The organism is Schumannella sp. 10F1B-5-1, from assembly GCF_006517535.1.
Taxonomy (GTDB): Bacteria; Actinomycetota; Actinomycetes; order Actinomycetales; family Microbacteriaceae; genus Schumannella.
In genome coordinates this window covers 240117-297325 of record NZ_VHQH01000036.1, presented here as the reverse complement: position 1 = coordinate 297325, position 57209 = coordinate 240117, and the positions used below count along the sequence as shown (strand labels likewise).

Below are 57209 nucleotides of genomic sequence, written 5' to 3'. Positions count from 1 at the left end.
GAACCACTCCTCGGGCGTGCGACCGGTCGCCGCGCGCACGGAGTCGTCGCTCGTCATCGACGCGACGGCGTTGATCGGGGCGGCGTCGATCGGGTACGGCTCGGAGCTCATGCGGTCATTCTCGCCCCGCGGCTGCGCCCCGCGCTTCCCCCGACGCTCAGGTGCTCAGCAGATGCGACAGCGGGCTCGCCGTGAGGATCGCGAACACCACCACGTTGATCACCACGCTGACCCAGAACATCGTGCGGAACGACGCCTTGCGCGTCTTGTGCCGGAACAGCTGCTGCGCGATGACCGCCCCCGGCCAGCCGCCGACCAGGCCGAGCAGGATGAGCGTCGACTCGCGCACGCGCCACCGCCCGCGCACGGCGCTGGCCTTGTCGACCGCGTAGATGATGAAGCAGCCCGCGCTCGCGGCGAGGTAGAGCGAGGGCACCCACGGCGGCAGCCCGAAGACGACGCTGACGACGAACACCAGCACGACGAAGGCGACGACCGTGAGGATCGCCATCACGCCGGCGAAGTCGATGCCCAGCCGCAGGCGCTCGCGGGGTCCGGTGTGTTCGGCGACGCCGTGGTGCGCGGCCAGCGGTCGCGGGCCGCCGGCGAAGTGCACGAATGCGGCCCGGCTGCGGCCGTCGGGGGTCGGCTCGACCACGAAGGTCAGGGCGTCGCCGATCGCGGGGCGCTGCTCCTCGGCGGGGAACGCCGAGATGTGCACGAAGATGTCGCGACCGGATGCGCGACTGATGAACCCGAAGCCGCGGGCGTCATCCCAGGTCGAGAGCCGACCTTCGACTCGGGTGCGCGGTGCCATCCCGTCGATCGTAACCGCCGCGGAGGAGTGCGCCGCGCCGAGGCCGCGCCGGCTTCCGAACGCCGCGCCCGGCACCGCGGCGGAGCGTCAGCGCGCGCGCTGCACCCGCACGAAGTCGTCGATCGTCAGCGCCTCGCCGCGCGCGGTCGGGTCGACGCCGCCGGCCTCGAGCACCGCGGTCGCGCCGGCGGAGCCGCCGAGCAGGTCGGCGAGCGACTGCCGCAGCATCTTGCGGCGCTGGCCGAAGGCCGCATCCACGAGCTCGAACACCCCGCGCCGCTCGGCGTCGTCGCCGGGCGCGTCGCCGAGCTCGAAGCCGACCAGGATCGAGTCGACGTTCGGCACCGGCCAGAAGACCTGCCGGCTCACCTGCCCGGCCGTGAACCAGCGGCCGTACCAGGCGGCCTTGACCGACGGCGAGCCGTAGACCTTCGAGCCGGGCTTCGCGGCCAGGCGCTCGCCCACCTCCGACTGCACCATGACGAGTCCGCCGCGCAGGCTCGGGAAGGTCGGCAGCAGGTGCAGCAGCACGGGCACCGACACGTTGTAGGGCAGGTTCGCGACCAGGCGGACGGGCTGGCTCGGCAGCTCGGCGATGCGCAGCGCATCCGCCGTCACGACCGTGAGGTCGGCATCGGGCGCCAGCTGCGCGACCGTGAGCGGCAGCTGCGCCGCGAGCCGCTTGTCGATCTCGACAGCCGTCAGGTGCGCGCCCGCCTCGAGCAGGCCGAGCGTGAGCGAGCCGAGCCCGGGCCCGACCTCGAGCACCTGCTCTCCCGCCTCGACCCCGGCGGCGCGCACGATGCGCCGCACAGTGTTCGCGTCGTGAACGAAGTTCTGGCCGAGCTTCTTGGTCGGCTGGATGTCGAGCAGGTCGGCGAGGTCGCGGATCTCGGCCGGGCCGAGCAGCTGCACGTCGGCGCTCACGGACCCGCCGTGCCCTCGGGATGCGCGTCGAAGGGCCCCGGCGGCGTGACGACCGGCTCGTCGTCCCAGTGCCCGTAGACCAGCTCGGTGTTCGACGAGATCTGCGCGGCCAGCATCGAGGCGTCGGTGCCGAGCGTGTCGGCCATGGCGCGCAGCGTGTGCGGGATCAGGTAGCTGCTGTTCGTGCGGCCGCGGAACGGCATCGGCGTCAGATAGGGCGCATCCGTCTCGATCAGGATTCGGCTGCGCGGGATGACCTCGAGCGCGTCGCGCAGGTTCTGCGCGTTCTTGAACGTGACGGTTCCGGCGAAGGAGAGGTACCAGCCGCGGTCGGTCACGAGCTTCGCGAAGTCCGCGTCACCGCTGAAGCAGTGGAACACGGTGCGCTCGGGAGCGCCGACGCGGTCGAGCACCTCGACGATCTCGGCGTGCGCATCCCGGTCGTGGATCTGCAGCGCCAGGTCGTGCTGCTTCGCGAGCTCGATGTGCGCCTCGAAGCTGCGGCGCTGCGCCTCCTGCCCGACGGCCGACGGCGTGCGGAAGAAGTCGAGCCCGGTCTCGCCGATCGCGCGCACCCGCGGGCGCCCCGCGAGCTCGGCGATGCCGGCCAGGTGCTCGTCGAGCTCGCCGCGCTCGGCCAGCTCGGCGGCGTCGTTCGGGTGCAGCGCCACGGCGGCCAGCACGCGCGGCTCGCGCGCGGCGACGTCGGCGCTCCAGCGCGAGCTCGCCAGGTCGGTGCCGACCTGCACGACGCCGCGCACGCCCACGCTCGAGGCGCGGTCGAGCTGCTCGCGGTAGTCGAGCGCGCCGGAGCCCGCGGCATCTCCGTCGGCGTCGCCCGATGCGTCGTGATCGGGGTCGAAGAACGGCTCGAGATGCGTGTGGTTGTCGTACACCGGCACCACGAGCGCCTCGGGCAGCGGCGGATAGTCGGTCATGCGCTCGGCTCCGCTCACGCGGCTCCGGGCGCCGACGCCGCCTCGACCTCGATGCGCGGGAACAGCGGCGACTCGAGCGGCGTGACCTGCCCGCTGCCGCGCCAGTTCAGCGCATCCCGGATGTCCGACTCCTGCACCGTGCCCTCGCCGCCGAGCGCCGCCCACAGCTTCGCGCTCGCCTTCGGGGTGAAGGGCGACAGCAGCACGGCCAGCGCGCCGACGCCGCGCGCCGCGGTCGCGAGCACCGCATCCAGTCGCTCGGCGTTCGCCTCGTCCTTCGACAGGGCCCAGGGCTCCTGCTCGGTGATGTAGCCGTTGAGCTCGTCGACGAGCTCCCAGATGGCGGCAAGCGCGTCGCCCAGCGCGAGACGCTCGATCGCCTGATCGGCGGCCGCGTTCACGCGCTCGATCGTGGCGAGGATCGCGCCGTCGGCCTCGGCCAGCTCGACCGTGCTCACATCCGGGATGCGGCCCTCGCGGTAGCGGGTGATCATCGCCGTCACCCGCGACGCCAGGTTGCCGAAGCCGTTCGCGAGCTCCGCCTGATAGCGCGCCGACAGGTCCTCCCAGCTGAACGAGCCGTCCTGCCCGAAGGTGATCGCGCGCAGGAAGTAGTAGCGGAACGCGTCCGACCCGAAGGTGTCGGTGATCTGGTGCGGGGCGATGCCGGTCAGCTTCGACTTCGACATCTTCTCGCCGCCCACGAGCAGCCAGCCGTGGCCGAAGACGCGCTTCGGCACCGGCAGGTCGGCGGCCATGAGCATGGCCGGCCAGATCACGGCGTGGAAGCGGGCGATGTCCTTGCCGACGAGCTGCACGGCCGGCCAGCGGCGCGCGAAGTTCTCGTCGTCGGTGCCGTAGCCGATCGCGGAGATGTAGTTGAGCAGCGCATCCACCCAGACGTAGATGACGTGCGACTCGTCCCAGGGCACGCGGATGCCCCAGTCGAAGCTCGACCGCGAGATGCTGAGGTCGCTCAGACCCTGACGCACGAACGACACGATCTCGTTGCGCACGCTCTCGGGCTGGATGAAGTCGGGGCGGCTGTAGAGGTCGAGCAGGCGGTCCTGGAAGGCGCTCATGCGGAAGAAGTAGTTCTTCTCCTTGAGGATCTCGACCGGCCGCGAGTGGATCGCGCAGACCAGCTGGCCCGCGAACTCGCCCTCGGTCGGCTCGACCAGCTCGTCCTTCTGCTTGTACTCCTCGCAGCCGACGCAGTAGTAGCCCTCGTACTCGCCCGCGTAGATGTGACCGTCGTCGTAGAGCTTCTGGATGAAGCGGCTCACCGCGGTCTCGTGACGCTCGTCCGTGGTGCGGATGAAGTCGTCGTTCGCGATGTCGACCGTCTCGAGCAGCGGCGTCCACGCCGACTCGACGAGCCGGTCGGTCCACTCCTTCGGCGTGACGCCGTTCGCGCGGGCCGTGCGCAGGATCTTCTCGCCGTGCTCGTCGGTGCCGGTCAGCAGCCAGGTGTCGTCGCCGCCCTGACGGTGCCATCGGGCGAGGGCGTCGGCGCTGACCTCCGTGTACGCGTGGCCGATGTGCGGCACGTCGTTGACGTAGAAGATCGGCGTCGCGATGTAGAACGGGTCGCGAGCGGGCATGCGGGCCAGTCTAGTTGCGGGTCGGCGGGCGTTACGGCGCTGTCGCCGGTGCTGCCCTCCGGCCGGTGGATGCGCATCCGGAGTCTCTGCGGGAGGGGTTTTCGGCGACACGCCGCGGGCTCGTGCCGTCGATGCGGCGTGTCGCCGAAAACCCCTCCCGCGGACTCGCCGCGGCTCTCAGCGCGAACCATCTCAAGGAGTTGCTGAAACTGGAGTGCCGGATGTTGCTCGTGAGTCACAGGAGTTACAGCAACTCCTTGAGATGGTCACTGCGCGGGGCGGGATGCGGCGGCGCGGCCGAGCGCGCAGACAGGCTCAGCCGGGAGGCGCGGGTCAGCGGCGGCGCAGCGCCGCCTCGTAGAGGTCGCGGCGCGACAGCCCCGTCGCCTCGGCGACCTGCGCGGCCGCGTCCTTGAGGCGGATGCCGTCGGCGGCCAGGGCGACCACCTCATCCACGGCGGTGTCGGGGTCGGCCGCGACGGGCGCCGCTCCCCCGACGACGACGACGATCTCGCCCCGCGCGCCCTCGGCGAAGCGCTCGGCCAGGTCGGCGAGCGTGCCGCGGGCGACCTCCTCGTGCAGCTTCGTGAGCTCGCGGCACACCGCGGCCGGACGATCGGCGCCGAGGGCCTCGGCCAGGTCGGCGAGCGCCGCGCCGAGCCGGTGCGGCGATTCGAAGAACACGAGCGTGCGCTGCTCGCCCGCGAGCGGGCGCAGCGCCGCGACCCGGCCCTTGCGCGGCAGGAAGCCCTCGAAGGCGAAGCGGTCGGTCGGCAGTCCGCTCAGCGCGAGCGCCGTGAGCACGGCTGACGGACCCGGCAGCGCCGTGACGGTGACGTCGGCGGCGATCGCGGCGGTCACGATCGCGAATCCCGGGTCGCTGATGGCCGGCATCCCGGCGTCCGTGAGCACCAGCAGATCGCTCTCGCGGGCGGCCTCGATCAGCTCGGCCGAGCGCTCGACCTCGTTGTGCTCGTGCAGCGCCACGAGGCGCGGGCGGTTCTCGACGCCGAGCGCGCGCATCAGCTGCACGGCCGTGCGGGTGTCCTCGGCGGCGATCGTCTCCGCGTTCTCGAGCGCCTCGACGAGGCGACGGCTCGCGTCGCCGAGGTTGCCGATCGGGGTCGCCGCGAGGATGATCACGCGGGCCATCCTCCCAGGCCCGGCCGCGCTCGGGCACGGCGCGCCGCCGTTACTCTGTCGGGGTGACGGACGGCCGCGACGAGACCCCCGCGCCCGCCGCATCCGCGGCATCCGGCCCCGCGACCGCCGAGACGCCGACCGCGACGCCCGCGCCCGATCCCGACGCCGACTTCGCCCGCATCGCCCTCGGCTACCCGGCCGAGCCGATCGCCCCGCTGCCCGTGAGGCAGCCGCCCGGCCCCGCGACCCGCTTCGACGCCTGGTGGCGCGCGAAGATGAGCGAGCCGCGCTGGAGCCTGCTCTGGACCTGGGGCGGCCCCGGCCTCGTCATGCTCGTCGCGGTCGTCACGCGCCTGGTCGCGCTGAGCCAGCCGCACGCGCTCGTGTTCGACGAGACCTACTACGCGAAAGACGCCTGGAGCCTGCTGCACCTCGGCTACGAGGGCAGCTGGAGCGACGGCGACGACGCCCGCTTCCTCGCCGGCGACACCGACGTCTACACCGACGTGCCGAGCTTCGTCGCGCATCCGCCGCTCGGAAAGTGGGTCATCGCGCTCGGGCTCATGGCCTTCGGCGCCCAGGATGCGATCGGCTGGCGCATCAGCGTCGCGATCGTCGGCATCCTGCTCGTCGCCCTGACGATGGCGGTCGCGCGGGGGCTGTTCCACTCCCGCGTCATCACGGTGCTGAGCGGCGGGCTGCTGGCGATCGACGGCAACGCGATCGTGATGAGCCGGGTGGCCCTGCTCGACATCGTGCTCGCCCTGTTCTGCCTGCTCGGCGTGGGGGCGATGCTGCTCGATCGGCGCTGGGCGCGGCGGCGGCTGGAGGGCTGGGTCATCCGCCGCGAGCTCGGGCATCGGCACACCGACTGGGGTCCGTCGCTGTGGTGGAGGCCGTGGATGCTCGCCGCCGCGGTCGCGTTCGGCGCCGCCAGCGCGGTCAAGTGGAGCGGCATCTGGTTCCTCGCGATCCTGGCGATCTGGTCGGTCGTGATGGATGCGCTCGACCGCCGTCGCGCCGGCGTCGCGTTCTGGCCGACCAGCGCGGCGCTGAAGCAGGCGCCCGTGAGCTTCCTTCTGCTCGTGCCGCTCGCCGCGGCCGTGCACCTGGCGAGCTGGACCGGCTGGTTCGTCACCGACGACGGCTACGACCGGCACTGGATCGAATCGGGCGGCGGCGAGCGCTGGACCGGCGCCCTGTCGTGGGTGCCGACGGCGTTCCAGAACTGGTACCACTACCAGGCGTCGATGTACGGCTTCCACGTCGGCGAGAGCACCCCGCACAGCTACCAGGCGAACCCGCTGACGTGGCTGTTCCTGGTGCGGCCGACGAGCATGTACTACCAGGAATCGGACGGCGGGGCGAGCGCGGCGGCGATCACCGAGATCGCGAATCCGCTCATCTGGTGGGCCTGCACGGCCGCGCTGGGCTTCCTGGTGTGGCGGTTCATCCGCACCCGCGACGGGGCCGTCGGCGTGCTGCTCGTCGCGATCGCGGCGGGCTACCTGCCCTGGATGGGCTACCTGCACCGCACGGTGTTCCAGTTCTACACGATCGTCTTCGAGCCCTTCCTCGTGATCGGTCTGGCCGTCGCGCTCGCCCATCTGCTGGGCCGCTGGAACGACCCGCCGGGTCGTCGCCGCGTCGGCTTCGCGACGGTCGGCACGTTCCTGGTGCTCGCGGTCGTGCTCAGCGCCTACTGGTTCCCGATGTGGATCGGCCTGCCCATGCCGCGCGAGTTCATCTACTCGCACTACTGGCTGCGCAGCTGGCTGTGAGGGTCGGTCGGCGGCGGCCGCCGGTCACCCGAGCACGACGAGTGCGGGTGGATGCGCGCCCCACGTCACACGACGTCATCTGCGCCCCGCCCGATCCGAGGCGCGTCGGCCGCCGTCGATAGCCTGGGCGCATGTCCGACCCGCAGCCCGACGTCCCGAGCGCCGACAGCCCGACTCCCGAGGTCGCCCCGACCGATCGCGACTGGGGCTTCCGCACCCGCGCGATCCACGCCGGCAACATCCCCGACCCGATCACCGGCGCCCGCGCGCTGCCGATCTACCAGTCGAGCGCCTTCGTCTTCGACGACACCGCGGATGCGGCGGCCCGCTTCGCGCTGCAGAAGTACGGCAACGTCTACAGCCGCCTGTCGAACCCGACCGTCGCGAGCTTCGAGGAGCGCATCGCCTCGCTCGAGGGCGGCCTCGGCGCCGTCGCGACCGCCTCGGGCCTCAGCGCCGAGTTCATCACCTTCGCCTCGCTCGCCGGCCAGGGCGACCACATCGTCGCCTCGGCCTCGCTCTACGGCGGCACGATCACCCAGCTCGACGTGACTCTGCGCCGCTTCGGCGTCGAGACGACCTTCGTGCACTCCTCCGATCCGGCCGACTACGCCGCCGCGATCACCGAGAAGACGAAGCTGATCTTCGTCGAGACGATCGCGAACCCCTCGGGCGAGATCGCCGACCTCGAGGGTCTGGCCGACGTCGCGCACGCGCATGGCGTGCCGCTCATCGTCGACTCGACCATCGCGACCCCCTACCTGAACCGGCCGATCGAGTGGGGAGCCGACGTCGTCATCCACTCGGCCACCAAGTTCCTCGGCGGGCACGGCACGACCCTCGGCGGCGTCGTCGTCGAGAGCGGCCGCTTCCACTGGGCGAGCGAGCGCTTCCCGCTGTTCGACCAGCCGGTGCCGAGCTACGGCGGCCTCAACTGGCACGGCAACTTCGGCGAGTACGCCTTCCTCACCCGCCTGCGCGCCGAGCAGCTGCGCGACCTCGGCCCGACGCTCGCGCCGCACTCGGCGTTCCTGCTGGCGCAGGGCGTCGAGACGCTGCCGTTCCGGCTGCAGGCGCACGTCGACAACGCCCGCCGGGTCGCCGAGTGGCTCGAGGCCGACGACCGCGTCGAGTACGTGAACTGGGCCGGACTGTCCTCGCACCCCCACCACGAGCGCGCCGCGAAGTACCTGCCGAAGGGCCCGGGCTCGGTGTTCAGCTTCGGCGTGAAGGGCACCGCGACCCGCAGCAGCCGGGATGTCGGCCAGCGCACGATCGAGGGCGTCGAGCTGGCTTCGCACCTGGCCAACATCGGCGACGCGAAGACGCTCATCATCCACCCCGGATCGACGACGCACGCGCAGCTCACCGAGCAGCAGCTCGCCGAGGCGGGCGTCGACGGCGGCCTGATCCGCCTCAGCGTCGGCATCGAGGACCCGGACGACATCATCTACGACCTCGACCAAGCGCTGACCGCCGCGGTGAAGGGATGATGGGCGCATGACCGACACCGCCACCGCGACCGGCACCGGCGTCTCCTCGACCGGCGACGACGCCCCCGAGCTGCAGACCACGCAGCTCTCCAACGGGCTGACCTGCTCGATCCCGGCGAACTCGCCGCTGGCGAAGCTGCTGCGCTCGCAGCGCACCTGGGTGGGACCGACCGCGAAGCAGCGCCTCGGCATCCTGCGTCGCGCGAAGAGCGTCGCGATCGTCGGCGCGTCGCCCAACGCGGCCCGCTCGAGCTACTTCGTGGCGACGTACCTGCAGCAGTCGAGCGACTACGACCTCTACTTCGTCAACCCGAACGCGACCGAGATCCTCGGCCAGCCGGTCTACAAGTCGCTCGCCGACCTGCCCGTGGTGCCCGACATCGTGGACGTGTTCCGGCGCGCCGACGACATCCCCTCGGTCATCGACGACGTGCTCGCGATCGGCGCGAAGACCGTCTGGGTGCAGCTCGGCATCTGGAACGAGGAGGCCGCCTACTACGGCGAGTCGAAGGGCCTCACGGTCGTCATGGACCGCTGCATCAAGGTCGAGCACGCCCGCTTCCACGGCGGACTGCACCTGCTCGGCTTCGACACCGGCCAGATCAGCGCGCGCAAGCAGCTGCGCTGACGCGGAGGTCGTTGTCGGCGCTCAGGCGGCTCCGGTCCGCCTGAACGCGACCTTGGAGCCGCCCGTCGGCGGGGTCGCGACGCTCTAGCGTCGGGTGACCCCTTCAGAAGGAGCACTCACATGATCGTCGGCGGAGTCGTCTTGTTCGTGATCGGCGCGGTCCTCGCGTTCGCGGTCTCGTTCGCCGTTCCCGGAGTCAGCCTGCCTATCATCGGCGGCATCCTCATGGCGGCCGGAGCCGTGCTGTTCATCATCGGCCTGGTCACGACCCTGCGCGGTCGCGTCACGACCGAGCACCGCACGGTCGACCCCAACGGCAGCACGCGGGTGCAGCAGCGCACGACCGACGGCGACCCGCGCTGACGCACTCCGCCGCACGCCGTCGCCGTCACCGTGGCGATGCTTCCTGAGCCGACGCCGCGTCTGCGCTTCCGCGAGATGCACGCGAGCGACCTGGATGCGATGGCCGGCCTCCTCGGCGACCCCGAGGTCATGCGCCACTACCCCGCGCCGAAGAGCCGCGACGAAGCCGCGGACTGGATCGCCTGGAACGAGCGCAACTACGCGCGGCACGGCGTCGGGCTGTGGATCATCGAGACCCTCGACGGGGTGTTCCTCGGCGACTGCGGCTTGACCTGGCAGAGCATCGACGGCGTCGACGAGCTCGAGGTCGGCTACCACGTGCGGCCGGAGCACCAGGGCCGTGGCTACGCGACCGAGGCCGCGGCCGCCTGCCGTGCCCTCGCCGAGCGCGAGCGCCTCGCCGACCGGCTCGTCGCGATCATCGTGCCCGGCAACATCCCGTCGCAGCGTGTCGCCGAGCGCATCGGCCTGCCGTTCGATCGCGCGACGACGTCGCGCTCGGGCGTGCCCGTCGTGGTGCACAGCGCCCCGCTGCGCTGAGTCGAACCGCATCTCACTCCCCTGCCCCGCTCGCGCGGCCCGTTCGATATGACGCAATTCAGCATCGATCGCCGCAGCTGACCGGCGTCGGCCGCCGGGACGACCTCCTGCTGAATTGCGTCGCCGCGCGCCCCACCCCTGGTGCTGTTGGTCGACGCAACTCAGCAAGGTCACGCGCGAGCGGCCGGATCCGGTCGTCTCGGTCGATCGATGCTGAGTTGCGAAAGGGCTCGCGCAGCTCAGGCCGTGGCGTCAACCGGCTGGGCGCCGCGCGGATAGGCGAGCATGATCGCCGCCGACGCCATCCAGACGACGCCGATCAGCGCGATCAGCAGACCAGCGGGGGCACCGCCCAGCTGACCGACGATCGCGGCTCCGAGCGCGGCGGCGGCCGTGCGAAGCCCCGACCCGATCGTGAACACCTGCGATCGCACCCGCGCCCGGCTCTGCTGCTTGCGCAGCAGCAGCATCGCCGCCGCGCTCGGCGCGACCACGATGCCCGACAGGCCGATCACGATCAGGGTGAACGGCATCCCGAGGTCGGCGACGGCGCCGAGCGTGAGGAGTCCGACCACGGCGAATCCGCCGCCCATCACGACCTCGGGTCGCAGCCGCACCGGGATCAGCGCATAGGCGACCCCGCCGGCGAGCGCGCCGATCGCGAAGGCGGTCACGATCCACGCGCCCTGGTCGGCCGAGGCGGCGCGCTCGTGCGCGAGGGCGATGGCCGCGATCGGCAGCGCGCCCTGCCCGAGCTGGCTGAGGGTTCCGGATGCGGTGACCGCCGCCAGCGGGCGGTGCCGCGTGAGCGCCCGCACGGCGCGCAGGATGTCCCGGCCCAGGTGCAGATCGTCGTGACGCGGGCGCGGCGCGAAGTGGAGGGCGAGCATCCCGACCGCACCGAGCGCGGCGACCACCGCGGTCACGATCGAGGCGATCCGCGCGTCGGCGAGCGCCACCACGAGCGCGGCGAGCGCCGGCCCGCCGACCGAGGCGATGTTGTACGAGACGCCGTCATCGGCGTAGGCGCGGCGCTCGTCGGCGATCGCGTCGGTGACGAAGCTCGACATGCCTCCGAGATAGAACGGGCTCGCGACGCCGCCCGCGACGAGCAGCACGACGATGATCGGCAGCGGCACGACGCCGAGCCCGGCCGCCGACAGCAGCGACAGCGCCTGCACGACGGCGGCGGTCATCATCCAGCGGCGCGGATGCGGCGTGCGGTCGAGCAGGGCGCCCACCAGCGGAGCCGCGACGACGCTCGGCGCGAGCGAGGCGGCGACGAGAGCTCCGCCGAGCGCGCCGCCCGCGACGATGTCGCCGGTCTGCTGCACCGCGAGCAGCGGCAGCACGACCGTCGCGGCGGCATTCGCGAGCCGCAGGGGCACCGACGCCGTCAGGTACCCGATCTCGCTCACCGCACGATTCTGGTGGATGCGCGGCGCGCCCCGCTCGCGCATCCCCGCTCGGCGCCCGCGCGTCCCTCGCCCGCCGTTCGCGCGTCCCGCCCTCGGTCGCGCTGACCGCCCGCGTCTTCTCAGGTCCGACGCCGCCCTCGCGCCATCCGGATGGCGCCCGGCGGCGATCCTGCTGAGAAACGGCGCGCCGCTACGCTCGGGGCGTGAGCATCACTCCGCCCGCGCGCCCGCGCGTGCTGCTCGTCGACGACGAGAGCGGCATCCGCGACGCACTGGCCCCTTTCCTCGCCCGCTCCGGATTCGACGTGCTGACCGCCGAGGACGGCGGCGCCGGGCTCGAGGCGGTCGAGCGGCACTCCCCCGACCTGGTCGTGCTCGACGTGCTGATGCCGGTGCTCGACGGCCGCGAGGTGCTGCGCCGCCTCCGTCGAGCGGGCAGCCAGCTGCCGGTCATCCTGCTCACGCAGGTCGGCGAGTCGTTCGAGCGCGCCGCCGCACTCGAGGAGGGCGCCGACGACTACCTCAACAAGCCCTTCGATCCGCAGGAGCTCGTGGCGCGCATCCGGGCGATCCTGCGTCGCGTCACGGCCGGGCAGCCCGCGCTCGGCGGGTCGACCGGGCTCAGCGCCGGCGCCCTGCGCATCGACCGCGTCGCCCGCCGCGTCTGGCTCGACGGCGTCGAGGCGACGCTCACGCCGCGCGCCTTCAGCCTGCTCGACTACCTGATGACGCATCCGGATGAGGTGCTCACCCGCGAGCGCCTGCTCGCCGCGGTCTGGGGCTTCGATCAGCCGGTCGCGAGTCGCGCCGTCGACCATCGCGTCGCCGAGCTGCGCAAGGTGCTCGCCGACGACAGCGGCACCCCGCTCTTCATCGACACCGTGCAGGGCGTCGGCTACCGCTTCCTGCACCCGGTCGCGCTGACCCCGGCGACGCGCGCATGAGGCGCGCCGGGCTGGCACTCATCCCGCTCGCCCTCGGGCTGGTCGGAACGATCGTGGCGCTCGCGGCCGGCGATCGGCGGCAGATCTTCATCCAGTGGCAGCTCGCCTGGGTGTGGGTGCAGCTCGGCCTGCTCGCGGCGCTGCTCGTGTTCGCGATCGTCGCGGTGCGGGCGGCGCTGCGACGGCGCGCCGTGCGCAGTCGCGAGGATGCCGTGGCCGCCGAGCGCGCCGAGCGGCGCCGCTTCGTCGACCGGCTCGACCACGAGCTCAAGAACCCGGTCACCGCCATCCGCCTCGGCCTGTCGAACCTGCCCGAGAGCGACGTCGCGGCGGGGCTGGATGCGCAGGCGCTGCGTCTGACGCGTCTGCTCGGCGATCTGCGCAAGCTCGGCGAGCTCGAGAACGCGCAGCTCGAGATCGCGCCGGTCGACGTCGAGGCGCTCGGCCGCGAGGTCGCCGAGGCGGTCGGCGAGCTGGCCGAGTCGTCCGATCGATCGCTCGCCGTGAGCTTCCCGCGGGCGCCGCGCCCTCTGCCGCCGGTGCGCGGGGATGCGGACCTGCTGTTCCTCGCGGTCTACAACCTCGTCGCGAACGCGCTGAAGTTCTCGCAGCCCGGCGACCGCATCGAGCTGCGCGGCGCCGAGGACGACGGCTGGGTCACGCTCGAGGTCGCCGACACCGGCCGCGGCATCCCGGTCGAGGAGCAGGGCCTGGTCTGGGAGGAGCTGGCGCGCGGCAGCCACACGCGCGACGTCGCCGGCAGCGGACTCGGTCTGCCGTTCGTGCGCACGATCGTCGAGCGGCACGGCGGCGGGGTCGACCTGCGCTCGCGCCTCGGCGAGGGCACCTCGGTGCGGCTGCGGCTGCCGGTCTGAGTCGCGCCTGACCGGGCGACAGGGCAACGGGGCGACGGGGCGCGGTCTCTCTCGCGTCGATCTCCGCCCGCCCGCGCATCCCGTGAGGGGTCGCGAAAGCCCCTTCCCGCGACGGAATCCGCGGCGGGAAGGGGCTTTCGCGACCCCTCAGCGCTCTGATGGAGGGAGGAGGGACGTGCGAGGGGCGACGGGAGGCGAGGAACGGGCGGATGCTCGGCCGATCAGGCCCGGATGTAGGTGTTCCCCGTGCCGGTGTCGCTCGCGGCGGCGACCCCCGAATCCCAGTTGACGGTGTTGTAGCTGCCGCTCACCGTGAGGCTGCCGATGCGCGTGCCGAGCACCGTCGCGAGGTCGCCGCTGATGGCGACGCTCTCGAGCTCGGATCCGTTCAGCGAGTTGTTCTGACCGCCGATCTCGACCGCGCCGACGGCGCCGTTCGTGATGATCGTGATGTCGTCGCCGCTCAGCTTCAGCGAGCTCGATCCGTCGTAGTTCACGGTCACCCGGTCGCCGCTGACGACCACGTCGCCGCAGGCCCCGGTGAGCACGAGCGACACATCGTCGTCGGTGACCTCGAACGAGCGGCCGGCGCAGGGGCCGTTCGTCACGCCGATCGAGCCGAGGCCCGAGGAGCCGGCGCTGTCATCGCCGGCGGTGTCGTCATCGTCGTCGGCGCGGTCGTCGGCCGTCGACGGCGACGGACTGGGCTTCGACGCGGACGTGGCGTCGTCGTCGGGACCGGTGATGCCGATGCTGCATCCGGTCAGGGTGAGGCCGGCGGCGGCGAGCAGGGCGAGGGTGGCGAGCTTGGTTCGGATCATGTTCTTCACGCTAGAGATCGGATGTCCCCTCATCATCGCGGGCCTGTCGCAGTTCCGCGACACCGCGTCGCGCTCTGCCGCCGCAGAGCTCGCACGCGACAGACCGCCAGATCTCGCACAGGAACGGCACAGGCGGGGCCTCGGGTCGCCATAGCGGCGCGCGATGCCATGGGGTCCTCGACGGAAGGACACCCCCATGGATGCTCGACGCACCGGCTGGCTGCGCACCCGCCTCGCGACCGCGATCGTGACCATCGCCAGCGCGCTCGGCCTCGTCGTCGGCACGGCCGCGCTCGGCGCGGCCGCCAGCGACACCGACACGAGCACGACGAGCGAGAGCGAGGGCTCGACGTCGACGAGCACGAGCGATTCCGGCTCGACGAGCACCGAGAGCAGCGACAGCTCCGGCAGCAGCACGAGCGACTCGAGCGACTCCGCGACCTCCGACGCGAGCGCTTCCGACTCGACCACCTCCGACTCCAGCACCACCTCCGGCTCCAGCACCTCCTCCGACGACAGCACCGACACCACCTTCGATTCCCCCGTCACCTCCGGCTCCGGCGGCGACGCGAGCGCCACGACGAGCGGATCCTGACCATGAGCACCCGCACCAGCACCACCACCACCGCCCCCGACACCGTCGCCCGCGAGTGGCCGCTCTGGTCGACGACCGCGCGCCTCGTGCTGCACGGCGCCGACGCCGCCGAGCGGATGCCCGCCGCCCTCGCGGCCGCCGACCGCCTGACCGCGGCGGTCGACGCGACGGCGAGCCGCTTCCGCCACGACTCCGAGGTCAATCGCATCGCCGCCGACCTGCCCGACGGCGCCCGCATCAGCCCGCTGCTGGCGCGGCTCGTGCGCGCCGCGCAGCACGCCGCCGAGCTGAGCGACGGCGATGTCGACCCGACCCTGGGTCAGGCGCTCGCCGCCGTCGGGTACGACCGCGACATCCGGCTGGTCGCCGACGACGACGGACGACTCGTGCGCGCCGTCGCGACGGTGCGACCGGGATGGCGCAGCCTGCTGCTCGAGGGCGACCGGCTGCGCCTGCCCGGCCACCTCGCGCTCGACCTGGGCGCGAGCGCGAAGGCGGTCACGGCCGACGACCTCGCCGCGGACATCCACCGGGCCACCGGATGCTCGACCCTCGTCGCGCTCGGCGGCGACATCGCGACCGCGGGGCGCGGCCCGGCCGGCGGCTGGCAGGTGCGGGCGGCCGACCGCCCCGGCGACCCGGCGACGACTGTGAGCCTGCGCGGCGGCTGGGCCGTCGCGACCTCGAGCACCCAGCACCGCACCTGGAGGCGCGGCGGCGAGCGGATGCACCACATCCTCGACCCGCGCACCGGGCTGCCGGCCGAGGCGGTGTGGCGCAGCGTCACGATCGCGGCGCGCAGCTGCCTCGAGGCGAACGCCCTCAGCACGGCCGCGATCGTGCGCGGCATGGCCGCCCTGCCCTGGCTGGCGGCGCTCGGCTGCCCGGCGCGGCTGGTGGATGCGGACGGACGCGTGCTCGTGCTCGGCGGCTGGCCGCTCGAGGTCGACGAGCGCGCGGCGGTCGAGTTCGGCACGCCCGGGTCCGGCGCCGCGCCCGACGAGGCGGCCTGATCGTGGACGAGGCGCTGTGGGCTCTCGGCCGCGCGACCGGCGCGATCGGGCTGCTGCTCATGACCGGCTCGGTCGTGCTCGGCATCCTGACCCGCTCGGGTCGTCCCGCGGCCGGACTCCCCCGCTTCGGCGTGGCCGTGCTGCACCGCAACGTCGGCGTCCTCGCGACCGTGTTCATCGGCATCCACGTCGTGTCGCTGCTGTTCGATCCCTACGCGCAGCTCGACCTGCTCGACCTGGTCGTGCCGTTCCTCGCCGACTACCGTCCGTTCTGGCTCGGACTCGGCACCGTCGCGCTCGACCTCGCGATCGCGGTGACCGTCACGGCGCTGCTGCGGAACCGCATCGGCCCGCGGGGCTTCAAGGCTGTGCACTGGTCGGCCTACGCACTCTGGCCGATCGCGGTCGCGCACGGCATCGGCTCGGGAACCGACGCCCTCACCCCGTGGATGCTCGCCCTCACCGGCATGTGCATCGCCGCCGTCGTGACGGCGCTCACCTGGCGGGTCAGCGCGCGGTTCCGTCGCCCGGGTGCGGCGTCGTCGCGACCCTCTCCGACGTCGGCGCCCACCACATCCCCGACCCTGATCGGAGGCCCCCGATGACCCTGCTCGACCCGGCGCCGACCGCGTCGCACCCCGTCGCCCTCGCCGCCCCGACCGGCGTGCGGCGCCTGCTCGCCGCCGGTGGACCCGACCCGGACGCGCACCGCGCGACGTTCGGCGCGCGTCCGCGCCCGACTCCGGATCGGCTCATCGCCGAGGCCGAGGTCGCAGGCCTGACCGGACGCGGTGGCGCCGGCTTCCCCGTGCATCGCAAGCTGCGGGCGGCCGCCGAGGCCGGCGGCGGCACGAACCGACGAACCGGGGCCGGCCCCGGCGCCGGCACGCCCGTCGTGATCGGCAACGGCAGCGAGGGCGAGCCGCTCAGCGCGAAGGACCGCCTGCTGCTGCGCACCGCCCCGCAGCTCGTGCTCGACGGCCTCCTGCTGGCGGCGGAGGCGATCGGCGCCGGCGAGATCCGCCTGGTCGCCGACGCGGAGCTGCACGCCGGGCTGCGCACAGCGCTCGCGGCGCACGACGAGGGGGCGCGCATCCAGCTCGCGGCCGCGCGCGGCGACTTCGTGGGCGGCGAGGCCTCGGCCGTGGTGTCGGCACTGGAAGGCCGGCGCCCCGTGCCCCGCGACCACGCGATCCGTCTGACCGGATCGGGCTACCGCCGCCGCCCGACGCTGCTGCAGAACGTCGAGACCCTCGCGCACCTCGCGCTCATCGCGCGCTTCGGGGGCGCGTGGTTCCGTTCCATCGGCGGCGCGGCGGCCGACCCCGCCGACGACGCCGGCGCCGGCTCCCCCATCGACGCCGGAACCCGCCTCGTCACGGCGAGCGCCCCCGGAACGGCGCTGACCGTGCTCGAGGTCGCCGGCGGCACCCGCCTCGGCACGGTCCTCGCCGCGGCGCGACTCGACGACGCCGGAGTGCGCGCGAGCGGACTCGGCGCGGGCGTGCGGGCGGTGCTGGTCGGCGGCTACCACGGCGCCTGGGTTCCCGCCGCGGCGCTCGACGCTCCGTTCAGCGTGGCCGGACTCGCACCCTGGGGTGCGACGCCGGGCGCCGGCATCCTGCACGTGCTGCCGCACGGCCGCTGCGGTCTGCGCGTCGCGGCCGGCATCACCCGGATGCTCGCCGCCGAGTCGGCCGGACAGTGCGGCCCCTGCGTCAACGGCCTGCCGCGCATCGCCGGTCTGCTCGAACGCGTCGCCCGCGGCGAGCGCGACCCCGGGCTGACCGACGAGATCGCCCGCGTGGGCGAGCTCGTGGCCGGGCGCGGCGCCTGCCACCATCCCGACGGGACGCTGCGGCTCGTCGCGTCGACGCTGCGCGAGTTCGCGAGCGACATCGCGGCGCACCGCGCCGGCACCTGCGAGGAGGAGGGGCGATGACCGCGCGCAACCCGCTGTCGCCGAGCCGCACCGCCGCGAGCGGCACCGCGACGGCCCTGCACATCGACTGGACCGCCTGCGCCGCCCACGGACTCTGCGCCGAACTGCTGCCCGAGCTGCTGCAGCTCGACGAGTGGGGCTATCCGCGGGCGCTCGGCTACGGCTCCGACATACCCGTCGGCCCGGGTGAGCTCGGCGCCGCGCGCGTCGCGGTGAACCTGTGCCCGCGGCAGGCGCTCGCTCTGCGCGCCACGGCGGCGACCCCGACGACGCGCTGACGAGACGAACCCGGCCCGCGGCGCTCCCGGCGCGCGGTCGGCCGCACCATCTAGGCTCGCGACATGTCGACGACGGCCGTGACCTACATCGGCGGACCGACGGTGCTCCTGGAATGGGCCGGGCTGCGCATCGTGACCGATCCGACCTTCGATGCCCCGCAGAGCTACAGCGAGCCGGGAACGACCACGCTGACCAAGACGCATGGTCCGGGCATCCCGCGCAGCGACCTCGGCCCCGTCGATCTGGTGCTGCTCTCGCACCACACCCACAAGGACAACCTCGACTGGGAGGGCCTCGAGCTCGTCGCCGCGGGCCCGCTCACGATCGGCACACGCGAGGCCGCGAGCGATCTCTGGGGCGGCTCGGTCGTGGGCTACGACGACTGGGAGTCGCACCAGCTCGGCGACGCGCGCATCACCGTGGTGCCCGCGCAGCACCGTCCGGCCGGCGCCGGCGACGTGCCGGTCGTGGGCTTCGTGCTCGAGGCCCCGGATGCGCCCACGGTCTACGTGAGCGGCGACAACCTCTCCCTCGGTCTGGTGAAGCAGATCTCGGAGAACTTCCCCGACATCCGCCTGGCCGTGCTCAACGCCGGAGCCGCCCGCGTGCCGAGCATCGACGGCGCGCTCACCCTCACCTCGACGGACGCCGCCACCGCCGCCGACACCCTCGGCGTGGATGCGGTGGTCGGCGTGCACTGCGAGGACTGGGAGCACTACAGCGAGAGCCGCGCCGACCTCGAGGCCGCCTTCGCGGCGGCGGGACGCGGCGAGCTGCTGCTCACCACGCCCCGCGCCGAGCGCGTCGAGATCGCGCTCTAGGTCGGATCCGGGTCCGAACCCGCCCTGATCGCGGCGCGGCAGCGGCGCGCCCGCGACGACTCAGCGCCGCTCGTTGCCGCGCCGGTAGTTGCCGGTCGCTCGCGCCAGCAGCTGCTGCGCCTCCTGCTCCGACGCGCGATCGAGCTGGGCGCGCAGGCGCTCCGCGCGCGGGCCGCCGACCACGACGACCTCGCGGCCTCCCCGCAGGATGCGCACGACGCCGGCCCGTGTGACCTGCCACGAGAAGGGGTCGGCGGCGAGGGCGTCGTCACCGCGCTCGCGCGCGCTCATCCGCCGTCCTCCCCGCAGCCGACCCGCATCACGCCGGAGCGTCCCGCGTCAGTTGACGTCGTCGGGGTGCGAGCCCACGCGCTTGTTCTCGTCGAGCAGCGAGATCGCCGCCGTCTCGCCCGCGCTCAGCTCGAAGCCGAACAGGTCGAAGTTCTCGACCATGCGGTGCTTCGAGTTCGACTTCGGGAAGACGATGTTCCCGATCTGCAGGTGCCAGCGCAGCACGACCTGCGCGGGCGTCACGCCGTGCGCCTCGGCGGCCTCGACGATCGGGCCGCGATCGAAGAGGTCGTACTTGCCCTGGCCGAGCGGACCCCAGGCCTCGGTGTGGATGCCGAGCTTCTGGTGGTGGATGCGCAGCTCGAGCTGCGAGAACGCGGGGTGCAGCTCGACCTGGTTCACCGACGGGGTCTGACCGGTCGCGGCGACGAGCTCGTCGAGCTGGGCGATCTGGTGGTTCGAGACGCCGACCGAGCGGGTCTTGCCGGCCTCCTTGATCTCGAGCAGCGCCTCCCAGGCCTCGACGTAGTCCTTCTTCGCCGGCGTCGGCCAGTGGGTCAGGTAGAGGTCGACGTGCTCGAGCCCGAGCTTGGCGAGGCTCTCGTCGATCGCGGCGTGCGCGGAGTCCTTCTGGTGGCGGTCGTTCCAGAGCTTGGTGGTGACGAAGAGCTCGTCGCGGGCGAGGCCGGACTTGGCGATCGCGGCGCCGACGCCCTCCTCGTTGCCGTAGATCGCGGCGGTGTCGATGTGGCGGTAGCCGGCCTCGAGCGCGTCGGTCACGATGCGCTCGGTCTCGGCCGGGTCGACCTTGAAGACGCCGAAGCCGAGCTGCGGGATCTCGATGCCGTCGTTGAGCGTGATGGTGGGCACGTCGGAAGTCATGGCTCCACCGTATGGGCGCGGCGCTCTGCCGCACCGGGGCGGCCGCGCATCCCCACCCGCCGCTAAGGTGGAAGGCTGCCCATGACCTCCACGCCTGACACTCCCGCTTCCGCCGCCGCGCCCTCCGGCCCGGCCGCGGTGCCCTACGTGATCTCGTATCCGCCCGAGCTGCCCGTCAGCGCGCGCCGTGACGACCTGCTGGCGGCCGTGCGCGAGAACCAGGTCGTGATCGTGGCCGGCGAGACCGGCTCGGGCAAGACGACGCAGCTGCCCAAGATCCTGCTCGAGGCCGGCTGCGAGCACATCGGGCACACGCAGCCCCGCCGCATCGCGGCGCGCAGCATCGCCGAGCGCCTGAGCGACGAGCTCGGCGTCGAGCTCGGCACCGTCGTCGGCTACCAGGTGCGCTTCACCGACCAGACCTCGGCATCCACCCGGGTCAAGCTCATGACCGACGGCGTGCTGCTGGCCGAGATCAACCGCGACCGCGACCTGAAGCGCTACGACGCGATCATCATCGACGAGGCGCACGAGCGCAGCCTCACGATCGACTTCCTGCTCGGCTATCTCACCCGGCTGCTGCCGCGGCGCCCCGACCTCAAGGTCGTGATCACGAGCGCCACGATCGACCCCGAGAGCTTCGCCCGGCACTTCGCGGATGCGCAGGGCGAGCCTGCCCCGATCGTCGAGGTCTCGGGGCGCACCTTCCCGGTCGAGATCCGGTATCGGCCGCTCGTCGCCGACGGCGGCGTCGGCGCGGATGACGACGAGGACGACGACGACCGCTCCGGCGCAGCCGCCGCCTCCGGTGCCGACGGCGGCCGCGACCAGACCGACGGCATCCTGGACGCCCTCGCCGAGCTCGACCGCGAGCCCGCCGGCGATGTGCTCGTGTTCCTCAGCGGCGAGGCCGAGATCCGCGACGCCGAGGATGCGGTGCGCGGCCGCTACCGCGAGGCCTCCGGCACCGAGGTGCTGCCGCTCTACGGGCGGCTCAGCGCGGCCGACCAGCACCGCGTGTTCGGCGCTCGTCCGGCCGGCGTGCGGCGCCGGGTCGTGCTGTCGACGAACGTCGCCGAGACCAGCCTGACGGTGCCCGGCATCAAGTACGTGATCGACGCCGGCACCGCGCGCATCAGCCGCTACTCGCCCCGCGCGAAGGTGCAGCGGCTGCCGATCGAGGCGATCAGCCAGGCGAGCGCCAACCAGCGCTCCGGCCGCGCCGGCCGCACGAGCGACGGCATCGCGATCCGCCTCTACTCCGAGGAGGACTTCGCCCGCCGGCCGGAGTTCACCGACCCCGAGATCCTGCGCACCGGCCTCGCCGCGGTCATCCTGCAGATGATCTCGCTCGACCTCGGCGACATCGACGCCTTCCCGTTCCTGCAGCCGCCGGACTCGCGCGGCATCGCCGACGGCCTCGACCTGCTGGCCGAGCTCGGCGCCGTGCGGGCGGCTCGCGAGGGTGACGGCGCGCGCGGCGGGTCGGGATCGGGCGCGGCGTCCGGTGCGCGCCAGATCACCCGCATCGGCCGCGAGCTCTCACGCCTGCCCGTCGACCCGCGCTTCGGCCGCATGCTCGTCGAGGGCCGACGGCTCGGCGTCGCGCGCGAGGTCACGGCGATCGTCGCGGGGCTGAGCATCCAGGATGTGCGCGAGCGTCCACTCGAGAAGCGCCCGCAGGCCGACCAGTCGCACGCGCGCTTCCGCGATCCGTCGAGCGACTTCGTCTCGATGCTCAACCTCTGGAACCACCTGCAGCGCGAGCAGAAGGACCGCAGCGGCAACGCCTTCCGGCGCATGTGCCGCGACGAGTTCCTCAACTACCTGCGCGTGCGCGAGTGGCAGGACCTCAACCGGCAGATCCTGCGCGCCCTCGACCTCAAGGGCAGCGAGGGCAGCCGCGCCGACGGCGGCGGACGCGGGCGGGGCCGCGGCCGGGGCCGGGATGCGGAGCGCCGGGATGCGCCCGGTCGGGATGCGCCGGGCCGGGATGTGCGGGGTCGCGGTCGTGCGGACGCCACCGCCGCGAACACCTCCCCCAGCGCCGCGGCCGGCAGCACGGTCGCCGAGAGGTCCGGCGCCGCCGGCTCCGGAGCGAGCACCGCGGATGCCGGCGCGACCGGCGCCGACGCGGACGCCATCCACCGCGCCCTGCTCTCGGGTCTGCTCAGCCGCATCGGCATCCGCGACGACCGCACGAGCGGCTCCAACGCGGGCGGACGCGACAAGCGCGATGGCGGTCGCGACGAGGAGAGCAACCGCAGCCGCCGTGGCCGCGAGTTCCTCGGCGCACGCGGGCAGAGGTTCACCGTGTTCCCCGGCTCGGCGCTGTCGTCGAAGCCGCCGGCCGCCGTGATGGCCGCCGAGCTGGTCGAGACGAGCCGCCTGTTCGCCCGCACGGTCGCGGCGATCGATCCCGCCTGGGCCGAGGCTCTGGCCGGCGACCTTGTGAAGCGCAGCCACGCCGACCCGCACTGGGAGAAGCGCCAGGGCGCCGCGGTCGTCAACGAGCGGGTCACGCTCTACGGCGTCGTGATCGTGCCGCGCCGCCGCGTGCAGCTGGCGCGCATCGACCGGGCCTACGCCCGCGAGCTGCTGATCCGCCACGCCTTCGTCGGCGGCGAGTGGCCGAACGAGATCGCCCGCGACCGCCTGTTCGACTTCGATCGCGACAACCGCCGTCTGCGTCGCGAGCTCGCCGAGGTCGAGGAGCGCACGCGCCGTCGCGACATCCTGCTCGACGACGAGGCCGTCGTCGACTTCTACGACGCCCGCCTGCCGCGCGAGGTCGCGACCGTGCGCGAGTTCGAGAGCTGGTGGCGCGAGGAGCGCAAGCAGAGCCCCGAGCTGCTGACGATGACGCGCGCCGACCTGCTCCCCGACGACGAACCCGACGTCGACGAGTCGCTCTACCCGAGCGAGTGGCGCAGCGACGATCAGCGACTCGCCCTGCGCTACCGCTTCGAGCCGGGCGCCGACGACGACGGCGTGACGGTCGACGTGCCGCTCGCGCTGCTGCCGGGCGTGCAGTCCGACGGCTTCGACTGGCTCGTGCCCGGCATGCGCGAGGAACTCGTGACGGCCCTCATCAAGACCCTGCCGAAGGCGATCCGGCGCAACGTCGTGCCCGCGGGCGACTGGGCGCGTCGCCTGGTCGCCGAGCTGCCGGCCCAGCCCGATGGACGCCTGACCGAGCGCCTGGCCGAGCTCATCCGGCGGCTGGCGCACACGCCGGTCTCCCCCGACGACTTCGACCCCGCGCGCCTGCCCGAGCACCTGCGGGTGAACTACTCGGCGGTGGATGAACGCGGCCGCCGCGTGCGCCGGTCGAAGAGCCTCGACGAGCTCAAGTCGAGCCTCGGCGAGCGCGCCCGCACGAGCGTCGCGAAGGCCGCCACGACTCCGCGCAGCGACCTGGAGCGCACGGGGCTCACGACCTTCGACCTCGACGAGCTGCCGGCCGTGCTCGACACGAAGCAGGGCGGCAACACGATCCGCGCCTACCCCGCACTCGTCGACGAGGGCCCCGGGTCCGTGGCCGTGAAGCTGTTCGGCACCGAGGGCGAGGCGACCGCCGCGCATGCCGGCGGCATCCGTCGGCTGCTCGCCCTCGCCCTGCCGAGCCCGCTGTCGTATGTGCAGGAGCACCTGACGGGGCCCGAGAAGATGGCGCTCGCCACGAGCCCCTACCGCTCGACCGCGGCCCTGCTCGACGACGCCCTCGCCGCCGCGATCGACGAGCGCATCGGCGACCGCGCCCCGCGCACGCGGGCGGAGTTCGACGCCCTGCGCGACGAGGTGTCGGCCGGCTTGTTGGATGCGGTATTCGGCGTCGTCTCGACGGCCGCCGCCGTGCTCGACGCGGCCCGCGCCGCCGACAAGGCGATCTCGAAGAACTCGAGCCTGGCGTTCATGTCGCCCCTCGCCGACGCGCGCGCGCAGCTCGCGGCGCTCGCGCATCCGGGCTTCATCGGCGCGACCGGGGCCACGCAGCTGCGGCGGGTGCCGATCTACCTGCGCGGCATCGCCGCGCGGGTGGATGCGCTCGTTCAGAACCCGGGACGCGACCGCGTCTGGCAGAACGAGGTCGAGAACGCGACGGCCCTCTACCGCGAGGCCGGCGGGGCGCTCCCGCTCGCGCCGGGCACCTCGGCGCGGCTGCGCGCGGTGCGCTGGATGCTCGAGGAGCTGCGCCTGTCGCTGTTCGCCCAGCAGCTCGGCGCCGCCGGCCCGATCTCGATCCAGCGCATCCGCAAGGCCCTCGCCGAGCGCTGAGCCGGCGCCGTCTCGCTCCGCGCCACCTCGCGCAAGCGAAAGGGCCCCGACCGGATCGGTCGGGGCCCTTCGCGTCAGAGCGTCAGCGCGCGCTCACTCGCTCTTCGCCGCGACCGTGGCCGAGGCGTTCGACTCGTAGGAGGTGTTGGTCGACTCGAAGAAGTTGACCAGCTGCAGCGTGTCGTTCGCGGCCGCCATCCACTTGGCCGGGTTCGACACGTTGTACTCGGGCTCGAAGCCGAGCTCCTCGAGGCGACGGTCGGCCAGGTACTTCACGTACTGGTTGATGTAGTTCGCGTTGAGGCCGAGGATGCCGTTCGGCAGGAGGTCGCGGTTGTACTCCTCCTCCATGGCGACGGCGTCGACGATCATCTGCTTGATCTCTGCGGCGAACTCCTCGGTCTGCAGGTCGGGGTTCTCCTCCAGCACCGTCAGGATCAGGTTGATGCCGAACTTCAGGTGCAGGCTCTCGTCGCGCACGATCCAGTCCATGAGCGAGCCGAAGTTGCGCAGCAGGTTCCGCTGACGGAACGACAGCGCCACCATGAAGCCCGAGTAGAACCAGATGCCCTCGAGGATGATGTTGTAGGCCACGAGGTTGCGGATGAAGTCCTGCTTCCCCTTCGTGGTCGTGATGTCGAGGGTCTCCTCCGTCATGCGGCGGATGAAGTTGACCTCGAACTCCTCCTTCTTGGCCATCGACGGCACGTCGACGTGGGAGTTGTAGGCCTCGTTGCGGTCGATCGGGAACGTCTCGAGCACGTACTCGAACGACATGCAGTGGTTGGCCTCCTCCCACATCTGCTTCGCGAGGTAGAGGTGCGCCTCGGGAGCGTTGACGTAGGGGTACACGCCGAACGCGAGCGCCTTGTTGACGAGCAGCTCGTTCGGGTTGAAGTACGACATGAGGAACGTGATCGCGTGGCGCTCCTCGTCCGTCATCTTCTTGAAGTCGGCGATGTCCTCGCCGAGCTGGATCTCGTTGGGGAACCAGGTGTTGGCGACCGCCTGGTCGTAGAGGTCCATCGCCCACTTGTAGGTGACGGGCTTGAGGAGCAGCCCTTCCTTGATTCCGGTGCCGAGGATGGCCATGTCAGGAGTCTTCTTTCTCGCTTCGCGGTTCTGCGTGTCGTCGGGACGCGGTGCCGCTGCCTACTGGCAGCTCTCGCACTGCAGCTCGTCCATCGGGTCGACGGGCACCTCGTACTCCCAGGTGCCGGTCGAGCCGCCGAAGGCGCTGTCGGTCATCGCGCTCACTTGCCCAGTCCACCGAATCCACGACGGGCCGGGGCCGCACTCGGAGCAGCCTCGGAGGAGGCGCCCGCGTCGGCCGTGACCTTCGCAGCGCCGAAGCCGCGCTTGGCGGTCTGCTCGCCGTCGCGGTCCTCGCTCTTGTTGACCTTGACGGTCGACTGCTCGGCCGTGTGACGGGGCTTCACGTGCAGGTAGTACGTGGTCTTGACGCCGCGCTCCCAGGCTCCGTAGTAGATGTCCATCATGTCGCCGAGGTCGCGCGTCTCGAGGTACATGTTGCGGCTGATCGCCTGGTCGACCCACTTCTGCGCGCGGGCCGCGACGTCGAGGAAGGCGTAGGGCGAGAGCTGGAAGCTCGTCTTGAAGACGTTCTTGATCTCGTCGGGGATCGCCTCGATGCCCTGGATGTCGCCCTGGCTGCGCAGGATGCGCTCGCGCACCTGCTCCCAGATGCCGGCCTCGCGCAGCGCCTCGACGAGGTTGCGGTTGATCTCGAGGAACTTGCCGTTGCTGGTGGCGCGGCTGAAGATCTGCGAGAACTGCGGGTCGAGGCCGGGGGTGGTGCCGGCGACGAGACCGATGGATGCGGTGGGCGCGATCGCCATCAGCGTCGCGTTGCGCATGCCGCCCTTGACCTTGACGCGCAGCGCGTCCCAGTCGAGGCGGGTGGTGCGGTCGACCTTGATCTCGGTGCCGCGGTCGGCCTCGGTCAGGGCGATCGAGTCGAAGGGCACGAGGCCCTGCGACCAGCGCGAGCCCTCGAAGTTCGGGTACGAGCCGCGCTCCTCGGCGAGCTTGACGCTCTCCTCGATCGCCGCGTAGGAGACGTGCTCCATGATCTCGTCGATGAGGTCGTAGGCCTCCTCCGACTCGTACGAGATGCCGAGACGCTCGACGATGTCGGTGAAGCCCATGACGCCCAGCCCGATGGCGCGGTTCTGCTGGTTCGAGTAGTCGGCCTCGGCCACGCTCGAGAGCGTGATGTCGAGCAGGTTGTCGAGCTGGCGCACCGCGAGGCGGGCCGACTCGGCGACGAGGTTCCAGTCGAAGCCGAGCGTGCCGTCCTCGCCGCGCACGAGGTGCTGCGGCAGGTTGATCGACGCGAGGTTGCAGACCGAGACGTTGTCGACGTCCTGCGGCAGGCAGACCTCGGTGCAGAGGTTCGAGAGGTGGATCGTGCCCGTGTTGTTGTTGAGGGCGCGGTTGTTGATCGTGTCCTTCCAGGTCAGCCACGGGTGGCTGGTGGTCTGGAGCGAGATGAGGATCGCCTTGAACTGCTCGCGCGCACGGATCTTCTTGAACATGCGCAGCTGGCCGGCCTCGGCCTGGGCGACGTACTCGGCGTAGCGCTCGGAGAAGGCCTTGCCGTAGAGCTCGCCGAGGTCGCTGACCTCGAGCGGGTCGAAGAGGTACCAGTCCTCATCGTTCTGCACGCGCTTCATGAACTCGTCCGAGATCCAGACGGCCGTGTTGGCGGTGCGGGTGCGGCGGTAGGGGTCGCCGGAGTTCTGACGCAGGTCGAGGAACTCGGGGAAGTCGAGGTGCCAGTTCTCCATGTAGAAGCAGAGGGCGCCGAACTTCTTGCCGCCGCGGCTGACCGCGCGCAGCACCGAGTCGATCGTGTGCATGAAGGGGATCGGGCCGGTGCTCGTCGTGTTGTTGGAGCGGATCGGCGAGCCCTGCGCGCGCAGCTTCGAGACCGAGAGGCCGATGCCGCCGGTGCCCTTGGTGAGCCACATGACGTCGCGCACGCTCTTGGCGATGTGCTCGATGTCGTCCTGCATCTCCATGACGAAGCAGTTGGAGAGCTGCGGGTAGGAGGTGCCCGCGTTGACCAGAGTCGAACCGGCCGCGAGGTACTCGAGCTTCGACATCTTGTCGTAGAACGCGATCGCGTGGCTGGTGGCGTCGGGCTCGTTGAGCGACAGGCCCATCGCGATGCGCATCCAGAAGTACTGGGGAACCTCGAGCGGCTCGTTGTCGCGGGCCTTGATTCCGTAGCGGTTGTTGAGCGTGACGGCGCCGATGTACTTGAGCAGCTTGTCGCGCTCGGGCTCGAGGGCGGCGGCGAGGCGCTCGAGGTCGAAGACGCCCGTGGTGAAGCGCGAGTCGAGCAGCAGCTCGTCGACGCCCTGGTGCACGTAGGCGACGAAGTGCTCGGCGTGAAGCTGCTTGAGCTCGGCGTCGGTCTCGTAGTCGCCGAGCACGCGCTTGTAGATGGTCTTGAGAAGGAGTCGGGCGGCGACCGTGTCGAACTGCGGGTCGTCCTTCACGTTCTGCAGCGCGACCTGGATGACGGCCTCGTCGAGCTGCTGCGTCGTGATCCCGTCGAAGAGGGTCAGCTCGAGCTCGCTCGCGATCTGGGTCACCCAGGTGATGCTGTCGTCGAGTCCGCGGGCGGCGTGCTCGATGGCCAGGTTGATCTTGTTCGCGTCGTAGGGCTCGCGCTCTCCGTTGCGCTTGACGACGGTGATGGCCACTTCGTTCTCCTTCGTGCGTCGTGAGACGCGTCCCCAGTGGATGGTGCTGTGTGGTGGTGCGGGTTCTGCCGTGCGGTGTGCTGCCGAGCTGCCTGATGCGGTGCTCGTGCAGTGCTGTCGCGGGTGGTGCGGTGCTGCGGAAAAGTGCTGATCCGGCGGTGTTCCGGTGCTGCTCCTGGACGCGATCGAGCCGTGATCCCCTGCCTCCGGCCCGGCGGCTCGACCACTATATATCGGGGTCGTTCTCGATTCGACCCCAATATCTTGTGGGCGTGTCGTCCACAGATGTGAATAAGTTGTCGGCGTTTCTCCACAGGATGTGGACGGTTAAGCGCTAGGGATCGGACCCGCTCGCGACCCTACGCAGGGCCTCCGACACGGGGTCCCTGCGGGGCTTCGGACGCGGCCGACAGGGCTCCTCCGATGTCGGTGGCCGCTGTCACAGTGCAGGTATGAAGAAGACCGCGACCGCATCCCGCGGCGGTGATCTCGGCGCCGCCCGCGACGCCGCGGAGGTGACGCTCGACGGGCTCGTCGTGCGGGCGGAGGGTGTGGTCGCGCGGGTGTGCGCGGCGCAGGTCGCGGAGGTGCGGATGCTCGCCGACGCGGGGCGGCTCGCCGTGGAGCGCGCGGCCGGGGTGTCGGCGCGGGTTCGGGCGCACGACATGGAGCTGCGTTCCATCGCGGCGGAACTCGGCGGAGTTCTTCGTCTTTCGGATCGCACGGTGCAGGCACGGATCGGCGACGCGGTCGAGATGGTCGAGCGCTACCCGAGAGCGGTGGAGGCGTGGGAGGCCGGGCTGATCGGCCGCGGCCACATGAACGTCATCGTCGCCGCCGGCCGCGCCGTGCCGGAGGAACGGCGGGCCGAGTTCGAGGCGGAGGCGCTCGACCGCTGTTTTCGCGACACCCCGAATCGGGTCCGGGCGGGGTTGGAGATCTACGCCGAACATCTGACTCAGCGCAGCCTGACCGAGCGTCACGCCGAGGCTGTGCGGGAGCGGGCCGTGCGGGTGTTCCCAGGCCGGGATGGGATGTGCGACGTCGTCGCGACGGTGCCGATGGTCATCGGCGACGCGATCCTCGACCGCCTCACCCGCATGGGGCAGAGCATCCAGGACTCGGCCCGGAACGGATCCACCCACGCACTCGATGGTGACGCTGTCAGCGCCGGTGCCGTTGCCGGGTCCGGTGCCGGTGGCGTTGCCGGGGCGGGGCGTGACCGGCGGGGCATCGATCAGATCCGCGCCGACGCGTTCGCCGATCTGCTGCTCGCCGGCACGCCCGCGCTCGACCCGACCCGCCACGGCGACCGGGACGGCGATCTGGGAGCGATCCGCGCACAGGTGCAGGTCGTCGTGCCCGCGCTCGCGCTCGTCGGCCACGACGAGAGCCCGGCCGATCTGATCGGATGCTCCCCCATCGACGCCGACACCGCCCGCCGTCTCGCTCGCAATGCCCCGTCTCTGACGCGGATGCTCACCGACCCGATCTCGGGCACGGTGATCGCGGTCGACAGCTACCGTCCGGCGTGGGCGCAGCGCCGCCACCTCCGCGCCCGCGATCAGCACTGCCGATTCCCCGGATGCCGCACCGCCGCGATCCGCTGCGAACTCGACCACACCCTCGACCACGCCCTCGGCGGTCCCACCGCGCTCACGAACCTCGCCCACCTCTGCCAACGCCACCACTCGATGAAGCAGTTCACCGGATGGAGCGTGCGCCAGGTCGGCGGTGGGACGCTCGAATGGACCTCCGAGACCGGCCGGATCTACCGCGACGACACCCCGGCACCCCCGGTCGCACCCGTGCCGAGCACCGCACCACCAGATCCCCCACCTCACCGCACCGCATCGCCGAACATCCGAAACGGAGATCACGCGGATCTGCGACTGCCGCTCGATCCCGACCCCGAGGCGATCGACCGGTTCTTCGAACGACTCGAACACGAACTCGGGGTCGAACTCGCGCGCGAACGCGGGCGCGATCCTGCGCCGTTCTGATCGGGCCCCCGCACCGCTCTGAACGCGGCCCCACCTGAGGCGTCGCGTCGCGGCGCGGCGCGACACGATGCGATGCGACGGTCCGCCGGTCCGCGCCGCTCGTGCCACGCCAGTCCGCGCCGCTCGTGCGACGCCTGTCCGGTCCGCGCCGCGCCGCTCTGCGCTGTGCTGCGCTGGGCGGCCCGCCTCGGCACCGCGTCAGAGGACAGCGATCCTCCGCCGCCGGTCGCGTCCCGAACCCGCCCAGATCACTAGGCTCGGAGACACCGTGAAGCTCTACCTCGACCTGCTGCGAACCGCGGGAGTCGGGCGCATCATCGCCGCCCAGCTGACCGCCCGGTTCCCCTCCGGCATGCTCTCGCTGGCGTACCTGCTGCACGTCGAGCACCTGTTCCACAGCTACGGCGCCGCCGGCCTCGTGCTCGCCGCGACGAGCATCGGCCAGGCCGTCTCCGGCCCGCTCACGAGCCGGTGGATGGGGCGCTGGGCGATGCGACCCGTGCTGATCCTCACGACGCTGGTCTGCGCATCCACGATGGTGCTCGTCGCGCTGCTGCCCGAAGGCACGCCGCTGCCCGTCTACATGGTCGTGGGTCTGCTCGGGGGCCTCGCGTTCCCGCCCGTGCAGCCCGCCGTGCGCACCATCTACCCGAAGATGGTCACCTCGCGCCAGCTCACGCCGCTGTTCTCGCTGGATGCCTCGGCCCAGGAGATCATCTGGGTCGCCGGCCCGGTCGTCACGACCTTCATCGCGACCCAGATCTCGACCGTCGTGGCGATCCTCGTCGCGGTCGTGTTCTGCGTCGGCGGCGGCGCGTGGTTCATCTTCTCGCCCGAGGTCGGCCGAGTGCGCATCCCGCGCTCGAAGCGCGCCTTCGGCAAGGTGCTGACCCGCCCGACCGTGCTGGTCGTCACGATCGTCGGCTTCGTGCTGATCGGCGCCTGCGCGGCGATCGAGGCGAGCGTCGTCGCGTCGTTCGGCGAGGGCAGCGTCGAGTCGGGCGCCGTGCTGTCGGTGTTCGCCGTCGGCTCGCTCATCGGCGGACTCGCGCTCGGCCACGCCCCGGTCGGGTCGTGGAGCCTCGGCAAGCGCCTCGTGATCTTCTTCGTCGGGGCCGTCTGCACCGTGATCGCCTGGGAGTTCTGGACGCTCACGGCCGCCGTGCTGATCGCCGGGATCGCGATCGCGCCGGCGCTGGCGGTCATGTTCGCGGCGGTCTCGTCGAGCGTGAAGTTCAGCGACACGGCCGAGGCCTACGGCTGGGTCGGCACCGGGCAGCTGATCGGCGCCGCGGCCGGCTCGGCGATCGCCGGCGTCATGATCGACCATTTCGACGCGCACGGCGGGTTCCTCGCCGCGGCCGCGTTCGGGCTGTTCGCCGCGATCATCCCGCTCGTCGCCGTACGGGCGCTGCCCGACCTGCGCGGGCGCGACGCCTCCCCGATCCCCGACACCGAGCCGGTGCAGACGCTGCGGTCGTGACCCGCACCGAAGTCGTGACCGAACTGCTGACCCGAACAGCCCCCGCCGCTACCGTGTGAGCGTGAGCACCCCGTACCTCGACTTCGCCGACGGCCACCGCATCCCGCAGCTCGGTCTGGGGGTGTACAAGGTCGACACCGGCATCGCCGAGCAGCTCGTCGACGGCGCCCTGCGCCTCGGCTACCGCCACGTCGACACGGCCAAGCTCTACCGCAACGAGGCCGAGGTCGGCCGCGGCGTGCGCTCCTCGGGCGTCGCCCGCGACGACGTCTTCGTCACCACGAAGGTGTGGGATGACGACCAGGGCTTCGATCAGACCCTCCGCGCCGCCGAGCGCAGCCTGGCCGAGCTCGATCTCGGCTACATCGACCTGTACCTGATCCACTGGCCGTGCCCCGCCCAGGACCTCTACGTCGACACCTGGCGCGCGCTGCAGCGCCTGCGCGACGAGGGCGTCGTGAAGTCGATCGGCGTCAGCAACTTCCACCCGCACCACATCGAGCGCCTCATCGCCGAGACGGGCGAGAAGGCGGTCATCAACCAGGTCGAGCTGCACCCCCGACTGCCACAGCACACGACCCGCGCCTTCGATGCCGAGCACGGCATCCTGACCCAGTCGTGGGCGCCGCTCGGCCGCGGCACCGTGCTCGACGAGCCCGTGCTGGCCGAGATCGCCGCGCGGCACGGACGCACCCCGGCGCAGGTCGTCATCCGCTGGCACCTGCAGCAGGGGCTCGTCGTGATCCCCAAGTCGAACTCGCTCGACCGCATCCGCCAGAACCTCGAGGTCTTCGACTTCGAGCTGGATGCGCACGACCTCGCCGCGATCGCCACGCTCGAGACCGGCGAGCGCACCGGGATGGACCCCGACCTGCACGAGCCGAAGTAGTGCGGGCCGGTTAGCGCGGGTGGGTCGGCCCGCGCCCAGGTCGACCCCACGCAGAACGATGCCCGCCCTGGGGACCCGGGGCGGGCATCGCGGTACCGGAGCAGTCCGGTGGAGGAGTCGGCGACCTCAGTCGCGCAGACCCTCCTTGAAGTCGTTCTTCGCCTTCACGCGGTCGCGGTCGGCCTCGGCCTGCTTGACCTTCGCATCCGCCTGACGCTCCTCGGCGGCATCCGAGATGCGCTCCTTGGCGTCGTCGACGGTGCGGCTGACCTTCTCGCCGGCGGCGTGCGCCGCGTCCTTGGCGTCATCGAGGATTCCCATACGCACTCCTTCGTTCGGCTTGCCGGCGGTGCGGGGCGTCCGCCGTGGTCCCACGCTACGAAGCGGCAACGTGGCGCGGGTCGATCCGCACGGTGCTGCCAGTCGGCATCCAGCGCTCGCCCAGTCGACGCCGACGAACAACTCGACCAAAACGTTGTCTGGTGCGGCGACGGCTGCGCGAGCACGCTTCGAGCATGACGAGGACTCCCCTGATCATCGGCGGCGCGACCATCGCGCTCGCGCTCACCCTCGGCCTCGCCGGCTGCACGGCGAGCAGCGGCTCGAGCCCGCGCTCGGCCGACCAGGCCGACCAGTCGCGCGGCGGCTCGTCGCAGAGCGACAGCCGGGCCGACAGCGGCGGCGTGAACGCCGCGACCCCCGCCGACGTCGACCGCGCGAAGATCACCACCGGCACCGTGACCCTGACGGTCGACGATCCGGCCGAGGCCGCCACGAAGGCCGGCGAGCTGGTCGCGGCCGTCGACGGGCGGGTGGATGCGCGCGACGAGCAGGCGGCGAGCGCCGATGGCCCGGCCTCGGCCAGCCTGACCCTGCGCATCCCGGCCGACGACCTCGATGCGACGCGGACGAAGCTCGAGAAGCTCGGCCACGTCGAGTCGGTGTCGATCACGAGCGATGACGTCACGACCCTCGTGCGGGACACGGATGCGCGCATCACGGCGCTGCAGGCCTCCGTCGACCGCCTCACCGCGCTGCTGGCGAAGGCCGACACGACGTCCGACCTGGTCGCGCTCGAGAACGCTCTGAGCGCGCGTCAGGCTGAGCTCGAGAGCCTGCAGGCGCAGAAGCGTGGCCTCGACGACCAGGTGGCCCTGTCGACGATCACGCTCGAGCTGAACTCGCCCGCCGCCGCTCCGACGCCGAAGCCGCAGAGCTTCCTCGACGGCCTCGCGGTCGGCTGGGCGGCGTTCCTCGCCTTCTGGGCCGGACTGCTGGTCGTGCTCGGCGCGCTGACGCCCTGGATCGTGGCGCTGGCCGTGATCGGGCTCGTGGTGCTGCTGGTCGTGCGCCGTCGTCGGCGAGCGCTTCTCCTCAGTCCGCCGCGCGGATGAGCTCGAGCAGCGCTCGACCGTAGGCCTCGGCCGGATCGTCGCTCGCGAAGGTGCGGGTGGCATCCCGCAGCGCGATCGTGACGACATACTCGGTCGAGGTGGCGGCTCCGTCGTCGCCGACGGAGCCCGCGCGTCGCTCGAGCGAGCGGAACGCTCCACGCAGCAGCTCGCGAAGCTGATCCTCCCGCGGCAGCCACAGCGCGTCGTCGAGCGCGACCGAGTCGAGCGCCCATTCGGTCGTGCCGTTGAAACCGAGCACCATGCCGGTCGCATAGCGGTGCGGCTCGATCGTCATGTCGCTGACCGTGAACACGTCGCCCTCGAACTCACGCCCGGCGAGCTGGAAGGCGTCGCCCGAGATCGGATCCCAGCGCAGCCCCGCCGCACGCAGCTCGCTCGCGAGGGCGGTGGAGATCATCGACCCAGTATCGCCCGACGCCATATCGCGGTGCCGCCTTACGAGCGCCCGGTAGCGTGAAGACGTGACCCTCCCCCGCACCGACACCCTCGTGACCTACGCCGCCGGCTCGATCGAGGAGACGGCGGCCGTGCTGCACATGCAGCCTCTCGGCGACCGGCTGGCGGTGCTCGTCGATCGCACGCCCGTGCATCCCGTCGACGCCGGCTGGCCCGATCAGGGCCCCGACAGCGCCATGCTCGTCGCGAACGGCGAGGCGATCGAGATCGTGGATGCGGTGGTCGGCGCGACCGACGGCGAGACCCTGTTCGCCGGGACCGACGTGCCCGTGCGCAAGGGCACCGAGGGCTGGGCGTTCGTCGTCGTGCACCTCGTGGCGGCCGATGCCGCGGTGGCCGAGGGCGACACGGTGATGCTCGCGGTCGAGGCCGATCAGCGTCAGGCGCTGAGCGTGGGTCACACGGCCTGCCACCTGGCGTCGCTGGCCCTGAACCGGGCGCTCGCGGGCGCGTGGCGCAAGGAAGGACGCACCGACGCGCTGGGCGCGCCGGACTTCGACGGCACCGCGATCGAGACCTCGACGATCACGCCGAACGGCTCGGTCGACGAGTTCCGGGTCGGCAAGTCGGTGCGCAAGGCCGGCTTCGACCCGGCCGCCCTCGACGACCTGGCGGCGCTCGGGCACGAGGTCGACCGCATCCTCGCTGGCTGGACGACGACGGGCGCGGTGGTGCGCATCGACGCCGACGGCGAGGGCCTGACCGACCGCCGCTGGTGGGTGGCCGACCTCCCGGAGGGCGCGGCGCGCATCCCGTGCGGCGGAACCCACGTGCGCTCGCTGTCAGAGCTCGGCGCCGTGACCGTCACCCTCACCCGCCGCGAGCTCGAGGGCGCCGTCGGCGTCACGATGACGACGCGCGCGAGCGGCTGATCAGCGGGGAAGCGTCAGCCCGGACCGTCAGCACCACGACGGATCGAAGCCCGGCAGACCGCGCGCGACGGCACCCGTCGACACGTCGACCACGACCGTCGAGATGGCCGTGAACGCGGGCGTCTGCGGATAGTCGTCACTGCGCCCCTCGGGCGAGACCGTCTCGACCGCGAGGTACTGCGCGTTCGGCGAGAGGCAGGCCTGCCGGATGCGCGTGCCGTCGTCGGCCGGACGGTACAGCTCGCGCGCTCCGTCGGGCCCGGCGAGCACGACGCGGAAGTCCGTCGCGCCGCGCGTGAAGTCGGGTGAGGAGACGACCTCGAGGTAGCGGCCCTCGGCATCCAGCACCGTCACCTCGCCGCGGTAATCGCCGGCGGGCTGCTCATCGCCGGGCACGGCGAGCGGCGTCGTCTCGCCCGTCGTCAAGTCGATCGTCGAGCCGCCGTCGGGGTCGGCGACGACGAGCGTGGAGGTGTTCGGCAGGAATCCGCGCAGCTCGCCGTGCGAGCCGAGCGGCACGGGCGCATCCCCGCGGGTCGGGTCGATCAGCAGCAGCGACTGATCGGTCGCCTGCGCGACGAGCGAGGTCGTGCCCGGCACCCAGACGTAGTCGAGCACCGAGAGCGGCTGCCCGTCGAGACCGGTGATCGGGGTGCCGATGCCGGCCGCGCTGGTCGGGTCGTAGAACTCGAGCACGTGGTCCAGCGCCGGCTCGACGCCGGGCGGGGTGGTCAGGGTGTAGCCGAGCAGTCCGCTCGGTCCCGAGGAGCGCAGCAGATCGATCGACGCGTGCTCGGGCGTCGTGATCGTGTCGGCGCTGCGCTCGGGCAGGGTGATGAGCTGCAGCGTGGCCGCGCCGTTGTCGTCGAGCGTCGTGACCGCGAGCTGCGAGGGCAGCTCGGCGTACTCGGCGATGCGCGGGGCCGCGAAGTCGACCGTCGTGGCTCCCCCGTCGAGCGAGCGCGACAGGATCTGGTCGGCATCCGGGTCGGGCGCGTCGCGCAGCAGGGTGCGCACGGTCGGCCAGGGCGTGCGGATGCGCTGCTCGAGCGTCGTGCGCTCGCCCGAGCCCGGCAGGCGCAGGCTCAGCCGGTAGTCGACGCCGTACTTCAGGCGGTCGGGGAAGGTGAGCGTGACCGCGGCACCCGACTTCTGGAAGGAGAACGACGCGGCGGGGACGACCGTGATATCCGCCTTCTTCAGGCCCTCCACCGCACGGTCGAGGTGCAGCACGACGCGCGCGCCCTGCTGCTCGACGAGGGCGGAGCCGTCGTAGTCGGCCCGCACGACGCCGGGCGGACGCACGGCGTTGCCGAGCGCGAGGCCGCCGACCACGACGACGAGCGCCGCGACGACGATCGCGAGGGTGCGGTGCCAGGGGGTCATGGGATGCGGATGGCTCGGTCGGGTTGCTCGGTCGGCGGACTCAGTAGACGTAGGGCTGGTCGGGCTCGGCGATCGACGCGAGCTCGGCGGGCACGACCACGACCGGCACGGCGCCGGAGCCGCTCGGGTTCTGCTGGAACCGGCCCGTCAGCTTCACCCAGCTGTTGACCTTGTGGTCCTTCGCCCAGTCGGGCAGGTAGACGGGGATGCCGACCGGCTGCGCGTCGACGGCGCAGCAGGTGACCATCAGCCGGGCCACGTAGACGACGTCCGCGTCGCCGTTGTCGAGCAGGTACCCGCTGACCTCGACGGTCTTGCCCGCCACGGCGCTCTCGCCGCCCGAGCGCAGCAGCGACGCCCAGTCCTTGACCGAGAACTGCGAGGTGTCGCCGCCGACGAGCTGCGGGGATCCGGCGGTCAGCGCGTCGGCCGAGGTCGCGAGCGCGCGGCTCTGTGCGGTCGCCGAGGTCAGTGCCGCCGGAGGCAGCACGAGCAGCGCCGTGAGCGCGCCGACGACGATCAGCACGCGCCCGACCGTGAGCGAGCGCAGCAGGCGCGGGCGCCGCAGGAGGCCGGGGCCGATCTCGTCGGCGTCGTGGGCGTGGGTGTGCTCACCCTCATGGTGGTGCGGGCGCGCATCTCGACGCAGCATCACGACGCAGCCGCCGAGCACCGCGACGCCGCCCAGCACGGCCATCACGACCGCGAACACCGTGTAGCGCGGGTGGATGTAGAGCGACAGCTTGCCGGTCGCGGCCAGCCACAGCGTCGCGACGACGGCGACGAGGGCGAGCAGCGGTCCGATCCAGCGGGCCACGAGACGGTCAGCGCGCAAGGTTCAGCCCCAATCCGAGAGCGGCGACGAACAGCGCCACGACGCCCGTCACGATGAGCAGCGTGCGCGCCGTGAAGGTCGTGCGCATGAGCGCGAGCATCTTCACGTCGATCATCGGTCCGAAGACGAGGAACGCGACGATCGCACCGGGCGAGAAGGTCGACCCGAGCGAGAGCACGAAGAAGGCGTCGACGTTCGAGCACATCGCCACGACGAAGGCGAGCGCCATGAGCGCCAGCACGCTGAGCACCGGGTCGCCGCCGAGCCCGACGAGCACCTCGCGCGAGATCGCGACCTGGATGAGTCCGGCCAGCGCCGAGCCGACGAACAGCGCCGGCAGCACCGCGCTCATCTCGGCCGTCACCATGCGGGCGCCGCGGCTGAGGCGGTGCGTGCGATCGTCGGCGTCGTGCGCGTGCGCGGCGCAGGCGGCCTGGAAGTCGGGCGTGAGCATCGCATCCGGATGCGGGTGGCGGGTGAGCAGCCAACCGACGAAGTTGGCGATGAGGAAGCCGCCGAGGATGCGCCACACGACGATCCCGTCGCCCCAGCCGAAGGCCTGCACGGTCGTGACGATCGTGATCGGGTTCAGGATGGGCGCCGCGAGCAGGAAGGTCATCGCCTCGGGCACGCTCAGCCCCCGCACCACGAGGCCACGGGCGAGGGGCACGTTGCCGCACTCGCACACCGGCAGCAGCACGCCGAGCAGCGACAGCACGCCGCGTCGCAGCACGCCGTTGCGCGGCAGGATCGCGAAGAACCAGCGGTCCGGAACCCAGAGCTGCACGACGGTCGAGATCAGCACGCCGAGGATCACGAAGGGCAGCGACTCGATCACGACGCTGAGCGAGAGCGTCACGAAGTCCTGCACGGCGTTCGTCAGGCTGACCGTGCCGCCCGAGGTCGCGATGCGCAGGCCGACCAGCACGAGCAGCACCGCGCCGAGCACGAGCACCGGGCGCCAGCGCGAACGACGCCGCGCGGGCGCGATCGCCGGCTCGCGCGTCAGGACCACCCGGCCAGGGTAGGCGACGGGTGCGAGCTGTCGGCTGAGGACGCCGCGTGGCACGCTGATCGGGATGCGACCTCGAATCGCGGTGGGACCTCACATCCCGGCGGCCGCCGACGACTACCGGGTGTGGGAGTGACCGAGAGAGCCGGGCTGGGCATCCAGCCGTTCGAGGTGATCGTGCAGCGGCACGGGCCGACCGTGCTGCGCGTGTGCCGCGCGATCGTGGGCGTCGACGACGCCGACGACGCCTGGAGCGAGACGTTCCTGGCGGCGCTGCGCGGCTATCCCGAGCTGGACCGCGACGCGAACGTCGAGGCCTGGCTCGTGACGATCGCGCACCGGCGCTGCGTCGACCTCATCCGGGCGCGGGTCCGGCGGGCCGTGCCGATGGACGAGATCGCCGACCGGCCGGCGCCGCTTCAGAACGGCCCGCTCGGCGACCTCGATCTGCTGCGCGCGGTCGCGGGGCTGCCCGAGCGGCAGCGCCAGGCGGTGGCCTACCACCACCTGGTCGGTCTCCCCCACGACGAGGTCGCCCGCGTGATCGGCGGCACGAGCGCCGCCGCGCGCAAGGCGGCCTCCGACGGAGTGAGAGCCCTGCGCGCCCGACTCGGCGCGACAGGCACGAGCAGAGGAGAGACGCGATGAACGACGCTCTGGACGACGACCTGATGGATGCGCTGCGCATCCCGTCCGCCGACGCCGAGGCCGACGCGGCCTCGGCCGCCCGGCTCGCGGCCTTGCACACGCGCCTCGAGCGCGCCGCCGCCGCCGAGGGACTCGACGAGGTCGCGTACCGCGAGATCGACTCGCCCTACGGATCGCTGCTGCTCGCGGCGACCCCGGCCGGGCTGGTGCGCGTGGCCTTCGCCCGCGAGGACCACGATCGGGTGCTGGCGTCGCTGGCCGAGAAGCTGAGTCCGCGCATCCTGCGCAGCCCCGCCCGCACCGACGGCGCCGCCCATCAGCTCGACGAGTACTTCGCCGGGCGACGCCGCTCCTTCGAGCTGCCGCTCGACCTGCGGCTGACCGCCGGGTTCCGCCGGGCGGTCGTCGAGCACCTGCCGCGCATCCCCTTCGGCAGCACCGAGAGCTACGCCGAGGTCGCCCTCGCGACAGGGAGCCCGAAGGCCGTGCGCGCGGTCGGCACGGCCTGCGCGACCAACCCGCTGCCGATCGTCGTGCCCTGCCACCGGGTCGTGCGCGCCGACGGCACGATCGGGCAGTACCTCGGCGGAACCGAGGCCAAGACGGCGCTGCTCGCGTTCGAGGGCGCCCGCCCGCGCGACTGATCGCGCGGGCGGGCGCCCCGGGCCCCACTCGTCAGGCAGCCCTCACCAGCTCACGCCACCTCGCGCACGTGCCCCTGTTTGATGTGCAGGCGACGCTGCGCGCGCCGGGCCACGGCCGAGTCGTGCGTGACGATGATGAGCGTCAGCCCGCGGTCGCGCCACAGCCCCTCGAGCAGCTCCATGATCTCGTCGCGCGTCTCCTCGTCGAGGTTGCCCGTGGGCTCGTCCGCGAGCAGCACGCGCGGCTCCTTCACGAGCGCGCGGGCGATCGCCACGCGCTGCTGCTGCCCGCCCGAGAGCTCGCCCGGCAGGTGCTCGGCGCGCTCGCCGAGGCCGACCGACTCGAGCGCGGCGCGGGCGCGCTGGGCGCGCTCGGCGGCGGGCGCCTTCTGCGGCACGAGCGCCGTCTCGACGTTCTCCTGCGCGGTGAGCGTCGGGATGAGGTTGAAGCCCTGGAACACGATGCCGATATCGCTGCCGCGCACCGAGCCGAGCTTGGCGTCGCCGAGCTTCGTCAGCACCGTGCCGTCGAGCTCGATCGCGCCGTTCGTCGGCCGGTCGAGCGCGCCGAGCATCTGCAGCAGCGTCGACTTGCCGCCGCCGGTCGGGCCCTGGATGGCGACCATCTGGCCGTCGGGGATGGTCAGGGTGACGTCTTTCAGCGCCGTCACCGTGCGGTTCTTCTGCTTGTAGACGCGGCTCACGTCGGTCAGCTGGTACATGTCGTTCTCCGTTCGGGAGGGTCGTGAGATCGGGTTCGGGATGCGGTGCCGGGCGGCCGGCTCAGGCCACCGAGCGCAGCGCCTCGGCCGGGCGCAGGCGCGAGGCCCGCCATCCGCCGATCGCGCCGGCGAGCAGTCCGCCGAGCAGGGCCAGGCCGACGGCCGCGGCGATGATCCACAGGGTGATCGGGGCGTGCAGGGCGATGTCGGTCGTGCTCGAGGTCGAGGCGCCGCCGCCGAAGCCCGGGCCTCCGCCGCCGAAGCCGCCGGCCGCCTGGCCCGTGCCGTCGCCGGCCGCCGCGCTGGCCGCCGCCGTGGGAGCCGCACCGGCCGCCGCATCCGTGCCGCCGCCCATGCGACCGCCGGTGGACCCGACCGAGGCGCTCAGCGTCGGCGCGACGAGGTTCACGATCAGCACCCCGGCGAGGCCGACGACCGCGCCCACGGCGCCGCCGATGAGACCCTGCACGAGGCTCTCGCCCGCGACCTGTCCCACGATGCGGCGGTTCGACCAGCCGATCGCCTTGAGGGTGCCGAACTCGCGGGTGCGGCGGGTGACGCCCGAGATCGTGAACAGGATCGCGATGAGGAACGCCGCGGCGAGCACCAGGATCGACAGCCAGGTGCCGAGGTTCGCAACCAGGCTGCCCGCGCTCGAGAGCGATCCCGAGACGGTGGATGCCAGGTCGGCCTGGGTGCTGACGGTCGTGTTCTCGAGCTTCTTCTCCAGCGCGGTCTGCACGGCGTCGATGTCATCGGCCGAGTCGGCGCTGACGTAGATGCTGGTCAGCGCGTCCTCTTCGCCGCTGAGCGTCTGCGCGACGTCGAGCGGGATGTAGACGTTCGCGGCGGTCTCCGACGAGGAGTCGGTCGACGCGACGATGCCGACGATCTCGAAGTCGGTGTCGGCGAGCGTGATCGTGTCGCCGACCGCGAGGTCCTCGGTCGTGGCGTAGCTGCTGTCGAGCACGGCCACGTCCTTGCCGACGTCGCTCTTGTCGAGGCCGACGCCGTCGCTCAGGGTCACGGCCGAGAGCGGGCCCACCGCATCCGCCGTGGGGTCGACGCCCAGCACCGTGAACGACTCGATGCCGAAGGAGCTGCCGCCTGCGCCGTCGGCGCCGCCCGTGGGGGCCGAGTCGGTCGAGCCGCTGTCGCTGCTCTGACCGGGACCGGCGAAGCCGCCCTGGGTGCCGTCCTGCCCCTGGGTGAAGGTGGGCAGGGTGCCCGAGAACGTCGAATTCGTCAGCGAGAGCACTCCGGTCGCCGAGGCGACGCCGTCGGTCTTGGCGACGGTCGCGAGGTTCGCCGCGGTGAGGGTGCCGCTGCCGCGGGCCACCTCGAGCCGCGACTGGTTCACCTCCTGCGTCTCACCATCCGTCGAGGTCGAGCCGTCCTGGGCGCCGAAGTCGAACTGCTGCGGTCCTCCCTGGCCGGTGGTGCCGTCGGGGCGCTGCGGCGTCGAGGTCACGGTGATGTCGGTGCCGACGCCGTAGACCGAGGCGAGAGCCTGGGCCTGGGCGTCCTTGACGCCGGCCGAGACCGCGTTCACGACGATCACGAGGGCCACGGCGAGCGCCATGCCGATCGCGATGATGACGGTCTGCCGCCGCCGGTTGCCGAGCTCGCGGCGCAGGTACCTGCCGAACATGGGTCTCCTCTGTGGGGCCGCTCGTCGCCGACCCCGTGCTGGGGCCGCCGAGGCGGAGACGGACACCGGCGCGGACGCCGGATGCGATGCGGAGCGCTGTGCTCCCGGTTCGGACCGTAGGGATGCTCGCTATGGCATCCCTATGCCCGGCTGGGGGAATGCTCGGGACCGCTATGACGGAGCTATGCGCCGGCGCGCAGCGGCCGCCACTAGCCTGGAAGCACGCATCGCCGCGCGGGTTCGAGAGGAGTGACGATGGCCTGGTTCCGCCGCCGACGTCGCGCCGACCTCGGCACCTTCGAGCCGCCGGCGCCGCTGCCGCCGACGCCGCTCGACCAGGTCATCTCCGACGGCCTGTTGCTCGCCCGCTCGGCCGTGCGGATGGCCGTCAAGAACCTGCTGATCGTGGCCGCGCTGCGCGACCGCCGCGACTACGACCACGCCGTGCTGCTGCTCGGCGCGCGCGAGGAGTACCTGCTGCTCGCGCGCCACAACGTGTCGGCGGCGCAGCGCATGGAGTCGGACCACCGGGCCGAGGAGCAGGGGGACAAGCCGCGCCGGCGGTTCCCCGGCGGCAAGGTCGTCGAACGCGACGAGCAGCACCGCCGCGGACCGCAGGTGCTGCGGCTGCTCGCCAACGCGCTCGCGACCGTCGCCGACGACACCGAGGCCCTGGATGCGCTGATCGAGGAGGCGCGCTCCGAGGCCTGGCTCGAGGTGTCGCAGGCGCTCGATCGGCGGCTCGCCGAGCTGCCGTCGCCGCACGACGCGAGCTATCTGCGCGACCGCGAGTCGCGCATCCGCGCCTTCGTCGAGGTCGATCTGAGCGAGCTCGACATCCAGGCGGCCGAGCGGCGCGTCATGGCCGAGTGGGCCGAGAACCCCGACGCCCAGGTCTGACCGACGCCCCGGCGCCCGGTAATCTGGGATCGTGCTGCCGCGAACCCGCGCGGCCCGCGAACCAGGAGGTCCTCATGGTCCACGTGCTGGCCGGCATCATCGGCGTCGCCACCCTGCTGACGGCGATCGGCGCGATCCGCGCCATGGTCGCCCTCGCGCGCGACGGCTACTGAGCCGCCTCCCGCGCCCGCAGCAGCATCCACAGCTCGGCCCGCGCGTCGAAGCGCGCCAGGTCGACCCCGAGCCGCTGCTCGAGCTTGGTGATGCGATCGCGCAGGCTGTGCCGGTGGATGCCGAGCTCGCGCGCCGCCGCATCCCACGCGCCGTTGTGCTCCAGCCAGACGCGCGCGCAGCGCAGCAGCTCAGCCGCCGCCGGATCGTCTTCGAGCGGCCCGAGGCGCGCCGCCGCGAGCTCGCGCAGACCGCCGCCGGCGATCGCGAGCCCGAGCGGCTCGGCCGGCAGCCCGCCCCAGTCGACGATCTGACCGGCGGCCGCGCGCCGCGCCGCTGACCCCGCCCGCGCGGCGCCGGCTTCGAGAGCATCGACGCCGAGCTGGGCGGCCGTGCCGACCGCAGCCCCGAGCTCGGCCAGACGCTCGGCCAGCGCCTCGGCGCGCAGCCGCTCGGCCACCAGCACGAGGCGTCCGTCGATCTCGGCCGCGAGCGCGTCGCCGAGCGCGGCGAAGGCGCGATCGAGCCGAGGCGTGCGCGCCGGGTCGGCGGCGAGCCGGGCGACCACGACGGTGACGGCGCCCGCGGGCACCGTGGCGCCGAGCTCGGCCAGCAGCTCGACGGCGTCGTCGCGCCGACCGGCGAGCAGCGCCGACAGCGCACGGCGGCGCACGGCCCGCGCCAGGCGCACGGCCTCGCGTGCCGCCCCCGCCGAGACCTCGGTGAGCGCGACCGCCCCGGCGACGACGGCCCGGCCCGAGCGATCGGGCGCGGTCGCCGCGACCCCGGCGAGCACGCCGTCGAGCCGCCCGCCGGCGCCGAGGGTCTGGAACCAGACGTGCCGGTCGCCGACGTCGAGCTCGCTGCCCGCGCGACGGCCCGCGGCCAGCAGCCGGGCCGCCTCGGCGCCGACCGACGTCTCGAGAGCGGCGGCGGCGTCGCCGCGCGGCTCCTCCGACCGCGGGTGGCGGGAGCGCACGGCCCCGGACTCGTCGTAGAACAGGATGCGCGCCTCGAGCCGCCGCGCCAGCTCGTCGAGCGCGGCCGCCGCCCCGCCCACGCCGAGCGCGGCGCCCGAGATCGCCCGCTGCGCCGCGAGCGCCCATTCGTCGCGGGCGCGCGCCTCGCGCTCGATGCGCGCCGCGACGAAGCGGATCACAGCGAGGAACGGCGTGCGATACGGCACCTCGAGCAGGGTGAGCCCGTGCGCGCGGCAGGCGGCCACGAGTCCTTCGGGCGTGCCCTCGCGCACGACCTCGGTGCCGAAGCCGATGCCGACGACGCCGACGTCGGCGAGGCGCGCGACATAGGCGGAGTAGGCGTCGTCGTCGACCGCGTCGCCCGCGAACTGGCTGCCGGTCGTGAGCACGAGCTGGCGTCCGGCCAGGAAGGGCGTCGGGTCGGCGAGGTCGCTGCTCGAGGCCCAGCCGACGCCCTCGGCCGGCTCGACACCGCGCACGAGCGCGGTGAGACCGAGATCGCGTTCGCGCAGCAGATCGTCGATGGTCACCGGCATGGGCACACTGTAGCCCCAGCCTGCCGTTTCGGCAGAGGATGCGGTGAATCTGCCGAGTCGTCCATCGCATCCCCGGCGGGCGCGGCCTAGCGTGACAGCAACACCACCCCGAGGAAGGCCCGCGCATGACGCTCGTCGACACCACCGCATCCACCGTCGGAGGCCCCGGACTCCCCCAGGAGCGCCGTCTCGTCACCGAGATCCCCGGTCCTCGCTCGCGCGAGATCCACGCCCGCAAGCAGGCCGCCGTCGCGAACGGCGTCGGGGTCACGCTGCCCGTCTACATCACGGCCGCCGGCGGCGGCGTCGTGGTCGACGCCGACGGCAACTCGCTCATCGACCTCGGCTCGGGCATCGCCGTCACGACCGTCGGCAACTCCGCCCCCGAGGTCGCCGCGGCCGTGACCGCGCAGGTCAACGCCTTCACCCACACCTGCTTCACGATCACCGGCTACGAGGGCTACGTCGAGGTCGCCGAGGCGCTCAACCGCCTCACCCCCGGCGACCACGCCAAGCGCAGCGCGCTCTTCAACTCCGGCGCCGAGGCCGTCGAGAACGCGATCAAGGTCGCCCGCTCGTACACCGGCAAGCAGGCCGTCGTCGCCTTCGACCACGCCTACCACGGCCGCACGAACCTGACGATGGCGCTCACCGCCAAGTCGATGCCCTACAAGAGCGGCTTCGGCCCCTTCGCACCCGAGGTCTACCGCGCCCCGCTCAGCTACCCGCTGCGCGATGGCGGCCTGACCGGCGCCGAGGCGGCGAAGATCGCGATCACGCAGATCGAGAAGCAGATCGGCGCCGCCAACCTGGCCGCCATCATCATCGAGCCCATCCTCGGCGAGGGCGGCTTCATCGTGCCGGCCGAGGGTTTCCTTCCGGCGCTCGTCGCGTGGGCGAACGCCAACGACGTCGTCTTCATCGCCGACGAGGTGCAGTCGGGCTTCGGCCGCACGGGCGACATGTTCGCCAGCGAGCACGAGGGCATCGTGCCCGACCTGGTCGTCACGGCGAAGGGCATCGCGGGCGGCCTGCCGCTCTCGGCGATCACCGGCCGCGCCGAGATCATGGATGCGCCGCACGCGGGCGGCCTGGGCGGCACCTACACCGGCAACCCGCTCGCCTGCGCCGCGGCCCTCGCCGCGATCGAGCTCTACGAGCAGGGCGACCTGCTCGCCCGCGCCCGCCGCATCGAGGAGATCATCCGCGAGAAGTTCGCGGCCGCCGCCGACCCGCGCATCGCCGAGGTGCGCGGACGCGGCGCCATGATGGCGATCGAGCTCGTCGACCCCGCCACGGGCGAGCCGGATGCGGGCCTCACCTCTCGCGTCGCGGCCGCCGCCCACGCCGACGGCGTCGTGCTGCTCACCTGCGGCACCTACGGCAACGTCGTGCGCTTCCTGCCGTCGCTCGCGATCAGCGACGAGCTGCTCGGCGAGGGCCTCGACGTCGTGATCGCGGCGCTCGCACGGGCCTGACGACCGCATCCCTCTTCATCCACCTCTCCCGAAGGAGCACATCGACGTGAACGACCGCGAGCGCCAGCTCATCGACAGCATCCCCACCGGCCTCCTCATCGGCGGCGAGTGGGTCGACTCGAGCGAAGGCCGCACCTTCGCCGTGCACGACCCGGCGACGAACGAGGTGCTCGCCGAGCTGCAGGCCGCGACGGCCGCCGACGGCATCCGAGCCCTGAATGCGGCGGTCGCCGCTCAGGACGCATGGGCCGCCACGGCACCCCGCAAGCGCGGCGAGATCCTGCGCAAGGCGTGGGAGCTGCTGCAGGAGCGCCGCGCCGACTTCGCGCTCGTCATGACGCTCGAGATGGGCAAGCCGCTGGCCGAGGCCGACGGCGAGGTCACCTACGGCGGCGAGTTCCTGCGCTGGTTCAGCGAGGAGGCCGTGCGCATCACGGGCCGCTACGGCCTCAACCCCGAGGGCACCGGCACCACCGTCGTGTCGCACCGCCCGGTCGGTCCCGCGTTCCTCATCACGCCGTGGAACTTCCCGCTCGCGATGGCGACGCGCAAGATCGCCCCGGCCCTCGCCGCCGGCTGCACGGTCGTCATCAAGCCCGCCGCGCTGACCCCGCTGACCACGCAGCTGTTCGCGCAGCTGCTGATCGACGCCGGCGTGCCCGCGGGCGTCGTCAACGTCATCTCGAGCGACCGCTCGCGCGAGATCTCGGCGCCGATCATCGCCGACCCGCGTCTGCGCAAGCTCAGCTTCACCGGCTCGACCCCGGTCGGCGTGCAGCTGCTCAAGCAGGCCGCCGACAACGTGCTGCGCACCTCGATGGAGCTCGGCGGCAACGCCCCGTTCCTGGTGTTCGAGGATGCGGATCTCGACAAGGCGGTCGAGGGCGCCCTGCTCGCGAAGTTCCGCAACATCGGCCAGGCCTGCACGGCCGCGAACCGCTTCATCGTGCACGAGTCGGTCGCCGACGAGTTCGCCACGCGCCTGCGCGACCGCGTCGCCGCCATGAAGGTCGGCCGCGGCACCGAGGACGGCGTCAACATCGGACCCCTGATCGACGACAAGGCCGTGAAGAACAGCGCCGAGCTGATCGACGACGCGGTCGCCAAGGGAGCCACCGTGCTCACCGGCGGCAAGGCCGTCGAGGGCGAGGGCACCTTCTTCGAGCCGACCGTCGTGACGGGCCTCGCGAAGGACGCCCGCATGCTGACCGAGGAGATCTTCGCCCCGCTGCTCGGCATCATCACCTTCCGCGACGAGGACGAGGCGGTGCGCATCGCCAACAGCACCGAGTACGGCCTCGTCGGCTACGCCTTCACGCAGGACGTCGCGCGCGGCCACCGCCTCATCGCCAGCATCGACACCGGCATGATGGGTCTCAACACGGGCCTCGTCTCGAACGCCTCGGCGCCCTTCGGCGGCGTCAAGCAGTCGGGCATGGGCCGCGAGGGCGGCGCCGAGGGCATCCACGAGTACCTCGAGACGAAGTACACGCTGATCCCCGCATCCTGAGTGCACCACCTACCACCAGCGCAAGGAGAGAACGTGACCGGATTCACCGTCGTCGACCCCTTCACCGGGCAGACCGGCACCGAGGTGCCCTTCGCGAGCGACCAGGAGGTGCAGGCCGCGATCGCGAAGGTGGATGACGCCTGGCACAGCTGGGCGCGCGAGACCACCGTCGCCGACCGCGCCGCCGCGATCGCGAAGGTGGCCGAGATCCACCTGGCCCGCGTCGACGAGCTCGCCGCGATCATCACCCGCGAGATGGGCAAGCCCCGCCCGCAGGCGGTCGGCGAGGTCGAGTTCGCCGCGGCGATCTACCAGTACTACGCCGACAACGCCGAGGCGCTGCTCGCCGACGAGCCGATCGCGGTCGAGGGCGGCCGAGCCCTGCTGCGCAAGGCCCCGCTCGGGCCGCTGCTCGGCATCATGCCGTGGAACTTCCCCTACTACCAGGTCGCCCGCTTCGCCGGACCGAACCTGATCGTGGGCAACCCGATCCTGCTCAAGCACGCCCCGCAGTGCCCCGACTCGGCGCTCGTGCAGGAGCAGATCTTCCACGAGGCCGGCATCCCGGTGAACGCCTACGTCAACATCTTCGCGTCGACCGACCAGATCGAGCCGATCATCGCCGACCGCCGTGTGCGCGGCGTCTCGCTGACCGGCTCCGAGCGCGCCGGCGCGGCCGTCGCCGAGATCGCGGGCCGCCACCTCAAGAAGGTCGCGCTCGAGCTCGGCGGCTCCGACCCGTTCATCGTGCTCGGCAGCGACGACCTGGATGCCACGGTCGAGGCCGCCGTCGCCGGTCGCCTCGACAACGGCGGCCAGTCGTGCAACGCGGCCAAGCGCTTCATCGTGATCGACTCGCTCTACGACGCCTTCGCCGAGAAGTTCACGGCCGCGATCGGGCAGATCGCCCCCGGCGACCCGACCTCCGACGACACCGAGCTCGGACCGCTCTCGTCGGAGGCCGCCGCCGAGCGCCTCGACGGCCAGGTCAAGCGGGCGATCGAGAACGGCGCCACCGCGCTGCTCGAGCCGCAGCCGCGCCAGGGCACCCAGTTCTTCCCGGGCGTGCTGGCCGACATCGACCGCGCCAACCCCGCCTTCGGCGAGGAGTTCTTCGGACCGGTCGCGTCGCTCTACCGCGTGCACTCGGAGGACGAGGCGATCGAGGTCGCGAACGGAACCGACTTCGGGCTGGGCTCCTACGTCTTCACCCCCGACGAGGAGCAGGCGCTGCGCGTCGCCGATCGCATCGAGTCGGGCATGGTGTTCATCAACGTCGTCGGCGCCGAGGCGGCCGAGCTGCCCTTCGGCGGCGTGAAGCAGTCCGGCACGGGCCGCGAGCTCGGCGCGGTGGGCATCGGCGAGTTCCTCAACCGCAAGATGATCCGCCTGCCGGAGTGAGCTGAGGCTCTGACACCCGAGGGGCCCGGCGCGCAGGATGCGCGTCGGGCCCCTCATCGTCAGGCGCGGGCGCGGCGCAGCGTCACGAGCGCGAGCGTCGCGGCCAGCAGCATGAGCGCGGCCCCGGCGAACGCCGTCGACATGACCCCGAGATCGAAGGCGGCGCGAGCGGCCTCGCGCAGCGCATGCCCCAGCTCGGCCGGCAGGCCGTCGGCGACGTGGATGGCCCCGCCCAGCGTCTCGCGCGCCGACCCGGCCTGGGCCGCCCCGAGGCCGTCGGGCAGTTCGAGGTTGGCGCGGTAGAGCGCGGTCACGAGCCCGCCGAGGATCGTCGTGCCCAGCACGGCACCCAGCTCGTACGCCGTCTCGGAGACTCCCGCCGCCGCGCCCGCCTTGTCGGCCGGGGCGCTCGCGATCACGAGGTCGTTCGACAGCGTCTCGGCCGCGCCGATGCCGGCGCCGACGAGCACGAAGGCGATCGCGATCTGCAGCACGCTCACGCCCGAGCCGCCGAGGCCGAGCGTGAGATAGCCGAGCCCGGCGGCCAGCACCGACGCCGCGATGACGTAGCCGGGGCGGATGCGCTTCACCAGCCGCACGGCGACGAAGCTGAACACGATCAGCGCGAGCACGCCGGGCGCGAGCACGAGCGCCGAGCTGAAGGCGTCGAGCCCCACCACGAGCTGCAGGTGCTGGGTCACGAAGAACAGCAGCCCGACGAGTGCGATGACCGACGCCAGGTTGATGAGGATCGCGCCCGAGAACGCGCCGCGGCGGAACAGCCGCACGTCGAGCATCGGCGCCCGGCTGCCGAGCAGACGGCGCACCAGCAGCACTCCGCTGACCACGCCGACGACCGCGAGCAGCGCCACGAGCCAGGGCGCTCCCCCGGTCGCGAGCGTCTTCACGGCGCCGACCAGCGGGGCGATCGTCAGCACCGAGAGGGCGATGGCGATCGCATCCACGGGGCCGGGGTTCGGGTCGCGGCTCTCGGGCACCAGCAGGGGCGCGAGCACGAGCAGCGGGATGAGCACGGGCACCGCGATGAGGAACACCGAGCCCCAGAAGAAGTGCTGCAGCAGCAGACCGCCGACCATGGGGCCGATCGCCGAGCCGAGCGAGAAGCCGGTGGCCCAGATCGCGATCGCGAGCCGGCGCTGGGCGCGGTTCAGGAAGATCGAGCGCAGCATCGACAGCGTCGACGGCATGATCATCGCGCCGAAGAGGCCCATCAGGATGCGGCCCGCGATGAGCAGCTCGGCGGTCGGCGCGAAGGCGGCGAGCACCGAGATGACGGCGAAGCCGCTCGAGCCGATCAGCAGCATGCGGCGGCGGCCGACGCGGTCGCCGAGGTTGCCCATGGCGATGAGCAGGCCGGCGAGCACGAGCGGATAGGCGTCGACGATCCACAACTGCGCCTGCGCCGTCGGCTCGAGGTCGCGGGCGATGGTCGGCAGCGCGAAGCTCAGCACGGTGTTGTCGATCGAGATGAGCAGCGTCGGCAGCATGAGCACGACGAGCGCGGCCCAGCCGCGGCGACCGGTGCGCGGGGCGTCGCCGGGGTCGGCCGGGTCGGCGGGCGTGACGACGTGGATCGGTGCGGTGGTGCTCATGCTGAAACTGTACCGTCTGGTCGGTATAGTTTGCCAGCGTAGGATGGTCGCGTGCCCCGGGACTCCCACCGCGACGACCTGATCGACGCCGCCGTCGCCCTGCTGACCGAATCCGGCGAGGGCGGCTTCACGCTCGACGCGATCGCCCGCCGCGCCGGCATGTCGAAGGGCGGGCTGCTGCACCACTTCGCCGGCAAGGCCGCGCTGGTGGATGCCATCGGCATCCACCTCGACACCCTCACCGCCGACTACATCCGCGAGCTCGAGGCGCAGCCCGACGGCGTCGTCGAGCGCTTCCTGCGCTCGTCGATCGACACCGACAACGAGCTCGACCGGGTCATGGTCGCGCTCGCCCGCCTCGGCGGCGGCTCGGCCGAGGCCGCGCTGCGCCGGGCCGAGCAGAGCTGGCACGACCTGATCATCCGCGTGGTCGACGACCCGGTGCAGGCGGAGATCATCCTGCTCGTCAGCGACGGCCTCTATTTCGGCGCATTGCGCGGCGGCGGCTTCGCGCGCGTCGATGCCGCCATGATGGATGCGCTGGTCGCGCGCCTCGCGCACTGACCCCGCATCCGCTCCTCACCACCGCACCGCCTCACCACCGGACACGCGATCGATCGGAGACCCCGCTGTGAGCATCCAGCGCCGCGGCGAGCTGCACGCCGCCTACCCCCTGCACGACGGCGGCCAGCCGGTCGGCGTCGACTGGTACTTCCCCGACGAGAACCGACTCGGCCCGAGCGTGCAGATCTGGCGCTTCGAGCCCGGCGCATCGGAAGGCGAGCACCGGCACGACGAGTCGACCGACCGCGACCTCGACGAGCTCTACCTCGTCGTGCGCGGCCGGCTCGAGGTCGACATCGACGGCGTCGGCCACGACCTCGGCACGGGCGACGCGGCCTATGTGCGCGCGGGCGTGCCGCATTCGGCGCACAACCCCTTCGACGAGGCCGCCGAGGTCGTGCTGATGTTCGGCGAGCCGGGCACCCTGCCGCGCCACAACCAGGCCGGCTTCCGCGCGCGCATGGCCGAGGGTTCCTGAGGGTTCGCCCGCGCGAGCTGAGCATTCCCCGGCGTGCAGGGAACGTCCGGGCGGCCCCCGTCGGATTCCCGGCCGAGCATTCCTAGACTCCGATCCATGACGGCTCCCTGGACGCTGGCGACGGTCGATCGACTGCTCGACCCGAACGCCTGCCCCCGCTGCTCCACCCCCCCCTGCCGGCGGGCAGCGTCTGCCCGAGCTGCGGTGTCGCGCTCGCGGGCCCCGAGGCGGATGCGGCCTGGCAGGCATCGCTCGAGGCGGCCGACGCGCTGCGGCGGCGCCAGCGCCTCGTCGATGCGCTGCCGCTCGGGGTGCTGACGACCCCGGCCACGACCCCACAGCTCGTGCCCGAGCCCACTCCGCCGATGCCCGCCCCGCCGATGTCTGCCCCGCCGATGCCCGCATCCACGCCGCTCGCCACTGGCTGGCCGCCGGCCGCGCCGCCTCTCGCACCCGTCCCGCCGATCCCGGCCGGACCGGTGCCCGTCGTCCCCGCTCCCGAGTCGACCGTCAGCGTGCAGTCGGTGCTCGCCGTCGCCGGCGCCGGACTCGTCGCGGTCGCCGCGCTCGTCTTCACGTTCCTCAACCCCGACCTCACCGACCTCGGCACCCGGGCGGCGATCATCGGCGCCACCACGGCGGTGTTCCTCGTGGGCGCGGTGCTGCTGCGCCGTCGAGACCTGACCTTCTCGTCGGAGGCGATCGGCGCGCTCGGGGTCGTGTTCGTCGGCCTCGACGTCTGGGCGGTCGCGCAGCTGCTGCCGACGGGTCTCGGCGGATGGGCGGCCGCCGCCGTCGGGGCGGCCGCGGCCGGCATCCTGCTCGCCGCGATCGGAACCCTGCTGCGCCTGCGCACCTGGCTGTGGAGCGGCATGCTCGCGATCGTCGTCGCTCCGCTGATCTGGGGGTTCTCGGTGTCGCCGGCGCTCGGCCGCATCGGCCTTCAGCTGGCGGCCTTCGCGCTCGCGACGGGCTGGCAGCTGCTGGCGCTGCCGCGGCTGCGGGGCCGCTTCGGCGCGATGGAGGCCGACCGCACGACCGCGACCGTCGTGCAGGTGCTGCTCGTCGTCGGCGTGCTGCCGAACCTCGCGCTGCTGTTCTTCGAGGGCGCGGGCACGGCCGCGAACGCGGTCGCCGTCGTGGCCGGCACCCTGCTGGCGCTCGCGGCTCTCGCCGCCGTCGCGAGCCGCGCCCAGCTGCCCGGCTTCTGGAGCTTCCTGACCGGGATGCTGACGGTCGGCTCTTTCGCGATCGCGCCGTTCAGCACGCGCCCGGGAGTCGATGCCGCCTACCTGGCGCTCGTGTCGGCCGCCGCCGCGCTCGCGCTGGTGCTGCTGACGGCGGCGCCGTCGCGGGTCGTGGCCCGGGCGCGGCTGCTCGACATCGGCGCCTTCCTGGCGTTCGGCGTCGCCGCTCTGCAGATCGTCCTCGCCGCCGCGATGCAGCTGGCGACGCCGCTGCTCGGCCCGGTCTCCGCCGCCGGTCTCGACTTCGGCACGAGCCGTCCCGACGACGTGGCTGGCACGATGGACCGCGTCGGCATCTACTCCCCCGCCGAGAGTCTCGCGGCCGTCATCGGCCTGGCCGCCGTCGCCCTCGGCGTCGCTGTGACCGCACGGCTCCTGGCCCGCACCCGCGCCGAAGCCGGCGCCGCCGTCGGCCCGCTGACGACCGTCTCCACGTGGCTCGGCGCCGGAGCGCTGGGCGCCGGCGCGCTCTGGACGGGATTCCCGCTCGCCGCCCAGGTCGGGGCGCTGCTGGCCGTGTCGGCCGCGGCCGCGATCGCCCTGCTCGTGATCCCGGCGATCCGACGTCGCCGGCCGGCGCTCCGTGCCCCGCTCATCGCCCTCGCGCATCTCGGTGCGCTGCTCGCGGCCTGCGCGGCGTGGGCCGACCGCTCCGGCTCGGCGCTGCCCGAGCTCGCCGGCGCGGGCGCCATCGTCGTGCTCGGTCTCGCCGCGGCCACCGTGCCCGCCCCGCTGCGGGCCCTGCACGTCGGCGTCGGCTACGCCTACGCCCTGGCGATCCTCGCCTCGAGCCTCGGCGACGCGGGGGTGGGCACGCTCGCGCTGCTCTGCCTCGTCACCTCGGCCGCGGCGGTCGTCTCGCTCGTCGCGACGCTGCTGCCGCGCATCCCGGCCTCGTGGTGGTTCGCGCTGCTCGGTGTCACCGCGGTGCCGTTCCTGATCGGCATCGGCACGGTGCTGACCGAGCGCTCCGGCTGGACGGCGCTCTCGACGGCGCTGATCGGCGGAGTCGCGCTGACGCTGCTGCTCGTGCGCCGCCGCGACCCGGGGCTCGGGGTGCGGGCGATCGCCGCGGCCCTCGTGATCCCGTCGGCGGCGGTCGCGATCATCTCGCTCGGCGCTCAGGTGCTCGCCACGAGCGCCTCGCCCGTGACCCTGCCGATCATCGCCGTGCTCGTCGCGGCGGTGCTGGGCGGCACGGGGTCGATCCGCCAGCTGCTCGAGGCGCGGCTGCCGGCGGCCCAGCTGCGGCCGGCGCGCGCCGCGATCGAGCTGTCCACCTACGTCACCGGCGCGGTCGCCGTGCTGCTCGCTCTCGTGCGCGAGGCCTCCGGCCTCGGCACGGCGTGCCTGGTGCTGCTGATCGGCGGACTAGGCGCCGCGGCGTCGTCGGTCTTCGCCCGTCGACGCTCCGGATGGTGGATCGCTGCGGGGTGCTGGACGGCCGCGCTCTGGTGCGTGTGGGGTCTCGCCGGGGTCGACGTGCCCGAGCCGTACCTGCTCCCGCCGGCGCTGGGCGCTCTCGCCGTCGGCACCCTGCTCGTCGTGCGCCGGCGCGCGGGCGCCGCCCTCGCGGCCACCGGCCTCGCCTGCGCGATCGTGCCGACCCTGGTGCTGCTCGTGACGATCGGCAATGGAGTGGGAGCTCTCGCGCCGTGGCGCACGATCGGTCTCCTGGGCGCCTCCGCCCTGCTGCTCGCGATCGGCGCGGCCGTGCGACCGGGTCGCGGACTCCGCGGGCGCCTCGCGCGCCTCCAGCTGCCCGTGCTCGCCCTGTCGGGGGTCGCGGCGGCGAGCGCGGCCGTCCAGGGCATGCGCTGGGGGCTCGGTGTCGACGCGGCTCCGGTCGCGGGCGCGCCCGTGATGGTGCCGGTGCTCCTCCTGGCGCTCGGCGGCGCCCTCCTCGTCGCGGCGATCGGCGCGACGCTGATCCGCAGCTCGCGCGCACTCGCGGCCGTCTCGACCGTCAACGCGGCGATCGCGACATCCCGTTGGGTGCTGCTCGCCCCCGTGCTGATGCTGGCGCTCGGGCCGATGACGGCGGTGCGTCGCGACTGGTTCGCGATCTGGACGCTCTGGGTGCTCATGATGGCGCTGCTGATCCTGGTGCTGGCGATCGCGATGCGCACGCGGCGGGTGCCGATCACCACGCTCATGCCGCCGGCGGCCGCGGTCTACGCGATCGCGTGGGTGGTCGGCGTGGTCGGCTGGAGTCCGCGCGACCTGCGCGTCGAATGGTTCTCGCTGCCGCTCGGCCTGGCCGTGCTCGCGGCGGGCGCCGTGCACTTCGTGATCGAGCTGCGCTCCGGGATGCGCCCCGCCGCGCCGACGCCGCCGACCCTGAGCTCGTGGCCCGCCGGGTTCTCCGGCTCGCCGCACCTGATCGCACCCGGGCTCGTGCTCACGATGCTGCCGTCGGTGGTCGCGACCGGCACCGATCCGCAGACCTGGCGCGCGATCTTCGTGATCGCGGTGGCGCTGGTGTCGATCCTCGCGGGCGTCGCGCTGCGCCTGCGCTCGCCCTTCGTGCTCGGCATCGCGGCGCTCCCGCTGGAGAACGTCGTGGTGTTCGCCTCGCAGCTCGGCCGCGGAGTCGAGTCGCTGCCGTGGTGGATCACGCTCGCGACCGCGGGAGCGGTGCTGCTCGCGATCGCGGTCGGCTCGGAGCGCCGCACGAACCAGGGCGGCGGGGTCGCGGCGCGGCTGCGCGAGCTGCGGTGAGGCGATTCGGCCCGTTCACCGCGGGTTCACGCCGCGGCCGTAGCATCCCCCCCGTCCCCCGAACGGGGGCCAGGAAGGCGTCGGCCATGGAACCGCTGCTCATCGTGATCCTCGTCATCGTGCTCGCCCTCGCCTTCGATTTCACGAACGGCTTCCACGACACCGCCAACGCCATGGCGACCTCCGTCGCCACCGGGGCGCTGTCGCCGCGCATGGCGGTGCTGATCTCCGCCGTACTCAATCTGGTCGGTGCATTCCTGTCGACCGAGGTCGCCTCGACCATCTCGAACGGCATCATCCGCGAGGACGGCGATACGACTGTCGGGCCCGTGCTGATCTTCGCCGGGCTCGTCGGCGCCGTGCTCTGGAACCTGACGACCTGGCTGCTAGGGCTGCCCTCGAGCTCGTCGCACGCGCTGTTCGGCGGACTCATCGGCGCCGCCCTGATCGGGGCGGGAACGGGCGCGATCGACTGGGGCGTGCTGGTCTCGAAGGTCGTGCTCCCGGCGCTCGCGTCGCCGATCATCGCGGCCGTGATCGCGTTGCTCGCGACATTCGCCGCGTACCGCATCACACGGCAGGCGCAGATTCCGGGGGCCAAGCGCGGCTTCAAGGTCGGGCAGACGGTCTCCGCCTCGCTCGTCTCCCTCGCCCACGGCACGAACGACGCGCAGAAGACCATGGGCGTGATCACGCTGACACTCGTCGCCGCCGGCTATCAGCGCGGCGGCACAGCCCCGCAGCTCTGGGTGATCGCGGCATGCGGGCTGGCGATCGCCCTGGGCACCTACCTGGGCGGCTGGCGCATCATGAAGACCGTCGGAACGCGCATCACGAAGGTGGAGACTCCGCAGGGTTTCGCCGCCGAGACGAGCTCCGCGGCGACGATCCTCGCTTCCAGTCATCTCGGATTCGCCCTCTCGACGACGCAGGTCACCTCGGGCGCGGTCATCGGCGCCGGGCTCGGTCGCAAGCTGGCCGCCGTGCGCTGGCGCGTCGTGGGCCGCATCGCGACCGGCTGGGTCTTCACGTTGCCGGCCGCCGCGATCGTCGGTGCTCTCGCCGCACTGCTCTCGGGCATCGGCACGGTGGGCGTGGTGGTCGTGGCGGTGCTCGCGATCGGGGCGACGCTCGGCTTCGTCGCGCTGTCGCGCCGCGCGCCGGTCTCGCCGGACGACGTGCGTGACGAGGAGGAACCGGTGAGCGCGAGCGCGGGAGCACGAGGATGATCCGGGCGGCGTCGGAAGCAGGCATCCAGATCGACTGGGCGGCGCTCGGCTCCGTCTTCGTCGTGGCGCTCATCGCCTCGGTGGCTCTGGTGGTGGTGTTCGCCCTGGGCGTGCGGCTGTACTCCCTCGGAGGCGCCGGATCGGCATCGGGCTCTGGCACCGCCTCGACGGGCTCCGCGCTGCCGCGGCTCGGTGCCGTGATCTGCTTCGCGCTGTGCGCCATCGGAGTGCTGTTCGG

Annotated in this window: 51 protein-coding genes (2 of these 51 cut by a window edge); 30 read left to right on the top strand and 21 right to left on the bottom strand. The window is 72.6% G+C overall.

The window, feature by feature from the left end:
- From FJ658_RS07025 to rsmI, 6 genes are all read right to left on the bottom strand, one after another.
- Positions 1 to 111, bottom strand: partial view of a DUF4287 domain-containing protein gene (locus tag FJ658_RS07025; RefSeq protein ID WP_141144645.1) — the 5' portion only. It extends 486 nt beyond the left edge of the window; the window shows 111 of its 597 coding nt (coding positions 1–111); its start codon is at positions 109 to 111; its stop codon lies off the left edge, out of view.
- A gap of 46 nt (positions 112 to 157) precedes the next feature.
- A complete protein-coding gene (locus tag FJ658_RS07020; protein ID WP_141144644.1) occupies positions 158 to 817 on the bottom strand; it encodes a DUF1294 domain-containing protein in 660 nt (219 codons plus the stop codon).
- Positions 818 to 904: 87 nt separating this feature from the next.
- Positions 905 to 1744 (bottom strand): 16S rRNA (adenine(1518)-N(6)/adenine(1519)-N(6))-dimethyltransferase RsmA, encoded by an 840-nt coding sequence (rsmA, locus tag FJ658_RS07015; RefSeq protein ID WP_141144643.1) that lies wholly within the window; start codon positions 1742 to 1744, stop codon positions 905 to 907.
- Positions 1741 to 2682, bottom strand: coding sequence for a TatD family hydrolase (locus FJ658_RS07010; RefSeq protein WP_141144642.1), 942 nt, complete (start codon positions 2680 to 2682; stop codon positions 1741 to 1743). The genes rsmA and FJ658_RS07010 overlap by 4 nt, the downstream gene beginning before the upstream one ends.
- Positions 2683 to 2696: 14 nt before the next feature.
- A complete protein-coding gene (gene metG / locus FJ658_RS07005; protein ID WP_141144641.1) occupies positions 2697 to 4286 on the bottom strand; it encodes a methionine--tRNA ligase in 1590 nt (529 codons plus the stop codon).
- 333 nt (positions 4287 to 4619) lie between these two features.
- Positions 4620 to 5429, bottom strand: coding sequence for a 16S rRNA (cytidine(1402)-2'-O)-methyltransferase (gene rsmI / locus FJ658_RS07000; protein WP_141144640.1), 810 nt, complete (start codon positions 5427 to 5429; stop codon positions 4620 to 4622).
- Positions 5430 to 5491: 62 nt separating this feature from the next.
- Between rsmI and FJ658_RS06995 the strand changes: the two genes are divergently transcribed.
- From FJ658_RS06995 to FJ658_RS06975, 5 genes are all read left to right on the top strand, one after another.
- Positions 5492 to 7210 (top strand): dolichyl-phosphate-mannose--protein mannosyltransferase, encoded by a 1719-nt coding sequence (locus FJ658_RS06995; RefSeq protein ID WP_141144639.1) that lies wholly within the window; start codon positions 5492 to 5494, stop codon positions 7208 to 7210.
- Positions 7211 to 7341: 131 nt separating this feature from the next.
- Positions 7342 to 8703: an O-acetylhomoserine aminocarboxypropyltransferase/cysteine synthase family protein gene (locus FJ658_RS06990; protein ID WP_141144638.1), complete on the top strand. Its 1362-nt coding sequence runs from the start codon at positions 7342 to 7344 to the stop codon at positions 8701 to 8703.
- A gap of 7 nt (positions 8704 to 8710) precedes the next feature.
- Positions 8711 to 9331, top strand: a complete 621-nt coding sequence (locus tag FJ658_RS06985; RefSeq protein ID WP_141144637.1) for a CoA-binding protein — start codon at positions 8711 to 8713, stop codon at positions 9329 to 9331.
- Positions 9332 to 9451: 120 nt separating this feature from the next.
- Positions 9452 to 9694, top strand: a complete 243-nt coding sequence (locus tag FJ658_RS06980) for a DUF6458 family protein (protein WP_141144636.1) — start codon at positions 9452 to 9454, stop codon at positions 9692 to 9694.
- A gap of 36 nt (positions 9695 to 9730) precedes the next feature.
- Positions 9731 to 10234, top strand: coding sequence for a GNAT family N-acetyltransferase (locus tag FJ658_RS06975; protein WP_141144879.1), 504 nt, complete (start codon positions 9731 to 9733; stop codon positions 10232 to 10234).
- Positions 10235 to 10473: 239 nt separating this feature from the next.
- Here FJ658_RS06975 and FJ658_RS06970 read toward each other — a convergent pair whose 3' ends face one another.
- A complete protein-coding gene (locus tag FJ658_RS06970; RefSeq protein ID WP_181408358.1) occupies positions 10474 to 11652 on the bottom strand; it encodes an MFS transporter in 1179 nt (392 codons plus the stop codon).
- 209 nt (positions 11653 to 11861) lie between these two features.
- On the opposite strand from FJ658_RS06970, the gene FJ658_RS06965 reads away from it, so the two are divergent.
- Both FJ658_RS06965 and FJ658_RS06960 read left to right on the top strand, forming a co-directional pair.
- Positions 11862 to 12596, top strand: a complete 735-nt coding sequence (locus FJ658_RS06965) for a response regulator transcription factor (RefSeq protein WP_141144878.1) — start codon at positions 11862 to 11864, stop codon at positions 12594 to 12596.
- Positions 12593 to 13471 (top strand): sensor histidine kinase KdpD, encoded by an 879-nt coding sequence (locus FJ658_RS06960; RefSeq protein ID WP_141144634.1) that lies wholly within the window; start codon positions 12593 to 12595, stop codon positions 13469 to 13471. Before FJ658_RS06965 ends, FJ658_RS06960 begins: the two co-directional genes overlap by 4 nt.
- A 221-nt stretch (positions 13472 to 13692) precedes the next feature.
- Here FJ658_RS06960 and FJ658_RS06955 read toward each other — a convergent pair whose 3' ends face one another.
- Positions 13693 to 14292 (bottom strand): DUF3060 domain-containing protein, encoded by a 600-nt coding sequence (locus FJ658_RS06955; RefSeq protein ID WP_141144633.1) that lies wholly within the window; start codon positions 14290 to 14292, stop codon positions 13693 to 13695.
- Positions 14293 to 14488: 196 nt separating this feature from the next.
- On the opposite strand from FJ658_RS06955, the gene FJ658_RS16075 reads away from it, so the two are divergent.
- The 6 genes from FJ658_RS16075 to FJ658_RS06930 all read left to right on the top strand — a co-directional run bounded on the left by FJ658_RS16075 (position 14489) and on the right by FJ658_RS06930 (position 18942).
- Positions 14489 to 14887 (top strand): hypothetical protein, encoded by a 399-nt coding sequence (locus FJ658_RS16075; RefSeq protein ID WP_181408357.1) that lies wholly within the window; start codon positions 14489 to 14491, stop codon positions 14885 to 14887.
- Between the two features lie 2 nt (positions 14888 to 14889).
- The gene (locus FJ658_RS16070) at positions 14890 to 15900 is read left to right on the top strand and encodes an FAD:protein FMN transferase (RefSeq protein WP_181408356.1); all 1011 of its coding nucleotides are present in this window, start codon (positions 14890 to 14892) and stop codon (positions 15898 to 15900) included.
- Between the two features lie 2 nt (positions 15901 to 15902).
- Positions 15903 to 16505: a ferric reductase-like transmembrane domain-containing protein gene (locus FJ658_RS06945; RefSeq protein WP_255447609.1), complete on the top strand. Its 603-nt coding sequence runs from the start codon at positions 15903 to 15905 to the stop codon at positions 16503 to 16505.
- Entirely contained in the window at positions 16502 to 17842 is a 1341-nt protein-coding gene (locus FJ658_RS06940; RefSeq protein ID WP_141144631.1) for an NADH-ubiquinone oxidoreductase-F iron-sulfur binding region domain-containing protein, read from the top strand. The genes FJ658_RS06945 and FJ658_RS06940 overlap by 4 nt, the downstream gene beginning before the upstream one ends.
- Complete coding sequence (locus tag FJ658_RS06935) at positions 17839 to 18120, top strand: ferredoxin (RefSeq protein WP_141144630.1); 282 nt, start codon at positions 17839 to 17841, stop codon at positions 18118 to 18120. The genes FJ658_RS06940 and FJ658_RS06935 overlap by 4 nt, the downstream gene beginning before the upstream one ends.
- A gap of 63 nt (positions 18121 to 18183) precedes the next feature.
- Positions 18184 to 18942 (top strand): MBL fold metallo-hydrolase, encoded by a 759-nt coding sequence (locus FJ658_RS06930; RefSeq protein ID WP_141144629.1) that lies wholly within the window; start codon positions 18184 to 18186, stop codon positions 18940 to 18942.
- A 60-nt stretch (positions 18943 to 19002) separates the two neighbouring features.
- Here the strand turns inward: FJ658_RS06930 and FJ658_RS06925 are convergent, their stop codons facing one another.
- The gene (locus FJ658_RS06925) at positions 19003 to 19233 is read right to left on the bottom strand and encodes a hypothetical protein (RefSeq protein WP_141144628.1); all 231 of its coding nucleotides are present in this window, start codon (positions 19231 to 19233) and stop codon (positions 19003 to 19005) included.
- A 48-nt stretch (positions 19234 to 19281) separates the two neighbouring features.
- Positions 19282 to 20115, bottom strand: a complete 834-nt coding sequence (locus FJ658_RS06920) for an aldo/keto reductase (RefSeq protein ID WP_141144627.1) — start codon at positions 20113 to 20115, stop codon at positions 19282 to 19284.
- 81 nt (positions 20116 to 20196) lie between these two features.
- On the opposite strand from FJ658_RS06920, the gene hrpA reads away from it, so the two are divergent.
- Positions 20197 to 24393 carry an ATP-dependent RNA helicase HrpA gene (gene hrpA, locus FJ658_RS06915; protein ID WP_141144626.1) on the top strand — a complete coding sequence of 1399 codons (4197 nt, stop codon included), beginning with the start codon at positions 20197 to 20199 and terminating at the stop codon, positions 24391 to 24393.
- Between the two features lie 93 nt (positions 24394 to 24486).
- On the opposite strand, the gene FJ658_RS06910 is transcribed toward hrpA, so the two are convergent.
- The gene (locus FJ658_RS06910) at positions 24487 to 25485 is read right to left on the bottom strand and encodes a ribonucleotide-diphosphate reductase subunit beta (protein WP_141144625.1); all 999 of its coding nucleotides are present in this window, start codon (positions 25483 to 25485) and stop codon (positions 24487 to 24489) included.
- Positions 25486 to 25646: 161 nt separating this feature from the next.
- The gene (locus FJ658_RS06905) at positions 25647 to 28127 is read right to left on the bottom strand and encodes a ribonucleoside-diphosphate reductase subunit alpha (RefSeq protein ID WP_141144624.1); all 2481 of its coding nucleotides are present in this window, start codon (positions 28125 to 28127) and stop codon (positions 25647 to 25649) included.
- 593 nt (positions 28128 to 28720) lie between these two features.
- Here FJ658_RS06905 and FJ658_RS06900 point away from each other — a divergent pair.
- From FJ658_RS06900 to FJ658_RS06890, 3 genes are all read left to right on the top strand, one after another.
- The gene (locus tag FJ658_RS06900; protein WP_255447608.1) at positions 28721 to 30130 is read left to right on the top strand and encodes an HNH endonuclease signature motif containing protein; all 1410 of its coding nucleotides are present in this window, start codon (positions 28721 to 28723) and stop codon (positions 30128 to 30130) included.
- Between the two features lie 268 nt (positions 30131 to 30398).
- Positions 30399 to 31613, top strand: coding sequence for an MFS transporter (locus FJ658_RS06895; RefSeq protein ID WP_141144622.1), 1215 nt, complete (start codon positions 30399 to 30401; stop codon positions 31611 to 31613).
- 55 nt (positions 31614 to 31668) lie between these two features.
- The gene (locus FJ658_RS06890) at positions 31669 to 32502 is read left to right on the top strand and encodes an aldo/keto reductase (protein WP_141144621.1); all 834 of its coding nucleotides are present in this window, start codon (positions 31669 to 31671) and stop codon (positions 32500 to 32502) included.
- Between the two features lie 126 nt (positions 32503 to 32628).
- Here FJ658_RS06890 and FJ658_RS06885 read toward each other — a convergent pair whose 3' ends face one another.
- On the bottom strand, positions 32629 to 32823 hold the full coding sequence (locus FJ658_RS06885) for a hypothetical protein (RefSeq protein ID WP_141144620.1): 195 nt from the start codon (positions 32821 to 32823) through the stop codon (positions 32629 to 32631).
- Positions 32824 to 33017: 194 nt separating this feature from the next.
- Here FJ658_RS06885 and FJ658_RS06880 point away from each other — a divergent pair, with 194 nt between their 5' ends.
- Positions 33018 to 33896, top strand: coding sequence for a DUF4349 domain-containing protein (locus FJ658_RS06880; protein ID WP_141144619.1), 879 nt, complete (start codon positions 33018 to 33020; stop codon positions 33894 to 33896).
- Here the strand turns inward: FJ658_RS06880 and FJ658_RS06875 are convergent.
- Positions 33877 to 34314: a pilus assembly protein CpaE gene (locus FJ658_RS06875; RefSeq protein ID WP_141144618.1), complete on the bottom strand. Its 438-nt coding sequence runs from the start codon at positions 34312 to 34314 to the stop codon at positions 33877 to 33879. The two genes, FJ658_RS06880 and FJ658_RS06875, sit on opposite strands and share 20 nt — an antisense overlap.
- Positions 34315 to 34378: 64 nt before the next feature.
- Between FJ658_RS06875 and FJ658_RS06870 the strand changes: the two genes are divergently transcribed.
- On the top strand, positions 34379 to 35245 hold the full coding sequence (locus FJ658_RS06870) for a metal-dependent hydrolase (protein ID WP_141144617.1): 867 nt from the start codon (positions 34379 to 34381) through the stop codon (positions 35243 to 35245).
- 27 nt (positions 35246 to 35272) lie between these two features.
- Here FJ658_RS06870 and FJ658_RS06865 read toward each other — a convergent pair whose 3' ends face one another.
- The 3 genes from FJ658_RS06865 to FJ658_RS06855 are packed head-to-tail and all read right to left on the bottom strand — an operon-like array spanning position 35273 to position 38475.
- Positions 35273 to 36631 (bottom strand): hypothetical protein, encoded by a 1359-nt coding sequence (locus FJ658_RS06865; protein ID WP_141144616.1) that lies wholly within the window; start codon positions 36629 to 36631, stop codon positions 35273 to 35275.
- A 40-nt stretch (positions 36632 to 36671) separates the two neighbouring features.
- A complete protein-coding gene (locus FJ658_RS06860; RefSeq protein WP_181408354.1) occupies positions 36672 to 37448 on the bottom strand; it encodes a TIGR03943 family protein in 777 nt (258 codons plus the stop codon).
- Between the two features lie 7 nt (positions 37449 to 37455).
- Positions 37456 to 38475 (bottom strand): permease, encoded by a 1020-nt coding sequence (locus FJ658_RS06855; RefSeq protein ID WP_370454775.1) that lies wholly within the window; start codon positions 38473 to 38475, stop codon positions 37456 to 37458.
- Positions 38476 to 38604: 129 nt separating this feature from the next.
- Between FJ658_RS06855 and FJ658_RS06850 the strand changes: the two genes are divergently transcribed.
- Positions 38605 to 39126 carry an RNA polymerase sigma factor gene (locus FJ658_RS06850; protein ID WP_370454769.1) on the top strand — a complete coding sequence of 174 codons (522 nt, stop codon included), beginning with the start codon at positions 38605 to 38607 and terminating at the stop codon, positions 39124 to 39126.
- Complete coding sequence (locus FJ658_RS06845; protein WP_141144614.1) at positions 39123 to 39770, top strand: methylated-DNA--[protein]-cysteine S-methyltransferase; 648 nt, start codon at positions 39123 to 39125, stop codon at positions 39768 to 39770. The genes FJ658_RS06850 and FJ658_RS06845 overlap by 4 nt, the downstream gene beginning before the upstream one ends.
- A gap of 50 nt (positions 39771 to 39820) precedes the next feature.
- Here the strand turns inward: FJ658_RS06845 and FJ658_RS06840 are convergent, their stop codons facing one another.
- Positions 39821 to 40492: an ABC transporter ATP-binding protein gene (locus FJ658_RS06840; protein WP_141144613.1), complete on the bottom strand. Its 672-nt coding sequence runs from the start codon at positions 40490 to 40492 to the stop codon at positions 39821 to 39823.
- 61 nt (positions 40493 to 40553) lie between these two features.
- Entirely contained in the window at positions 40554 to 42143 is a 1590-nt protein-coding gene (locus FJ658_RS06835) for an ABC transporter permease (protein ID WP_141144612.1), read from the bottom strand.
- Positions 42144 to 42398: 255 nt separating this feature from the next.
- Between FJ658_RS06835 and FJ658_RS06830 the strand changes: the two genes are divergently transcribed.
- On the top strand, positions 42399 to 43043 hold the full coding sequence (locus FJ658_RS06830; RefSeq protein ID WP_141144611.1) for a hypothetical protein: 645 nt from the start codon (positions 42399 to 42401) through the stop codon (positions 43041 to 43043).
- A 166-nt stretch (positions 43044 to 43209) separates the two neighbouring features.
- Here FJ658_RS06830 and FJ658_RS06825 read toward each other — a convergent pair whose 3' ends face one another.
- Positions 43210 to 44730, bottom strand: coding sequence for a PucR family transcriptional regulator (locus FJ658_RS06825; RefSeq protein WP_181408353.1), 1521 nt, complete (start codon positions 44728 to 44730; stop codon positions 43210 to 43212).
- Between the two features lie 125 nt (positions 44731 to 44855).
- Here FJ658_RS06825 and gabT point away from each other — a divergent pair, with 125 nt between their 5' ends.
- From gabT to FJ658_RS06810, 3 genes are read left to right on the top strand one after another with little or no spacing between them, the layout of a single operon-like run.
- The gene (gene gabT / locus FJ658_RS06820) at positions 44856 to 46208 is read left to right on the top strand and encodes a 4-aminobutyrate--2-oxoglutarate transaminase (protein ID WP_141144609.1); all 1353 of its coding nucleotides are present in this window, start codon (positions 44856 to 44858) and stop codon (positions 46206 to 46208) included.
- A gap of 46 nt (positions 46209 to 46254) precedes the next feature.
- A complete protein-coding gene (locus FJ658_RS06815; RefSeq protein WP_141144608.1) occupies positions 46255 to 47718 on the top strand; it encodes an NAD-dependent succinate-semialdehyde dehydrogenase in 1464 nt (487 codons plus the stop codon).
- A 33-nt stretch (positions 47719 to 47751) separates the two neighbouring features.
- Positions 47752 to 49119: an NAD-dependent succinate-semialdehyde dehydrogenase gene (locus FJ658_RS06810; RefSeq protein ID WP_141144607.1), complete on the top strand. Its 1368-nt coding sequence runs from the start codon at positions 47752 to 47754 to the stop codon at positions 49117 to 49119.
- 59 nt (positions 49120 to 49178) lie between these two features.
- Here the strand turns inward: FJ658_RS06810 and FJ658_RS06805 are convergent, their stop codons facing one another.
- The gene (locus tag FJ658_RS06805) at positions 49179 to 50732 is read right to left on the bottom strand and encodes an MFS transporter (RefSeq protein WP_181408352.1); all 1554 of its coding nucleotides are present in this window, start codon (positions 50730 to 50732) and stop codon (positions 49179 to 49181) included.
- Positions 50733 to 50783: 51 nt separating this feature from the next.
- Between FJ658_RS06805 and FJ658_RS06800 the strand changes: the two genes are divergently transcribed.
- From FJ658_RS06800 to FJ658_RS06780, 5 genes are all read left to right on the top strand, one after another.
- Positions 50784 to 51296: a TetR/AcrR family transcriptional regulator gene (locus FJ658_RS06800; protein ID WP_141144606.1), complete on the top strand. Its 513-nt coding sequence runs from the start codon at positions 50784 to 50786 to the stop codon at positions 51294 to 51296.
- A gap of 67 nt (positions 51297 to 51363) precedes the next feature.
- Positions 51364 to 51774, top strand: a complete 411-nt coding sequence (locus FJ658_RS06795; RefSeq protein ID WP_181408351.1) for a cupin domain-containing protein — start codon at positions 51364 to 51366, stop codon at positions 51772 to 51774.
- Between the two features lie 365 nt (positions 51775 to 52139).
- Positions 52140 to 55742: an SCO7613 C-terminal domain-containing membrane protein gene (locus tag FJ658_RS06790; RefSeq protein ID WP_141144604.1), complete on the top strand. Its 3603-nt coding sequence runs from the start codon at positions 52140 to 52142 to the stop codon at positions 55740 to 55742.
- An 86-nt stretch (positions 55743 to 55828) separates the two neighbouring features.
- A complete protein-coding gene (locus FJ658_RS06785; protein ID WP_141144603.1) occupies positions 55829 to 56971 on the top strand; it encodes an inorganic phosphate transporter in 1143 nt (380 codons plus the stop codon).
- Positions 56968 to 57209: the 5' portion of a hypothetical protein gene (locus FJ658_RS06780; RefSeq protein WP_219995728.1), read on the top strand. 31 nt of this gene lie beyond the right edge of the window; the window shows 242 of its 273 coding nt (coding positions 1–242); the start codon lies at positions 56968 to 56970; its stop codon lies off the right edge, out of view. The genes FJ658_RS06785 and FJ658_RS06780 overlap by 4 nt, the downstream gene beginning before the upstream one ends.

Bases quoted from the DNA above. Each gene is read 5' to 3' on its own strand.
- FJ658_RS07020 (WP_141144644.1), bottom strand. From the start codon at position 817: ATGGCACCGCGCACCCGAGTCGAAGGTCGGCTCTCGACCTGGGATGAC.
- FJ658_RS07010 (WP_141144642.1), bottom strand. From the start codon at position 2,682: ATGACCGACTATCCGCCGCTGCCCGAGGCGCTCGTGGTGCCGGTGTAC.
- metG (WP_141144641.1), bottom strand. From the start codon at position 4,286: ATGCCCGCTCGCGACCCGTTCTACATCGCGACGCCGATCTTCTACGTC.
- FJ658_RS06990 (WP_141144638.1), top strand. From the start codon at position 7,342: ATGTCCGACCCGCAGCCCGACGTCCCGAGCGCCGACAGCCCGACTCCC.
- FJ658_RS06985 (WP_141144637.1), top strand. From the start codon at position 8,711: ATGACCGACACCGCCACCGCGACCGGCACCGGCGTCTCCTCGACCGGC.
- FJ658_RS06980 (WP_141144636.1), top strand. From the start codon at position 9,452: ATGATCGTCGGCGGAGTCGTCTTGTTCGTGATCGGCGCGGTCCTCGCG.
- FJ658_RS06975 (WP_141144879.1), top strand. From the start codon at position 9,731: ATGCTTCCTGAGCCGACGCCGCGTCTGCGCTTCCGCGAGATGCACGCG.
- FJ658_RS06960 (WP_141144634.1), top strand. From the start codon at position 12,593: ATGAGGCGCGCCGGGCTGGCACTCATCCCGCTCGCCCTCGGGCTGGTC.
- FJ658_RS06955 (WP_141144633.1), bottom strand. From the start codon at position 14,292: ATGATCCGAACCAAGCTCGCCACCCTCGCCCTGCTCGCCGCCGCCGGC.
- FJ658_RS16075 (WP_181408357.1), top strand. From the start codon at position 14,489: ATGGATGCTCGACGCACCGGCTGGCTGCGCACCCGCCTCGCGACCGCG.
- FJ658_RS16070 (WP_181408356.1), top strand. From the start codon at position 14,890: ATGAGCACCCGCACCAGCACCACCACCACCGCCCCCGACACCGTCGCC.
- FJ658_RS06940 (WP_141144631.1), top strand. From the start codon at position 16,502: ATGACCCTGCTCGACCCGGCGCCGACCGCGTCGCACCCCGTCGCCCTC.
- FJ658_RS06935 (WP_141144630.1), top strand. From the start codon at position 17,839: ATGACCGCGCGCAACCCGCTGTCGCCGAGCCGCACCGCCGCGAGCGGC.
- FJ658_RS06930 (WP_141144629.1), top strand. From the start codon at position 18,184: ATGTCGACGACGGCCGTGACCTACATCGGCGGACCGACGGTGCTCCTG.
- FJ658_RS06925 (WP_141144628.1), bottom strand. From the start codon at position 19,233: ATGAGCGCGCGCGAGCGCGGTGACGACGCCCTCGCCGCCGACCCCTTC.
- FJ658_RS06920 (WP_141144627.1), bottom strand. From the start codon at position 20,115: ATGACTTCCGACGTGCCCACCATCACGCTCAACGACGGCATCGAGATC.
- hrpA (WP_141144626.1), top strand. From the start codon at position 20,197: ATGACCTCCACGCCTGACACTCCCGCTTCCGCCGCCGCGCCCTCCGGC.
- FJ658_RS06910 (WP_141144625.1), bottom strand. From the start codon at position 25,485: ATGGCCATCCTCGGCACCGGAATCAAGGAAGGGCTGCTCCTCAAGCCC.
- FJ658_RS06900 (WP_255447608.1), top strand. From the start codon at position 28,721: ATGCTCGCCGACGCGGGGCGGCTCGCCGTGGAGCGCGCGGCCGGGGTG.
- FJ658_RS06885 (WP_141144620.1), bottom strand. From the start codon at position 32,823: ATGGGAATCCTCGATGACGCCAAGGACGCGGCGCACGCCGCCGGCGAG.
- FJ658_RS06880 (WP_141144619.1), top strand. From the start codon at position 33,018: ATGACGAGGACTCCCCTGATCATCGGCGGCGCGACCATCGCGCTCGCG.
- FJ658_RS06875 (WP_141144618.1), bottom strand. From the start codon at position 34,314: ATGATCTCCACCGCCCTCGCGAGCGAGCTGCGTGCGGCGGGGCTGCGC.
- FJ658_RS06865 (WP_141144616.1), bottom strand. From the start codon at position 36,631: ATGACCCCCTGGCACCGCACCCTCGCGATCGTCGTCGCGGCGCTCGTC.
- FJ658_RS06845 (WP_141144614.1), top strand. From the start codon at position 39,123: ATGAACGACGCTCTGGACGACGACCTGATGGATGCGCTGCGCATCCCG.
- FJ658_RS06840 (WP_141144613.1), bottom strand. From the start codon at position 40,492: ATGTACCAGCTGACCGACGTGAGCCGCGTCTACAAGCAGAAGAACCGC.
- FJ658_RS06835 (WP_141144612.1), bottom strand. From the start codon at position 42,143: ATGTTCGGCAGGTACCTGCGCCGCGAGCTCGGCAACCGGCGGCGGCAG.
- FJ658_RS06830 (WP_141144611.1), top strand. From the start codon at position 42,399: ATGGCCTGGTTCCGCCGCCGACGTCGCGCCGACCTCGGCACCTTCGAG.
- FJ658_RS06825 (WP_181408353.1), bottom strand. From the start codon at position 44,730: ATGCCGGTGACCATCGACGATCTGCTGCGCGAACGCGATCTCGGTCTC.
- gabT (WP_141144609.1), top strand. From the start codon at position 44,856: ATGACGCTCGTCGACACCACCGCATCCACCGTCGGAGGCCCCGGACTC.
- FJ658_RS06805 (WP_181408352.1), bottom strand. From the start codon at position 50,732: ATGAGCACCACCGCACCGATCCACGTCGTCACGCCCGCCGACCCGGCC.
- FJ658_RS06790 (WP_141144604.1), top strand. From the start codon at position 52,140: ATGCCCGCCCCGCCGATGTCTGCCCCGCCGATGCCCGCATCCACGCCG.
- FJ658_RS06785 (WP_141144603.1), top strand. From the start codon at position 55,829: ATGGAACCGCTGCTCATCGTGATCCTCGTCATCGTGCTCGCCCTCGCC.